Raw genomic sequence first — 57,671 nt, 5'->3', positions numbered from 1 at the left:
GAATAAATAGTATTTCCCGCGATATGATATTTCGTGGTCGCGGTGTTCTCATAACTATTAATTCCGTAAGAGAAGAAAGAAGTAACGTCTGAGCTATCAGAATATTGACGGTAGTTCATGGTGTTATTTAGAATAGCTATAACCGGGTCGTTGTAACTAGTAATGTTGACTGCAGCAGACGTTCCTGTCGAAAGATTCGTCTTATCTCCACTGATCCTATTTCGATATAAATAGGCATTGGCACTAAAAGTAACGACTCCATACGAACCGTCGACATTGTATCCACCTTTAATTACATTCGTATCTATCACATTCGTGGAATTGGATGAATTGAGATAGATTCCTCCTCGGACCCCTCCTGTAGCGGAATTACCCGATGTATTTCCCCCGGAAATGTAATTTCCAATAATATAAGAATAGCTGTCGGAATTTCCATTTACGATCCGAATTCCGAAGGCGAATTTTTTGGTAATATCGGCAACGATACTAAATCCCTGGACAACATGAGCCTTATTTGGATCATTCCCCATACCTGCAGCAGTGATCGTGATCGGAGCACATTCATCTGTTCCTAATCCTACAGATCCAGCGCAACTTCCTCCACCGGAATTAGGTCTTGCATCAACAATCGTACTTGGAGTAGCATCCAAACTTTGAGTGTTGAATGTGGAATCAAAACTTCCCAAAAGACGTATTCCACCTGAAGATGTCAAAGTAATAGGAGAAACACTAGATGTGATCTTATAGATTCCATCGCCGCTTAAGAATACGCCGCCTTCGACGAAAATATTACATATAAAGGAGGAGGAGCATTTATTTACCGCCGCTTGAATGGTCAAGCAGGCGTCGCTCGGATCTAAACAGGAATTGCTATCATCTCCAGCTGCATATCTTACAAAATAAACATCGCCTTCCATCATTTTAATGGTTACTGAAAGGGCAGCTCCGTTATTTGCAGAAGCCACGGCATCAGAGCATCCTGTCAGAGTAAAGTTAACTTGCTGTGGGAATGTAAGAGCTCCGAAAGACCAAGGCAAAGTGGTTGGTGCAATTCTTGCTCCATTTCCAATATAGGTAACTCCAGGACTTCCGTTGGCAGTACCTGCTGAATAAGGAGGACCACCGCCCGTCGAATCCAATATACATCCAGTCACAGGACCGGAGAATGTGAATGTCATTGCCTTGGTAGAAGGCATAAATCCGCCAGCCGCCACACTTGTTTTCATCAGACTCAAACAACTGATCTGTAGATTTACATCTGCCCCGCTAATAGTTCCATTTGCGGGAGAAGTAACTACCTGGCAGGTGTGGGTAGAAGGAACTGTAGGAACAGTTCCTATAGTAATATCGTAAGCCAAGCCGTCTCCCACATCGAAACTGACTGTTCCGTTGGAGGTCCTCGTTTTTAGGTCGGTACCATTATTATAAATTTGTAAATTAGTAGTGTTTGTGCTGTCAATTCCGGTGACACTGACGTTAGCCTTATACCAATTTTCTGCACAATTCACTACGAAAGTTTTATTATAAAAGTTCAGATTCAGGTTTGGATTACTTATGATGCAAGTTTGGGTCGGAGAAGTAGCAGGTTGCGAAAATATGTTTAGAGTATAGGTTTGATTATAGTCGTAAACTCCCGAAAAAGTGTCCGTCAATGTTCCTGCCCCGGCATTGAAAGTAATTTGTTCCCCGGTGCTAACTAACTCTACGATCAAGATGCCGGAGTTTGTTAGTCCATTTACTTGTACGTTGATCTCGGATGCAGTTCCTCCTAAGTAGGAAACGATATTAGAGATATTCATATAATCTAAAAGACCCGATTTTTTGGGACGGCTATAACAGCCCATCGTATTCAAAGCGAATACGATCAGTAAAAGGGAATATAATTTAGGAAGAAAATTCTTGAGAGTTACCATGCGAATTCCACTCCTAATTCCATTCTCTGTTGCAGAAGATACGAATTTCCGGAAGCATAAGTAGCGGCGGCTCTGTCAGACTCTCTTGCATTTCTGAGGATCGGAGAAACTGTTACAGGGGTATCTGTTCCTTCTACCTTTACTTGTTTAGGTCCCGGAAAAAATCCAGCGTCGATCACATTGATTAGATAAAAGAATCCTAATACTCCTAAGGCCACTCCTAATTGATTGTATTCTCCCACTGCATGAGAATATTTAGGAGATATCTGAGTATAATTATATAATGCTAAGTTAAATAGTGCAGGGTTCCCGGATTGTAAGAATGCAGAGTTGTACATAATATTACTCTGTCTCGCTGCATCCAATTCATGAGTTGCACTTAAATAGGAACTTCCTTTTGCGGCAGCGTAACCACCTGCGACAAAGATCAAACTAGGAAAGATTGCAGTTCTAAATGTGGACTTCTTTTGGTAGTATTGTCCCCAGCCAGGAAGTACGGCGGATCTTGCGGCAGCTCCAAAATCAAAGATAGAAGGTCCAGATGATCCGGAAGAAGAGGACTTGGATTCTAAAGCGGCTAATTCATCTTCTGTTTCGGCTACTAAGAAATAATTTTCCTTCTCTACGGACTTGTTGCGTGGATTTTCTAAGCGTAGGGAAACTGCGCCTTCCGGGGCCTTCTTCTTGTCTATGGTTACTACCAAAGTCTCCGGATTTTTAAGATCTATCGATTTAACAGGGATCTCGTTTCCTTTAGAATCTTTTAATATTACTTTTGTAGCTTCTGTGAAATGTTTGCCCTTGATCTCGAAACTTTCAGGCATGTCCTTGCTTAAGAACTTACTTTTTTCGGCAGCGATCACTTCCGGTTTTTGAGAAAGAATGACCTCGAATGGGATCCAAGCGGAGAAGACTGAAACTCTTCCGTATTTATTCAATACTCCGATCCTATGTTCGTAAGCTCCAGGAGGTAATTCGATTTGGATTTGAGTTGTGGATGTTTTTTCTTTTGTGATCTTTCCGCGAGAATCTTTGATCTCTACTTGGTAACCACCTGCGTCCGGAATGGGTCTCCATTCCAATTTTACACCTTCTTCCTTTGCAAAAATGGGATAAGAGAATAAAAGGAGTCCGACTAAAAGAGCGGCAATCGTATTAGATTTTTGGAATCTTTTATTCAACATAAAATTCCTTAGGAGTCAAAATCTCCGGTGCCTTGAAAGTAGCGGACATGATTACTTCGAAATCCCTGGTCAAAGGAAGGGTGGTGCGGACTTGCCCGGAGCTGTCCCTGTATTTTGCGCTCAGTCTCCACTGGTATTTTCCTTCTCTTAACCTATACAACTCTCGATAGTCGTAGGATTCTCCCTTAATTTCCTTTTTAAATACTGTTTTTAGGGTTTTTTGGTCCGCTTCTAAAAGCTCCAAAATGTACGCCTCAGATTTGCCTTCAATTTCCCAATAAAATGACAAACTTGCTTTCTCATCCAGGTCTATCTTATCTCTATCCCTTGGATATACAGGAGAGACAAATGGAGCGGAGTCCGAGGTCTTAAATCCTGAAGAAGGACTGGTGCTCAGAACCTCCCCATCCGGAGAAAGAAGACTAACTTTCCAATAATAGTCCCCAGGACCTGCAAGTGGGACAGAATTCTGTCCCGAACGAACAGAAGTTTCGAATATTTTAGAAGCAAAATTAGGATCTTTAGAAACTTCTAATTTATAAGTTCCGCTCGGGTCCGGTCTGTCCCATCTGAATTGTAATTTGCCGTCCACTGGATGACCTAACTCGGATCCATCTTTAGGGAAGGAAAGTCGGATAGAGCCCGGAGGTTTTAATATAAACTTACCAACCGCAGAGGAGATGACCTCTTCAGAGTTAGAACTTGCTTTAATTCTCCAAAAGTATGCGCCTTCTTTCCAATCTAAATCCGGTTTCATAAAATTGGAGTTAGTCGATTTGGAGAAAAGAATATTTTTGAAATCGGAATCAACAGCAATATCCAGGGAATAAGATTTGAATTCCTTGTTGGAACTCCAACTGAAGAAGGATCCTGCCTTAAAGATACGAATTCCGATCTCTTCTCCCTGCAAAGGTTTCAGAAGTTTAGGAGGTTCTGCCTGTTCCGACTTGCGTAAAACGAAAGAAATCGGATCCGAACTCAGTTCGTTAAATCCCTGTTTGTCGGAATTCATTTTGACACGAGCGAAAAATTGACCTTCCGCTTTAGGTTCCCATTTTAAGAAACCTGCGGAGGAATCCCCTGTATATGCGATTTGTTTAAAGTTTGCGTCTGAAGAAACTTCCAGTTTATACTTTGTTTGAGAATCGAATGTATTCCATTGGAAACGTACGGGCGGTGCAGTTTCAGTGTAAGAGAAGATTTCCTTATTGGTAGGGGAGACTAGTCTTGGTTTATTCCAAGAAAGGATTCTAAAGTTTTTAGAGGAACTGAATTCTTCTTTTCCGGACTGAGGATTTTTTCCCGCAAGTCTCCAATAGTAGGAACCATTAGGAAGAGCGATGGAAGTATTTGTTCCACCTGCATTCAATTTTTTTAAACCTGTTCTGAATCCAGAATCTTTGGCAACTTCCAATCTGAATGTTTTAACGCTTGGGGAATTTTTCCATTCGAATCTAACAGGAAGGGTTTCTCCTGCTAAAGGAAAATACGTTTTGTCTGGAGGAGAAACAGTTTCCAGATTTAATGTATGTACTTCTACTTTTCCGTCTTTTAGATCCGCAGATTGATTTTTACCTACAGTGTTCTCGCCGGAAGAAGAAACTACTTTAGCTTCTCCCTGTTTTACTTCCAGGTTTAGGCCTTTGTTCTCGTCTTTGGAAATTTTCAGATCTGAATTTCCGAGAGAGATCTTAGTGTCTCCCGAGCTGATCTGTAAATTGCCTGATCCTCCACCGGTTGCGGAAAGGGAACCTGACACGAAGCTGATCTTGTCCGTATCTTCCACGAGGATCATACTTCTCTCGTCCATTCTGATCTCTGCGGAATTTTCTCCATCAGTAAAAAGTAATACTGCTTCGGAACCTTCTTCCGTACGAATTGTATCCCTGTATCTGATGGGGTCAGACTCGTCCAACTCTTCCCAGATTACTTCTGAATCAAGTTTTCTTAATATTTTAAGTTGTTTTGTTTTAAGTTGGCCTACAACTTTATTAGTTCCTGTTTTAGGGCCTGCGTTGGCATATAAATATAAAAGCCCCGAAAAAAAGAACAGGAGTAGAACTAAAGCGGTGACGACTACACGGCCGTCATTCAAGTATTTCATACTTTAATTCCTCTTCCTCATCTCCTGTTTTTGCTTTTTTCTTGGATTCGTATTCTATTCCGAGTCTTCTTCTCAAATCGTTTAGGTCTCTCGGACGATCCATATCGTCTTTTCTTCCGAGAACCGCGTAAATGGTTTGGGGTTCTTCTTTTCCCTTCACCTTGATAGATTGCATTTTTTCGACCGCAAAAATATCTTTTACATGATTGAGTAGATCTTGTGTGATCAGAATATCCGTGCCGAAAGGTTTGTTCAACGCTTCCACTCGAGAGGCGAGGTTCACTGCGTCCCCGATCACTGTATATTCCAATCTTTCTTCGGAACCGATCTGACCTGCGATCACCGGTCCGAAATTCAGACCGCAACCGATACGGATAACCGGCTTTTTATCTCCGCCTCTTCCTTCGTTGAACTTAATTAAAGCGGCTCTCATTAAGAGTGCGCCGTTCACTGCGTTTTCCGCGTCTTGTTCCGAGGTGCGGACCGCTCCCCAAGTCGCCATGATCGCGTCTCCGATAAATTTATCCACGATACCATGAGTATCGTTCACGCAACGAACCATCTCCGTCATGTACTCGTTTAAGAATTCTACCACTTCTTCCGGTTGCAGTTTTTCTGATATAGCAGTGAAGGAGCGAATGTCTGAGAAGAAGATTGCGCACATCTTTCTTTCTCCGCCAAGAGTTAGCTCCTTGTTTAGCACCATTTCGGCAATCTCTTTGTTTACGAAACGGCCAAGTGCGTCTTTTACTTTCTCTCTTTCTTCTAAACCTTTACCCATACTCACGAAATAATCAGTCAAAACGCCGATCTCGTCCTTTGTAGTGGACTTGATCCCAATTCTGAAATTTCCTTTCGCGATCTCTACTGTTGCGGTCAGAAGTTTTAATACCGGAATGGTGATGGTTCTTGCTAAGAAGAATACGATGATAAGTGCGATACAAAGTGCGATCGCCATGATGAGAAGGTTTTTGGTCTGGATACGATACACCATCTCAAAAACTTTTTCTTCCGGAACTGCGACAATCACTCCGGATCCGCCAAAACCTAATTTTTGGTAAGAACCGTAATATCTGGTCTTAGTAGAATCTTCATACCTGGTTTGTTGGCTATCCTCTCTTACGGAAGAAAGCATCGTTTCAAAAATTGGTAGGTCCGCCCAATTCGTTTGGGATGCCAGAAGCTGAAGATCATGATGAGCGATCAGATCTCCATCTCCGTTGATCAAGAATGGAACGTTAATATCTTGTTTTTGGAATACGGATAGAAGTCTTTCTGCTCGGATAATATAAAGTAAAATAGATTTACTCTGAGAATCGTAAACGGAAATAGAAAAAGTAGGTTCTTTAAAATTAGGAGTGAGGTTGTCTATTCTTCCACCGGACTGAACCGTTTTGAGAAATGAAGTTTCTTTTTGAGAAACTGCTGCGTCCAATTCATCTCTATTGGAGGAAATTCCTTCCAAGTAAGAATCGTTGTAGAGGACAGTTCTTTTTTTGAGTTTATCTCCTTCTGCAGAGTAAATTCCTGCTAAAAGAAAATCAGGTTCATTCCTAAAGAATAGATCCGCGTAAGCACCTGGACCTTTCGGGTCCAAAAGTTTTTCCGTTAGAGTTTTACCTTTGTCACGAATGTCTTTTAGGTCCGATTTTACTTTAATCCCTAAAATATTCACCAAAGAGAAGTTAGTTTCTAATACTCTTACTTCGTAATTCTTTTTGAACTCGCTGGACGCGTATAAAATGACAGTGGAAACAGTAACGGTGAGCAGAAGAGAGATCACAGCCATCAGTTTTAATTGAAGAGGGAATTTTGCTGTGGTCGCTAAATCCCCAACATCAGCAGCAGGATTTGGAGTAGTTTCTTTTTTTGGAATATTCTTCTTTTCTGATGCTACTGGAGCTTTAGGTTCTTGTGCAATAGGTGCAGAAGTTTCGGATTCTTGTTTTTCTCCGGAGAAGACAGTGTCAAAAGAGATGACCGGTTTACTTTCCAAGGTGCGGAAACTCTCTGCCTCTTGGAATTGCGGGACCTTCTTCTTTCCGTTAGGATCTTTATGACCGTTTTTGAAAACTCCTAGTTCAATTCCGGAAACTGCCAAAGGAAGTTCCTTTAGAAAAAGTGAAAATTCCCCTCTCGTTGAATCTGGGATTTCTTTCGGAGCTTTTTTGCGAGAAGCGTATGTCTTAAATTCTCCTAAGAATTCAATCTCGGCTTGTCCTTGGAGGGAAGGGAACCAAGCACCTAACTCACCTGTGGCGATATGTGGGTAAGAAGAAATTACCATTTTGGAAAGTATTACTTCCCATCTTTCTTCCAATTCTTCCGGAATTAAAAATAGAATATTAGATTTTGCTGCTGCTGAAATTAATTTCCAAGCGGAGTAGAATACGGATTCGTTCGTCTCGGGTCCAGGAGGAATTTCTAATGCGAATAGTTTCCATTCTCCCGCATGTAAAACTTCTTCTAAGTCGGTTACTAAAGAAGAACCTTTTTCTGAGAATACGCAGACTACAGTTTTGATCCCTAGATCCGCCCAGGCCCTTAGCTCGTCCTGGTTTTGGACCTTATCCTTTGCGCGACTCCAGAAGGCGACTGCACCGTTTGGTCCGAAGGGAATATATTTTGTAGATGATGGCATTTTGTTCCTAAGGAAGTTCCGGAATAAAAATTCTCTTTTAGAAAGCTAAAAAATCGATCCGTCTAGCGGAAAGTAGATTCTGGAAATCCTCTGTTAAATTATCGGAACAACCGCATTCTATATTGAAAACAAGTAGAATGGGTTCTCTCCCACTAAGGATATACCTATTTAGTTGATTACACAGACACCGGTTAGAATCTGGTTTTGAGGATATTTATGGCGACTGCTAAGTTTACCACCAACCAAGGTACCTTCTCCGTTTTATTAGAAGATGAGAAGGCTCCGATCACTGCCGGGAATTTCATCCAACTGGCCCAAAAAGGCTTTTATAATGGCCTAATCTTTCACAGAATCATTGCAAATTTTATGATCCAAGGTGGTTGCCCACAAGGAACCGGGACTGGTGGACCAGGGTATAAGATCCAAGACGAATTTCATCCGGAACTTAAAAATAAGAAATTTACTATCTCTATGGCGAATGCCGGACCGAACACTGGTGGCTCTCAGTTTTTTATCAATGTTAGAGACAACCTGTATCTAGATAATCGTCATGCGGTTTTTGGACATGTAAGTGAGGGAGAAGATATCGTCCAAAATATCTCCGAAACTCCTACGGCTCCAGGGGATCGCCCTCTCCAGCCAGTGGTAATCGAGAAGATAGAAATTATTTAATGTGTCCCTTGTGGGATATTAATTCCACAAACTTCACAAAAATACGAAATATGCTTGAAAATATCTATATTTCGCCATAATTAGAGACCCCTGCCCGGAATTTCTATTCCGGGCGGATCTATTTATGGGTTCTCCTTCTCCTATTTTTTCAGATTCAAGCTCGGGAAATTCCGAATCCTTACTAAATTATATCCTCTCCAATTCTCCCATCGTACTATTTTCTGCCGACGAAACGGGGCTTATGAATTTTGCTTCGGGCAAAGCGTTAGACATGCTTGGCCTGGACTCAAGTGCATTCATAGGAACTAACTTTGTAGAACATCAATGGAACGCTGAACTTAGAGAAGAGGATGGAACCGTCCGTAGTCTGGAACAAACAGATGCATTAAAGCTTGTACTTTCAGGAAAAGAGATCAGTGCAGAAACGGTTTTTTTAGGAAGGCATTTTGCAATCAGGATCTCTCCTGCAATGGGAGAGGATGGAAAGATCGTAGGACTTGTAGGTGTTTCCTTAGACATAAGCGATCGTAAAGAATACGAGGATAGGATCCGTAAGAATGAGGAAAAGTATCGGAACTTATTCCGGAATAACCCTCAGATCATGTTCGTCTTTGAAAGATCTTCTCTTGCGATATCTGCTGTGAACCAAGCTGCGGTAGAAGCTTACGGATATTCCGAAAAGGAATTTATAGGGAAAAGCGCAGAAGAGCTCAGACTTCCTGAAGATAGAGAATTTATGAAGGAAAAGATCAAGGGCCTCAAGGTGGGGTCAAATTTTTTCCAAGAAATGAGACATTTGAAAAAGGACGGGAGTATCGTTTATTTGGATATAGTTTCTTCGCCCATTCAATTCCAAGACACGGAGTCCGTACTTGTTTCCGCAATGGACGTTTCCGAACGGGTAAAATTGAGTAGAGAAAATCGTTTTAATATGGAAGTCATTTCTCAGGTCAACGACGCGATAATCGCTTTGGACGGAGACATGAACATTACGTATTACAACGCCTCTGCAGCTAGAATGTACGAGGTGAATGAAGTAGAATGTTTAGGAAAACATTATACTTCTCTTTTCCAAGAGGATTGGATCTCAGATGAGAATTATAAGGAGGCTATGGAGGATTGGAATACTTTAGGCTCGTCCAAAAGGGAATTGATCCACACTTTAAAATCCGGCAAAAAGATCACAATCGAAAGTAATTTCAAAAAAATTAATGCAGAAGGTTATCTTGTACCAGGACTCATAATGGTCAATCGGGACATCTCCGAAAAAATAGAGGCAAGAAAATCCCTGGAAGAAGCTCTGCAAGGTTTAGCAAAAACGAATCGAGAATTGGAACAATTCGCCTATATCGCATCCCACGACCTACAAGAACCTCTTAGAACGATCGCAAGTTATCTGCAATTATTAGAGAGAAAATTTTCGGAAGAGATTAAACCCGAGATGAGGGAATTTATCCAAGTATCTGTGGAAGCGGCTAAAAGGCAGCAGGGACTGATCGAAAGCCTCTTAAGTTATTCCAGAGTGGGTTCCGATTTCGTTAAAAAGTCCAAAGGAGATTCGAACCAGATCCTGGCTGAAGTCAAAAAAGACCTTTCTTCCGTAATACAGGAAACCAAGGCGAATCTAGTTTTTGAAGGGCCTTTTCCGGAAGTGTATGTGGACGAGGATCAAATAAGACGTTTATTCAGTAATCTAATCTCAAACGGGATTAAATTTCGTTCTCCAAACAGAAGTCCGGAGATCCATATAAAAGTAAAACAAGTTCCTGGAGCGAATGTATTTTCAGTCTCCGATAACGGAATAGGAATGGATCCTAAATATTTTGATCGTATTTTTATAATATTCCAAAAATTGCATAATAGGACCGAATATCCCGGAACCGGGATAGGATTGTCTATCTGCAAAAAGATCGTGGAAAATCATGGGGGAAAAATTTGGGTCCAGTCTTTCGTTGGAAAAGGGTCCGAGTTCTTTTTCTCTTTGCCTGAGGTTTGATCATGGATGCTTCTTCTAAACAATATTTCGATATTCTTCTTGTGGAAGACAATCCTGCGGATGTTCGGCTCACTATAGAGGCATTGAATGATCTTAAATCCGACAAAAGACTTTTCGTGGCAAAAGACGGAGAAGAGGCGATGGACTTTGTAAAGGGAGAGGGTGAATTCATTGGAGCAAGGCGGCCTGATCTAATACTGTTAGACCTAAATCTTCCTAAAAAGAACGGATTAGAAGTTTTGGAAGAACTCAAATCGGATCCCGAATACAAACGGATCCCGGTTGTGGTATTGACTACTTCCGGATCTGAAAGGGATATTATAGCCACTTTCAATTTACACGCGAACTCATATATACAGAAGCCGGTGGAATACGAAAATTTTTTAGAAGCGATGGATACTTTACGTATCTATTGGTTCAAAACTTCAAGGTTGCCTCCAAGATGAATCCACGAGTAGTGTCCGTGCGAGTGAAACAAATTTTAGTAGTAGAGGACAACGAGGACGATTATCGTTTGTTCGAAATATTTTTGAAAGAGGCGGATCCTTCCGGGGTAAGTTTGAAACATTCTCCTACTGTGGCGGATGCTTTGGAAAAACTGAAAGATCAAGGAGGGGGGATAGATTGTATTCTTCTGGACTTAACACTGCCTGATAGTTTCGGTCTGGATGGATTCGAGATGATCAAGAAGGCATTTCCTAAAATACCGATCGTGATCTGTTCCGGGACTCAGGATGAGACTGTTGCAATGGAAGCATTACAATCAGGAGGTCAGGATTATCTAATCAAAGGTAAATTCGATTCGTATCTCCTTTTTAGATCTATTCTTTATGCGATTGAAAGACAAGACATGTTATCCAAGCTGGAAGAGCAGGCATTTCTTATCAAAGAGAACGAAAAAAGATATAGGCTTATCTTCGAGCATAATCCTCATCCGATCGTTTTATACAATTATGAATCTGAAAGTGTTTTGGATCTGAACCATGAAACGGAACGGATTTACGGTTACGATAGAGAAGAACTTCTTCGCATGAAATTTTCGGATCTGTTTATCGGTGTTTCTTCCGGAGAACGTAGACAATATATAGCTCTGCATACTGGTAAAAATATTCCGGAGACACATGTGCATAGATCCAAGGACGGAACTCCACTTCTAATGGAAATCACTTCTTATAGATTTCAACTGGAAGGAAAAGAAGTGGTTCTTGCGATCTTGGTGGATATGACTAAATGGAAATTGTCGGAAGATAATCTAATCCAATCATTAAGAGATAAGGAAGCGCTTCTGCAGGAGATTCATCATAGAGTAAAAAACAATCTGCAGATTATGGCGAGTCTCTTGAACCTGCAGGCCAATTATGCAAAAAACAAAGAAGTGACTCGAGAGTTAAGAGATACAGAGAGTAGGATCTACTCCATGTCCCTTGTGCATAACGAACTTTATAATTCCAAAAATCTGGCTGAGATCGGTTTAAATTCTTATGTGGATAAGTTATTAGATAATCTTTGGAACGTGTATGGGATAGGTGCAGAGATTGGAAGAGTGGTCGATGTAGGAAATCTAAGTTTGGCTGTGGAGAAGGCTCTCCCTATCGGGATGATGATCAATGAGATCGCCACAAACTCTATTAAGTATGCTTATTCGGAAAAGAAGAAGGGACAGTTCTATATAAAAGCAAAGTCCGGAGATGGGATATTCTTTTTGGAAGTCGGGGACGATGGAAAGGGGATCCCGGATTATCCTCAGATCGAAGCCAAAGAAACCTTAGGTTTACAACTGATCCGGATCTTATCCAAACAGTTAAAGGCAAAATTGGACATCAATACTTCAGCTCCAGGAACCCGATTCCAAATTGAGTTCGCGTATTAAGCAGCCAGTAATTTTTTGAATTCGGAAATGCAAGCTTTGCAAGCTTCGCCACATGACTTACATTCTTCGTGATGGTCCGCGTGTTTATCACATTGAGCGGCACATCTTTCGCAGGACTCTAAGCAGATAGAAGCTAATTTTTTGGTCGAAGCCGAACCCAAAGAAGACAATACAACGAATGCATCGCATAGCGCCACAGTCTCTTCGACAGATCTAAGGCAATCCGCCATTTCCTTATCACCTTCTGCTAGCATATTCACGCACATACTGATGCAGATTCTACCTTTTAAAATACAAGCAGAGGAGGCTTCGATCGCTGAGCCTGGCACGGAAATTTTATCTGACTTCTTCTTTTTGGAAGCCTTTTTATCCCCGTGATCATGTCCTAAAACGGAAGAACTTGCGAGTAGAGCCATGGTAGTCGCGCCTAGCCCTAGGATTTGTTTTCTAGATATTTTCTGTTCCAAAGGAACCTCCCTCGGTGCTCTAAGTTATTCCAGAATCCGGATTTCGTCGCCTAAAATAGGTTGAAAACCTTAAAAAAAACCGCTTTCTTTTCGAAACTTTTAGAATAGGTTTGGAAAATTCTTCCCACTAAGTAGCTCTAATTGAAAAGACTCGTCGGATGAATGAAACCGGTTAAAATGTTCGGACCCACGAAAGAAAAAAGCGAATCATCCGCGGCGATTGGCGAATCGGACAAAATCCTCATTCTGGACGATGCACCTGAAAACTGCCTGCTTGTAGAAAGGATCCTAAAAAAAGCAGGATATGGGGACGTTATTTCCACTCAATCCCCTGAGACAGCCTTGGAATGGTTAGGTCTCCAAGGAAACCCTGAAAACAAAAAAGATGTTTCACTTTTACTTTTAGACATTCTTCTTCCCGGAGGAATGAACGGTTTGGACATTCTTCGCACCTTAAGTTCTAAGGAAGAATTTTCCGACCTACCTGTCATTATCATCACTGCAATCCATGATACCCAAACTCTTGAATCGGCATTTGAATTGGGCGCGATCGATTACGTTACTAAACCGTTTGACGCTCACGAACTAAGAGCAAGAGTCCGATCTACTTTAAGACTTCGTCATGAGATGCTCCAAAGGAAACAAAGAGAAAGAGACCTCGAAGAGATCACAGACAAACTTTCGGAAGCGTATCAAACATTACTCAGAGTCTCTAGGACGGATGGTCTTTCCGGAATTTGGAACCGAAGGTTTTTTGACGAGATCTTGGAAGTAGAGTGGAAGAGAGCATGTCGTTCCGAAAAACCGATCTCACTACTTTTGTTGGATATAGATTTTTTCAAAAAGTACAATGATACGTACGGCCACCAAGCGGGAGACGAATGTATCCGCCAGGTCGCAGGAGTTCTGAAAAATACTGCAAGAAGAGCAGGAGACTTTCCTGCGCGTTACGGTGGAGAAGAGTTCGCAGTGATCCTTCCTGAAACAGATTCAGACAAGGCGACTCTCGTTGCTGAGAATATCAGGAACCGTGTCCAAGAACTAAAGATCCCTCATGAAGGTTCTCAAACTTCAGAATTTGTTTCCGTTAGTATAGGGATTAGCACTCGTATGTCCGGAAGAGACAAAGAGAGTAAAAAGTTTTTGGAAGAAGCGGACAAGGCTCTCTATAAATCCAAAGAAGCCGGAAGAAATAGAAGCACCGTATATAAAGATTAAACCCTTGGACTTAGGCCTAACCAGTCGTCTGACTAAGGTCTTTTTTCCCATATTGTAATGAATCTCCTTCATTTTTTTCCTAAAATTTGAAATTTGTTTGCATCGCACTAAGTCTTATAACTTAATAAACGATATATAGAGATAGAAATGGCCATATTGGATAAAATAGTACAGGAATTCAAAAATAGGTTTTTTGAGACCGTAAAGGTTCCAGTGCAGGTGCATTCCTCTTCCGGGGATTTCCAGGCAACTTGGGAGGGAATCGAAGGCACGGCGCTCAGCTTTACCTTGGATCGTTTTCATCCTGATCCGGATGGAAGCAATGCAGTTATAGAGATACGTGTTCCTTTTTGGAAAGAACCGTTATTATTTTCCGGAAAACTTTTAGATAAGAAAGTGGTGAAATCCAAATCTTCTGAAAGAATTACAGATACTGTTTTGGTATTCGAATCCGAACTTTCAGAATTTCTAAAGAAGAACCTTCCAAAGATAGATCTTACTCTTCCTAAAAAGTAATTTTACTTTTTGGGAAGATCGACTTCTAAGATCATCACTGCATGATCTGAAAGGATAGGATCTTTTTTGACTGTGAGTTTTTTGAGTTTGGATTTAAGCTCCGGGGTCACGAAAAAGTAATCGATCCTCCATCCTTTATTATTCCCTCTTGCTCCCGCCCTAAACGTCCACCAAGTATATTCTTGTTTGCTCGGGTACAATTCCCTGAAACTGTCTACCCAACCTGTGGATAGAAATTTAGTCACCCAGGCTCTTTCTTCCGGAAGGAAACCGCTATTCTTCGCATTTCCTTTCGGATCGTGTATATCTATTTCTGTATGGGCAATATTTACATCACCGCATAAGATTAGATTGGAATGTTTCTTTTTTAACTTCGCGGAAATTTTTAGGAATTCTTCCAGGAATCTCATTTTGGCTGCTTGTCTCACATCACCTGTGGTTCCGGAAGGAAAGTAAACCGTCCAGATGGCGTATGAATCGAATTCAGCAAGTACACTTCTACCTTCTTTATCGAATTCATCCAGACCCAATCCATAGGTTACTTTTTTAGGTTCCTGCTTGGTCCAAAGAGAAACTCCTGAGTATCCTTTTTTTTCCGCAGAATGGAAGAATGCTTTGTATCCCAGTTTTTCCCAAATTTCCGAACTGAGTTGCTCCGGTTGTGCTTTGGTTTCTTGGAAACATACAAAATCGGGTTTTTCGGAAGAGATGACGTCGCCTAGACCCTTACCCCAGGCGGATCGGATTCCATTGCAGTTCAGACAGAAAACTTTCATAGGTGTTAAAGAGTTCCCAGGATTTTCGGGATGCTAAGTCCGGGCAAAGAAAAAAAATGTCCGTATGAGCATTCGTATCAGGGAAGTAGGGTTGGATTTTTCCTTTGAACCCATTCTCCAGAGAGCAAAGCAGGATCTAAATGACACTTTGGCCTTGGTACGTCCCATTTTGGATCAGGTAAGAGAAGGCGGGGACAAAGCTGTTTATGAGCTTACCCAAAAATTTGACGGACTTAAACCTGAAAAATTGGTTTATCCAGTCTCAGAATGGAAAGGAAAAGCGGACTCCGAACTCGTTGCGGCATTGGAAAAGGCTAAGGAGAATATTGAAACATTCCACAAAGCACAGATGCCGACCAACCTGGATGTGAATGTTTCCGGAAATACATTAGGAATTCGTTATACTCCAATAGAATCAGTAACTGTATATGCTCCCGGCGGAAAGGCATTATATCCTTCAACCATTCTGATGGGAGTGATCCCTGCAAAGATCGCAGGTGTAAAACATATTCAGATCGTTACTCCTCCTCAAAAAGATGGTATCCCCGACGGATTGTATGCTGCAGCTAAAATTGCGGGCGCAGATTCGATCGTAACAGTTGGCGGAGCCCAAGGAATTGCGGCCGCATCTTACGGAACTGAAACAATTTCTCGTTCCGAATTTGTGATCGGACCAGGGAACAAATTTGTGACCGCAGCAAAAGTCCTATTAAGCGGACAGGGCGTGATCGGGATCGATAGCCCTGCAGGTCCGAGTGAAGTACTTGTGATCGCGGACGATTCAGCAAATCCAAACTGGGTAGCAGCAGACATGCTTTCCCAAGCAGAACATGGAGAAGATTCGGCGGCGATACTCTGCACCGATTCATTAGAATTTGCCAAAAAGGTTTCGGCAGAAATAGACAAGGCTTTAAAAGAAAGACCTAAAAGAGAGACCATCAAAAGGGCTTCGATCGAAAATGAAAGTTGGATATTAGTTTTTCTTAATTTAGAAGAATGTGTAAATTTTTCTAATCTATATGCTCCGGAGCACTTAGAGATCCAGACTCGAAATTATCAGGAATTATTTAAGAAAATCAGACATGCAGGTTCCGTATTTTTAGGACCTTATTCTCCTGTTGCAATGGGGGATTATATCAGCGGGACAAATCATATTCTTCCTACAGCTGGTGGAAGTAGGATCTTCTCTTCCTTAGGAGTTCTAACATTCTTAAAAAGAGTGACCTATCAGGAAGTAACCAGGGACTCTTTAGAAAAATTATATCCTTATGTAAAAGTTCTCTCCGAATTCGAAGGTTTGGATGAGGAACATGGAAATTCAGTAAAAGTACGTCTTTCTCAAAACGGCAAGCCATGATCGTATCCAAGGACCCAAACGAAGTCAGAAACCAAATACTCTCCTGGAAGTCCGAAAAACTTTCCGTAGGTTTTGCTCCTACTATGGGTTTTTTGCATGAAGGACATTCGAATCTATTCGTTCGTTCCGCGGCCGAAAATTCCAAAACTGTAGTTTCTATTTTTGTGAACCCTGCTCAGTTCAACGATCCGGAAGATTATGCAAAATATCCGATCAACACCGAAGGCGATTTAGAGATTTGTAAATCATCCAAGGTGGATCTGGTATTTTTACCGGACAAAGACACGATGTATCCAGGAGGAATTCCAGAGGTAGAATTGCGTATCCCTCATTTGATGAAAAATTTGGATGCAACGACCAGACCCGGACATTTTGAAGGTGTTCTTCTTGTTCTTTCCCGTTTGTTCCATACAATTCCGGCGGATCGTTCTTATTTCGGTAAGAAGGATTACCAACAATATCTGGTCGTAAAAGATTTCACTCGAGCTCTCGGTTTTCCTATGGAGATCATTGGAGTAGATACGGTTCGCTCCGCAGAAGGTTTGGCATTAAGTTCTAGAAACGCTCGTTTGGTAGGACCGGAAAAAGAAGAAGCTTTGTTACTTATTAGGGCCTTACGTTTGGGGGAGAGTTTAATTCGACAAGGAGAAAAAGATCCTGGGGAAGTTCTGACTGTAATGAGAGATGTTCTGGATTCTTCTTCCAAAATACAGACGGACTATTTGGAAATTTTGGACGCAAACACATTAGAAGAACTTCATATTCTAAAAGGGGAAGTCCTACTCGCTGTTGCTGCCTTTTTAGGGCAGGTAAGATTGATCGATAATTTAACCGTAAAGGTGTCTTGATTTAATATGGCTAAGTCTGTTTCCACTCAATCCGATTGGAAAAAATCTCTGGAAGATCTTTTTTCTTCTGCAAAAGAGAATTCTAAAATTTCTTCCGTTCCGAATTCAGTTCATTCACTTCTATCTTCCGTTATCTTTCAGGCCCAGAAAAATTCTAAAATTGTAATCTCTTCTACGAATACCGAATCGGAATTTTTGTATAGAGAATCCTTAAGTTATTTAGAGCCTGATCTGGTTTGTTATCTTCCTGGCCAGGAAGTTTTGCCTTACGAATACATGCGTTATCCTCAGGAAATGAAAAGAGAGAGGATCCAAGCTCTTGCACGTATCCTATCGGGAGAAAAAGTTTTAGTATTCACTTCCGTTTCAGGTTTCTTGAAAACACTTCCGGAAGCTTCCGCTTTGAAAGAAAGATCTTTGTCCGTAAAATTAGGACAAGAGATACAACCTGAAAATCTAATGAGAGAACTGGTTCGACTCGGCTATCACAGAGTGGACATGTGCCAAGCATTCGGTGAGTTCAGTTTGAAGGGTGGGATCTTAGATGTATTTTCTTCTTTCTCTTCCGATCCGATCCGTATTGATTTTTTTGGGGATGAAGTGGAATCCATTCGAACATTCGATCCGGAAACCCAAAGATCTTTGGAGAATTTGGAAGAGGCGTTCTTGCTTCCTGCAGACGAGTTCATTCTGACAGATTCTCAGAAAGAAGCTTATCGGAATCTGATCGCAAACGCGGATAAATCACTTCATTTACCTGAGATCCCGGACGATGCAGGCGGGACTTATTACGAAGAATTGATCCCGATGGTCCGTGAAAATAAAGGAATATTATCTTTTTTTAAAGCAAAGCCGGGGCTGATTTTTCCGGATCCGAATGGAGCAAAAGAAAGATATTCTCACCTTTTAAGGGAATATGACGCTCTTTACGAAAAAAGAAGTAAAGAGATCCTCTGCGCTCCTCCTCCTTCTTTACTTTTAAGAGATAAAGAAGAATCTGAAATTTTAGAAAACCTAAGCGGTATTAAATTTACCCAACTTCCTCCAAGTAAGCCCGAAGATCTGGTCTGCCCTTTGCATCAGGCTCCGTCTTTCAAGGGAAAGATCAGAGAAGTTCGAGAAAAACTGGGAGAATTAAAAACGGAAGGTGGATGGAAGATCATTCTCACTTCTTCTTTCGAGGCCCAGACCCAAAGGCTTTTGGGACTTTTTGGATCGGAAGGAATTCGTTTATTAAATTCTGAGGCTTCTGAGCCTGAGCCGATCGTTCTTCCCGGCAAATCGAAAGAAGAAGTGTATTTAGCAGTTTCCGAAATACGGAACGGTTTTTTATGGGAAGAAGAGAAACTTTTGTTTTTATCAGAGAACGACGTATTCGGAAGAGAATATAAACGTAAGACTAGATTCAAAAAACAAAGTAGCAAGGCTATTCAAAGCTTCTTGGATCTGAAAGAAGGGGACTTCGTGGTCCATGTAAATCATGGAGTAGGAAAATTCCTTAAAATAGAAAGAGTAAATGCGGGGGGAAAAGAAAGAGACTTTCTAAAATTAGAATATTATGGCGGAGACACGTTATTCGTTCCTCTGGACCAAATTTCTCTAGTCCAAAGATTTGTTGGCGGAACTGAAAGACCAAGATTAGACAGCCTCGGAAAAAGTACCTGGAAAAAAACAAAGGACAGAGTCCAGAAAGCAGTCGAAGGTCTTGCGGAAGATCTGGTCCATATGTATTCCAATAGGATCAAATTACAGGGTTATGCTTTCCCACCTGACACGATTTATCAGGAAGAGTTTGAAGCAGAATTCGAATATGAGGAAACTCCAGATCAAATTGAAGCAATAGAAGCTGTTAAGAAAGATCTAGAATCCATAAAGCCTATGGATCGCCTTATCTGCGGAGACGTTGGTTACGGAAAAACAGAAGTTGCCATTCGAGCAGCTTTCAAAGTGGCAATGGCAGGTAAGCAGATCCTAATGCTTGCTCCAACCACAATCCTCGCCTTACAACATTATAATAATATGAAAAAGAGATTCGAGAATTATCCGATCACTGTGGAACTCGTTTCTCGTCTTAGAACTGCAGCGGAGACTCGCGATGTTCTGAAACGTTTTGCTTCCGGAAAAGTGGATATGCTCATCGGAACTCATGCGGTTTTAGCAAATTCTGTCCAGCCCAAAAATCTGGGACTACTCATCATAGATGAAGAGCAAAGATTCGGAGTGAACCATAAGGAATCCATTAAGAAGATCAAAAATCTTGTGGATGTCCTAACTCTGACCGCGACCCCGATTCCTAGAACTCTTCATATGGCATTGACCGGGATAAGAGAACTTTCTATTATTGCTACTCCTCCTAAGAATAGACAGAGTGTGGAAACTTATGTGATCGAAGAGGACGAAGAGGTCCTAAGAGACGCGATCCGCACCGAACTTGCGAGAGAGGGACAAGTATTCTATCTTTATAATAGAGTAGAATCGATTGAACAAGAGACTAAAAGATTGAACGAGATCGTTCCTGAGGCGTCCATCGGAGTTCTTCATGGACAGATGACGGAAGATGAGATCGAAGAAACTTTAGTAGATTTTTATGCGCGTAAATTTGATATTCTTGTTACGACTACAATCATCGAATCCGGGATAGATATTCCAAATGTAAACACTCTGATCGTAAAAAGAGCGGATCTATTTGGGCTTTCTCAGTTGTATCAGATCCGAGGTAGAGTAGGAAGAAGTGACCGAAAAGCATTTGCATACCTTCTTCTTCCTAAAGATAGAGTGGTGACCGAAGATGCGGAAAAACGCCTGAATACTATCTATGAATACCAAGAACTCGGTTCCGGATTCAAAGTTGCAATGAGAGACTTAGAAATCAGAGGAGCCGGAAATCTTTTAGGGAAAGAGCAATCCGGAGATATCATGGAAGTTGGCTTCGATCTGTATGTGCAGATGTTAGAAGAGGCAATTGCCAGGATCAAAGGTGAAGAAGTAAAAATTGAAGTAAGAACTGCTATCAATTTGGATTCTAACTTCTTCATTCCTGAATCTTATATACCGGACACAAGACAGAAGATAGAATTTTATAAACGATTCGAAGGTGCAAGAGACCTGGACGAAATAGAAGAAGTTACGCAAGAAATGACAGATCGTTTCGGTGAACCTCCGGAAGAGGCAAAAACTTTCCTAATGTTGGAAAAGATCAGGACCTTAGCTTCTGTCTTGGGCTTTGAATCTGTGTCCGAGCTCGGGGAAGAAATTCGCCTAAAATTAGGAGCACATTTCTTAGGCAGTTATGACAAAATAGTAAACTTGATCTCCGCTCGGATGGGTCTTACCATGAATCCTAGAGAACCGAATGTACTTTTATACGTTCCGGGGAAAGCCAACCAAAAAGACAAACTCGTGAAACTTGTGTACTTCTTAACGGAAATGTTACCCGACAAAAAGTAATGGACGCCAGGCCCGGTTCTCCTATTTTTTGCGTAGGAATTCCAACACAGATGAAACGGCTATATTTTTCTCTCACTTTACTCATATCTTTTTTCTCTTTCGCATATTGCGGAGACGGGACTCCGGTTATCGAGTCCATCGACGGTAATAAGCTGACTACTGCAAGTTTTGAAAGCGCTTTTGATACCGCTTTGGATACTTTAAGCCGCACTCAAAACATAGAAAAAAAGAACGTTATTAAATTTTTAACCGAAGAAGAAAGTAAAGTTCCTCAAAGTTTCCTGCAACTCAGAAACGAATTCAGAAAAAGAAAGTTTTTTGATCGTTATCATGAGATGATGGTTGTCAAAGCTGCCGCAGATAAGAGTGGTTTCAGCAAAAGATCCGATATTAAAGAAATCTTAAAGTTCCAAGAAATGCAGTTGATTTACGGAATGTATATCGCTGAGCAGATCGAATCCAGAATTAAGATCACTGAGCAAGAATTAAACCAAGGTTGTCAAGAACTCCGTACTAAATACAAACAAGCTGAGTCCTTAACTTTGGAACAATGTTATGACGCTGCAAGAGCTCAGATCAAGGGAAGAAAATCGGAAGAAGTTTATAAATCAGTTCTAGATAGAATTAAAGAAACTGTCGCTATCAAACATAACGATAAGTTTGATCTTGAAAAATATCTAGATAAAGAGTTCAGCTTCCCTGAATTGAGCAAAGAAGAGGCTCCTAAGGTCGAGGAGACCAAAGCACCGGAAGCTTCTACTCCTGCACCGGCGCCCGAAGCCACTAAGTAAAAAAAAAGAATTTTTTCAACGATTTGAATTCATATCTAAACGCAATCTTCCGTAGCGTAATTGAAGCGATTACGGAATTCTTACCGGTGTCCTCCACAGGACACCTTTTCTTATTCTCCTCCTTTTATCCATTTTCGGAGGGAGCGGACTTCGACGACTTATTCGATATATTCATCCAAAGTGGTGCGATCCTATCTGTAGTTGTTTTATATCGGGAGAAGTTCTTAGAGCAGGGAAGATCTGCAGTACGTTACCTTCTCCGCAAAGAAGAAAACAGGGAAGGATTCCTTTTTCTAACCAGAGTTACGATCGGATTTTTGCCTATTATGGCTGCTGGATTTTTGTTTAGAGGATTTTTAGATACGATCAAGTCCAGAGGGGACATTTTGGCGATCCTAGGATGGGCTTGGTTTGTGGGAGGGCTCTTGATCTTACTCTCCGAGTTCTGGTTCCAAAAAAGAGAGAAGATAAAAACAAGCGAACCTATCGATACAAAGGATGCCATCATTATCGGAATCTTCCAATGTTTGGCTTTGGTCCCTGGGGTTTCCAGATCGGGAGCGACTATCGTGACCGCAAGATTTTTAGGAAAAGATACCAAAAGTTCTGCGGAGTTTTCCTTCTTCGTTGCTGTTCCTGTTCTATTCTTAGCCGGAGGTTATAAATTATTCAAACATAGGGCGGTGTTAAATTTGGAGAATTTACCGATCTTAAGTTTGGGTTTTGTTCTTTCTTTCTTACTTTGCTTTTTCGTGATCAAATGGTTTCTGAGATATTTACGGACCCATTCCTTTACTGGGTTCGGCTGGTATCGGATACTTCTTGGGGTCTCTGTGTTGCTCTTCTACAAATTAGTGATGCAAGGCTGACCTGACACAATAGTGTGGCTTAGATCGGAATGCGCCCCTGGATCCGAAATTGTCTATTTTTGCTTTTTTTGCCTACCTTGCTTTGGGGGCAACCGGTCGACCTAGGCCCTAGGGGTTCTGCGGGTGATGCGAACTCCGAAGACGATACCCAAAGATCGGTTGTTAAGACCAGAAACCGCCTTTTAAACAAATCCATCGAAGTCCTAAGCGAAAGAGAAGTGGATGAACAGTTAGAGAACCTCGGGCTTTCCAGAGAAGGTTCTATCTATACCAGACGTAAAAGATTAAAAGCTGCTTTAGGGGAGAAGGAAGACAATAAGGCTGACTTCGCCGCGTTAGCCGGAACAACTAAAAAAGACTTACCAATGGTAATCGAGAACGCCGCAGAAGGTGAACTCATGAGAGTGGACCAAACCAAGGGTGGGGTTTTGATCTTGAGAGGTAGAGTTCGTATCAAACTCAGATCAGGTAGTCTGGAAGCGGAAACTATCTCCGTGGATTCCGATCGCGGAGAAGTGTATGCGGAAGGTGGGATCAAATTCGAAGACGGCCGAGCCAAGATCACCGGCGATAAATTTATCTACGACTATAAATTGGATAAGGGTGTGGTCTATAATACAAAGGGCACAGTCGCTCCCGCTTATTTCTTCGGGGAGAAGGTCAAAAAATTAGATGATAAACGTTACATGTTGGAGATGGGATACTTCACGTCATGTAACGCAGAGAAACCTCATTATTCTTTCAAAGTAGATAAGGTTGTTCTCTATCAGGATAGAACCGTTGTAGGCACTAACGTTCGATTCCAGGTAGGAGGTACAACAGTATTCTGGCTTCCATTCTTCTATAATAATAATTTAGGGAATGGTTGGACTACCCAAGCCGGTAAGAACAATACACAAGGTCTATTTATCCAAAACTCATTACAATGGTCTACAATTCCTACTTGGTCTTGGACTCCAATGGGTTATAAGGCTCGCGCCGATTTCTACGAAAAAACAGGACAGGCCTTCCAACTGGAAATGTGGAGGCAAAGTGCTAATCTAAACTATTTGATAGATTTAGGTTTTGCAAATCATAAGGCTTATCAGATCACTTCCGGTTTTGAGGATCGATTTGCAAATTATGGTTTGGGAACAAGTGCGGTCACGAACCAAGTGGATAAGGGGAATTATTGGGGGACCAATATCCCGAATATCGGAGAAGATAGAGATCCTTGGTGGAAGGGTCGAATATTCTTAAATTCTAAAATGAATAATACGGAGAAGGACGTTACTCGAAACCTTTCCGTTCAATATGAGAATTTTACAAACCGTTTATTCGAATATGAATACGGAAATAGATACCAACCTAGCAATAGCTTACAGTCATTATATACATTCAGGGACGTTCGTTACGGTTATGTTCGTAATAACTTAGAATGGAAATTGGATTATACTGAAAATAGAGGAGATCTTTCGGTTAATATCAACATGAAGAGAAATATGCTCTTCTATAACCTTTCTCCTCTCACCAAGTCCGGTTATTTTCCTACAGTCGATGTTCTTCCTTCCGTTACGATCAAGAATAGTTCGGAAATTACTAGGCTTCCTTATTTCGAGACCCCAGTGTATTGGGATGTGTATTTAACGAATACATTGATGAGATTCTACGGAGTTCCTACTCAGGAAAAATTGAAAATTCCTACCTCGGATGGAAGTTATGATAATCCGAACGGGGATTATAAGGAAAATCTGCTCAGAACCCAAAACTTCTTACAGGGTGAGACCGGATTTAGGACTTCTATGAATTTTGGAAGTTATGTGTCCTTGGCTCCGAGTGTTTATTACGGTGCTAAAAAACAATCCGCTCAGTTGCCTGCAGGAAATTCGGATACTGTTAATACTAACTTTACGTCTTTGGAAAGAAGTTTAGCCAGGGACAGTTATCAATATTTCAGAACAAATACCAATTTGAGGATTGGTGCCCCGATCCTATTCTTTAATACTACTTATCGTAAGTTAGAAGCGGAGAAGCCTGACTTACAAGATCCAATCCTCATGAAAAACCGACAGCATGAGTTGGAACTTTCCTTGGAAAGTTATGCTTTGGAGAATTTTGAAATTTCTCTTAAGACTATCCGAGATCTTAGGAACTTTTCGGACGAATACCAGCCTCAACCTACAAGCCAGGAAAGATGGTATTATACGGTATTTCGTTTTGCGGGTTATATAGATTTCTTGGAAGGATTTAGTAAAAGAAAAAGAACACTTCTGGAAAGAAAAAGAAGTTTTTATACAGGAATATTCTTTAATAACGACTTTGTATATCATACTCCTCTGCATCGTCCTTTGTCCAATAACTTCACCCTTTCTTATAAGATGGGGGGATTTAGACTTCCTTTCTTAAGATATATACGTGAGTTGGAAGTAGGTGGGACATGGTATCATATCTATTATGCTTCTATGATGGACAATTATAGGATCTACGCTAAGGCAAGTATCGATATCACTAGAGAATTCGGGATTGAGGCGGAGATAGACTCCAGGGTGACCGAACCTTGGAGATATACGAACCAAACGGACAATTATTATTATCAAAGATATATTTTGAATACGGATCCTACTTCTCCATTCACTTCTATGAATATGAATCCTACAAATTTAGGTCAGGATATTATCAATGGTTCTGGGATCAACGGGACCCAAGCAAGACAAACCACTGCTCTGAATGTTAACCGAGCAATGATGGTCTTAAAATATAATCTGCACACTATGAATTTCAGATTAGGTCTAAGTAGTGATCTTAGATCCGTACCTGGGGGAACGACTGGGGCGAGTCAGGTAACCTTTTACGACCAGTCAATATTCTTCTCCATATCTTTAACGGATTTCAGTTTAGGTCAGGAAGATTCTTCCCAACTTTCCAGGATCCGTCTGTTCAGGTTTAGAAAACGTCCTCTTAGGACGGGTTATACGGAAGGAGTCGAATCGCAATAATATGCTGAAAGAAAGAAGCCAAACTTTTAAATTATTATTCGTCTTCTTGGACCTGATCTTCTCTTTGGGAAGTTGTGTTTTTGCATTCCTTCTTCGTTTTTATGTAGGAGATCCGACTGGAATAGATAGATCTTATATAGATCTGGAAAGTTATTTTATATTAGGTTCCGTTCTTTCCATTTCTCAAGTAATCGTTTTCTTATTTATAGATCTATACCATCCCAGAAGAGGATTGTCCTTTTTAGATGAGTTCCTTGCGATCTTTGGCGGAGTGTTCTTAAATCTACTATTCGTATTATCCATGTTATTCTTCTTCCGAGGTGATTTCGGAAGTGAAAGATTTTCTCGTTCTTTCATTTTAGTTTTTGCAGGGACAAATATTTTTTCAATAGGGCTTCTTCATCTCCTCGCCCGCCAGTTCTTAAGATATCTCAGAAGCAAAGGATATAATCTACGTAGGGTACTTGTGATCGGAACAAGAGAAACCGCTGCTCGTTTTGCAGACTCAGTTCAAAGACATCAGATCTACGGATATGAGATCATTGGTTATGTAAGCTCGGGAAATTCAAAAGCAATCCGTAAGGAAATGAAATTGGTCGGAAAGACAGACAAGATAGAGAAGGTTTTGTCCGAGATCAAACCTGATCTTGTAGTTTATGCTTTGAATAATGCTGAAGGGGATTGTTTGGAGACGGTTTTGGATGCATGTGATACGGAAGGTATCGACTTAAAAGTAATTCCTGGTTTTCAAGAGTTCATCAAGGCGAAAGGAAGAGTAGACGAGATGGATGGTCTTCCGGTTATTTCTATCCGAAACATTCCTGTGCGTCTTGGCTATAACCGAGTGATCAAAAGAAGTTTTGATATCTTATTTTCTCTTTTCTTCATTACACTTTTTTCACCCGTATTTTTGATTATCGCACTTCTGATCAAATTAACTTCCAGAGGGCCTGTGTTCTATCATCAGGAAAGAGTGGGGCTGGACAATAAAAGTTTCAAGATGCTCAAGTTTAGAAGTATGGTTGTTCAAACTAAGTCCCAGTCTGAGACGACTTGGACGGTCCAAAACGATCCAAGGGTTACCGGGATCGGTAAGATCTTGCGTAAGACCTCCCTTGACGAAATACCTCAGTTTTTTAATGTGCTTTTAGGAGATATGTCCGTAGTGGGTCCGAGACCCGAAAGACCTCATTTTGTCGAAAAATTCAAAACGGATCATAGACATTATATGAGAAGACATGCAGTCAAGGCAGGGATTACCGGTCTTGCTCAAGTCAAGGGTCTTAGAGGAGACACTTCTATCGATGATAGAATTGATGCGGATATCTACTATATAGAAAACTGGTCTCTTTGGTTGGATATTAAAATCATCCTACTTACACCTTTAAAAGGTGTGATGGATAAGAACGCATATTAAGGGAAAAAGGAGAACGAAGGCCGTGAACCTAAACGAAGAATCCCTTCAAAAAATCGCAGAGTTATCTAGGCTCAAAATAGATCCTAAGGATATCCAAAACTTCCTTACGGATTTCAATAAGGTCCTGAATTATGTGGATACGATCACTGAATTAAATGTGAGTTCCGTTTCCGACGAGGATTTATATCCGAACGAAGGAAATTCAGTTCGTCCGGATAAGGCAAAAGAAGGTTTAAGCCGTTCTCAGATAGAATCCTTCGCACCTAGTTTCCAAAATGGATACTTCGTAGTTCCAAAGGTGATCGAAACATGAAAGAACTTTGGAAATTAAAATATTCTGATATTAAAAAAGGCTTAAATTCAGGGGAGTTTACTCCTACCGATCTGGCCCAATCTTTGATCTCTCGTATAGAAGCGGAAGATTCTAAAATTAAGGCATTCCTTTCTTGGGAAAAAGAAAGTATCTTGAAGGCAGCCGCAGAAAGTACCGAAAGAAGAAAATCAGGAAAACCTCTTTCAGAGTTCGACGGTATTCCGATCGGAGTGAAAGATAATATCTGTATAGAAAACACGATCACTTCTTGTGCTTCTAAAATTTTGGAAAACTATCGCTCTCCATTTCATGCGACTGCTATCGAAAAACTTTTAGCAAAAGGTTTTGTTCTTATTCCAAGAGCGAATATGGACGAGTTCGCGATGGGCTCTTCTACAGAGAACTCCGCTTACCAGGTTACTAAAAATCCATTCGATACTGCAAGGATCCCAGGTGGATCTTCCGGTGGATCCGCTGCTGCGGTCGCCGCTTCTTTTGTGCCTGTTGCATTGGGTTCAGATACGGGGGGCTCCGTTAGACAGCCTGCGTCTCTTTGCGGGATCTATGGTTTAAAACCTACTTACGGAACTGTTTCCAGATATGGACTCGTGGCTTATGCTTCAAGCCTAGATCAGATCGGTCCTTTGTCTAAGGACATTGACGGTATCATAGATGTGTATTCAGTGATTTCCGGAAAGGACCAGAGAGATGCTACTTCTAAAAATATTCCTGCATTCGATCCTTCTAAAGTAAAAGAACTTCCTTGGAAAGGACTGAAGATCGGTAAGATGAAGATTACTTCCGAGATTGAGCCGGATGTTGCAAAGGCATATGAATCTCTTTTGGCGGAGTTGGAATCGAAAGGCGCTCAACTGATAGACTTGGATTTTTCTCTTCTTTCTAATTCTATTCCGATCTATTACATTATCGCTACTGCAGAATGTTCTTCCAATCTTTCCAGATTTGATGGGATACGTTTTGGACAAAGAAAAGATCCAAGTGGCAAACTGGATGATCTATATGTAACGAGTAGAAGTGAAGGTTTCGGCAAAGAAGTCCAAAGAAGGATCCTACTCGGAACATTCTCTTTATCCGCCGGATATTACGACGCATATTATGGAAGAGCTCAAAAGGCACGAGTTCTGATCAAAAAAGAATATGAAGGTTATTTTTCTAAAGTCGATTTGATATTGCAGCCAACTTCTCCTACGACTGCATTCAAAGTTGGAGAAAAAACTTCCGATCCGATCCAAATGTATAAAGCGGATATTCTTACTACTTCCGTAAATTTAGCCGGCGTTCCTGCGATGTCTGTTCCGATCGGAACAGACTCCAAAGGACTTCCGATCGGTTTGCAGATTACTGCTCCTGCTTTACACGAAGATAAAATATTCGGTTTTGCTAAAATGATCTCTGACTGGGCTTCTAAGGTAGAATTGCCCGAAACGATCAAATGAGTGAGCTCACCGCGAGAATTATTCCCTGCCTGGATATCAAAGATGGCAGGGTAGTCAAAGGAGTGAATTTCGTAAATCTTGTGGACGCCGGTGATCCCGTTGAGTCTGCAGTTGTTTATGAAAAAAATCTCGCGGACGAGTTATGCTTCTTGGATATCACTGCATCCAGCGATAAAAGAGATATTCTAATCCATTTAGTAGAAGCAGTTGCGGAAAGGATATTTATCCCTTTCACTGTGGGTGGAGGAATTCGAACCTTAGATGATGTAAAAGCAGTTTTGGAGAAGGGAGCAGATAAGGTCTCTATCAATACTGCTGCTTTTCAAAATCCCGATCTTCTTCGTGCAGCCGCAGAAATTTACGGCTCACAATGTATTGTGTGCGCAGTGGACGTAAAATTTCATCCTGATAGACAAAGATTTGAAGTGTTCCTTCACGGTGGAAGAACAGAAACAGGAAGAGACGCATTGGATTGGGGAAAGGAAGCGCAGGAAAGAGGCGCCGGAGAAATTTTACTCACCTCTATGGATCGTGACGGGACCAAAAAAGGATTCGATATCCAGCTTTTAAAATTATTTTCTTCTAATTTAGAAAGTCCTATTATTGCGAGTGGTGGCGCCGGAAATCCGGAACATATGGTAGAAGCAATTTTGAGAGGAAAAGCCGACGCAGTTCTTGCGGCTTCCATTTTTCATTTTGGTGAATTTACGATTCGAGAAACCAAAGAAAATATGCGCGAAATGGGGATCAAAGTAAGGCTTTGAGGGCCGGAATTTGGAATCCACATTCCTTTTCGCGGACCCTCAGATTGAACTTGCCAATTTGAAAATTTTCTGATATAGAGTCGTGGAAGCAAATCTCCCACGGGCCACTCCCCACCACCCAAGATTAGGGCGGGGGCCGTCGTAATCTTGGGACGTGTTGGAATTCCAACAACACTCTTTCGGCTGTTTCCTTATAGCCCGCCCACAATCGTAAAAACTTCGGCGAATACATTATTAAAATGTGTTTTTACTTTTGTGAGTCCAGCGCCTGTTCCACCCTCATTTCTAAATGACATTTGAGAATGGTCCATAGCAGAGACAGAATATGCATTTGTGATTAGCGGTCTGTTATTCAGTCGTGCAGAAAGCAAAGGTACAATTCCATCAGAATTGCCAAACGGCGGGGTCCCACTCGTAATCACTGTGCATGCAGCCTGATAGGTGGCAGCATGATCGGCTCCACTGCAATCTCCAGAACCCATGTCTCCACCATAAACTGTAGTCATTGAATCATAGGTAGTATTTGCGATCATACTTTCTAAGAAAAAGTTAAATGCTTGGTCGGTTCCGTCTGTGATAGGAGGAGCAATTGCAGTTACACCTGAACTAAGTCCGTTCGTATAAGCAAGACCTTGTCCACCAGGAGTGTCCGTCATAAACTTGATAATAGTTCCGATAGAGCTTAAGTTCCCGGTGTACTGCGGAGAAGAGTAGGGAGATCCATAATAAGGAGTTCCTAAACTTACAATATGATCTATTACATTTTCAGTATTATTTGCATGCTGGATTGCTGCTCTGGAAACAAGTCCTCCCATAGAGTGAGCCACAACGACAACGTTGTCGGAGGAGTTGAATGCTGCATTTAAAGAATCGATGAATCTTCTTCCATTTACTTCAATATAGTCGGAGGTTCTATATGTAAAAACATAGATCTCGAAAGTATTATATACGCTCGCACTATAACCGCTTGGAAGGTCGGATGTTTGCGTAATAAATGCGAGGCCCTGGTTCCAGGTCCCGAGTAGATTTGCCACTTTCTTGTTAAAATCTGTAGGTGGGTCTGTTTGTCTTTCCGCAAAATCCCAACCGTGAATAAGCACGATTTTCGCTTTGGAATTATCTCTCTGAAAATACGGATCTTGGAAATATAAAGGAGAAAGGCTGCCTACCGCCATATCAGGAAATACTGTGGAAAATTTATATAAAGCATGATTCTGCTCTGCAAAATACGCGGAGATGATATAATCTTTGATTTGTTCCCCTAATGATTTGCTGTCAGGAGGAGTGAGTCTGTCCTGGAGATACTCGCAGTTCCCGAAAGATAGAATTGTGAAAAATAAAAACAGAGTTCGGAAAGATAAAAATCTTTTCATATTAAAAGTTTGGGACCGATCGTAAAAAACCGCAAGCTAGAATTTGATGGGGGATTTCCTTTCTATCGTAACAGAATGGAAATAAATGTTTGAATAAGATTTACTTCGGTCGGTTTTTTAAGCGATCCAGTACAATCCCTGTGGCGACTGTCACATTTAAAGAGGATATATGACCATGAAGAGGGATGCGAACTGTAAAATCGGATTTTTCCATTAAGATCCTTTTTAGACCTTCTCCTTCATTTCCCATTAGGATCACGAGTTCTTCCCAGGCAGGAATTTTGGACCAATCTTCTGTTCCTTTATCGGAAGTGGAAACCACCCAGAAATTTCGTTTTTGCAATTTTTCTAATATTTGCGCGAGGTTCCCGACTTTATAAACGTTTAGATAGGCGAGTGCACCCGAGGCCACTTTTTCCACAGTGGGTGTGATACCGGAGGAATCTCTATCTGGAATGAGGACAGTTTCTACTCCGAAACATTCGGCAGTTCTTAAAATATTTCCTAAATTACCTGGATCTTGGATACGATCCAAAACTAGAATGGGACCTTTGCAATTTTCCAGATGGGAATCAAACGATTTTTTATCTCCTGAATGGAGTTGTATTCTAAGCGCAAGCACACCCTGGTGATTTACACCAGGAGCCATTTTGTCTAACTTGCTCGGAGAAGCTTCTTTGATTAGAAGTTTGTCTTCTAATTGGGAGAGAATTTCTTGTAACTCTTTTTTGGCTCCGGAAGTCAGCCAAATTTCTTGGAAGGAAAGTTCTGAACCTTTTTCGAGATGTCGTTCTAGGATTTCTCGAATATTCCTTCTTCCGTAGATATAATCCTGACGGCTCATTTTCTCTTCCAGCGAAGACCTTCTTTTGTGTCCTCGAGTATGATCCCTATCTCGTTCAATTTATCTCTTAGCCTGTCTGCTTCCGCAAAATTTTTGTTTTTGCGTGCTTCTTGTCTTTGTCTCACGAGTTCGTCTATCTCAGAGTCTAAAACTTCTACCTTTCTTTCGAAACTCAAAACTCCTAAGATGGAATCTATTTTATAAAATAATTCCAGTCTTTTGACGATTTCATCTTCGTTCGGAGAATTTTGATCCAGGTATTGGTTAGAATCTTTTACTAATTCAAAAACGGACGCTAAAAATTTGGAAATATTCAGATCGTCTGCGAGACTTTCTAAAAATTCATCCCATGCTGTAAGTTCTACGTTTGTTTTAGATTGGAATGTTTTTCCTGATTTTGATAATTCTTCTAATAATCGATTGATACAATTCTGGATCTTGGAAACGGACCCGGCTGCTTCTTCTAATCTTTCTTTTGTGAAGTTTAATTTGCTTCTATAATGTGCTGAAAGTAGAAGGAACCGAATATTTCTTGGTTCTATACCGTCTTTTACCAAATCTCTGAGGGTGAAAAAGTTTCCCTTTGACTTGGCCATCTTCTCTCCATTTACGAGTAGATGTTCTGAATGGAGCCAATATTTTACGAAGGATTCTTCCGGAAAAGCTCCTTCGCTCTGTGCGATCTCATTTTCATGGTGAGGGAAGGTAAGGTCCACTCCTCCTGTATGAATATCCACTCCGGAGCCATACACGTCACGCACCATTGCTGAACATTCTAAATGCCAACCAGGTCTTCCGGGACCAATCTCGGTATCCCAAGAAGGTTCCCCTTCTTGTTTCGGGAATTTCCAAAGTACGAAGTCTCTTACATCATCTTTATCATATTCGTCGGTGTCGTAACGGGTTCCGGTTTTCATACCGCTTACGTCTATTCCGGAAAGTTTCCCGTAATTTTTGAATTTGGAAATTGAATAATACAAACTACCGTCTTTTTCGTACACGAGACCATGACTTTGCAAATGTTTTATGATCTCTATCATGGAGGGAATAGAATCGGTCGCTCTAGGGTAATGTTCTAATTTTTGAATATTCAGAGATTCTAAATCTTCTTGGAAAGCTTTCACCCAGGGTTCTGTAAATTCCCTAATATTCTTACCTTGTGCCATCGATTCACGAATGATCTTATCGTCGATATCGGTGATATTCATCGTCATATCCGGTTTATATCCGAATGCTACGAGAACTCGCCTCAGTAAATCCACGAATAAAAATGCGCGTAAATTCCCTAAATGTGCAAAATTATAAACTGTAGGTCCGCAGGAATATACCCTAACTCTGTCAGGAAATTCGGGGCGGAATACTTCTTTGTTTCCGCTCAGAGAATTATGAAAACGGATTTCTTTCATTCAGGGAACAGGATCTCTTTCACGAATTCGAGATTGGCCAAATTCTGTTTGTCCCCCGCGATTCCTGCTTCGTTCCCTTCCGTAGGATATACCTGCATTCTTTTATCGCAGACTAAATGATTGAATAATGCAAATACAGACTTAGGATGGGAAACCTTATCTTCCATTCCGACAGAAACCAGAGTAGGGATCTTGATCTTTTTGGAAAAATTCAAACTATCAAAATAAGAAAGATTCTTTTTTACTTGGGCCTTCTTGGATTTTGCGTTAGAGATCTGTTCTGCAATTTCCTTGGACCAACTTGTTCCCAACTTCAGTTGGGTATCGTCCACATGGCAAAAATTAGGAGTTTCTAATATAAGAGCTTTGACTCTCGGAGAATTCGCGGCACCGAATAAAGCCATGGAAGCGCCAATCCCTTTTCCTGCTAGAATGATCTTGTCTCCGTCGATCCCGTCAGTGAGTCTTAAAAATTCAATCGTACGGATTACATCTAAGTAGTTTGCTTTTAAGAAAAAGGATTCTTTAGCTTCCAATCCTTTTCTGTAATATCCTGGAGTCCAATCCGGGTCTGGAATTTCTCCTTCTTTCAAAACCGGGCGGATAAGCTGAGTACCATGACCTCTTAGGTCCAGAATAAGTTGTGCAACTCCAGCTTCCGTTAAACCTTTAATGATTTGAGGTCTATCTTTTGCATAATCGTGGAAATATACGAGGACAGGAAGATCTCCTCTTTTTCTTGGGATTACCAAACTACCTGTAAGCGTAGCGTTCCCATAAGATTGGAAGGAAATATCGTAAATGGTTTCTTTTAGAATGGTCCCTTTGAGTAGGGCCTTGGTTTGGTTTTTAACCGGAAAACCTTTGAGTTCTCGGATCGACTCCGCCCAAAAATCGTCCAAATCCGCGGGAGGTGAGAAGGGAGGATAAGTCTGGAAGCACTCGTCGAAACTGATAGCCATCAGAGATACATCGTTTTCATTTCAACGGGGGTGTAAAGTGATCTTTTGCGGAATACAATGTCTGCAGAAGAAGGACAGAAATTGTCATAGGTCCTACACCTCCAGGAACCGGAGTATAATGGGAGGATTTTTCCCATGCCTTGGAAATTTCAATATCTCCTAGGTTTCCAGCGTTATAACCTGCATCCAATAATACCGCACCCGGTTTGATCCAATCCGCTTTGATAAATTCAGGTTTTCCTACTGCGCCCACGACGATATCAGCTTGTGAGACGATTTCAGGCAGGTTTTGGGTTCTGGAATGACAGAGTGTAACTGTGGCATTCATTTCCGTAAGAAGCATCGCCATTGGTTTTCCCAAAATAGGAGAACGTCCTACAACCACGGCTCTTTTTCCCGCAGGATCAATCCCGTATTCTTTTAGAAGAAGGACCATACCAAATGGAGTACAAGGAAGATAAGTTTCCACTCCCATGGACAATTTTCCGAAGGACAATGTAGTAACTCCGTCCACATCCTTCTTCAAATCGATCCGATCGAATGCAGCTCGTTCGTCTATCTGAGGAGGCGTCGGATGTTGGAGAAGAATTCCGTGAGTCTCAGGATCCGCGTTCAACTTATCAATGACCGCGAGTAATTCCTGGGTGGTTGTGGTTTCAGGAAGTTCGATTTTTTCGGAGATCATTCCTACCGCGTGGCAGGACTTCACTTTCATATTTACGTAAGTGGCAGAAGCAGGATCGCTGCCGACCAGGATAGTCGCAAGTTTCGGGGGCTTTTTTCCGGAAGCCGTAAGAGCCTTGATCTCTTCGGCGATAGAATCTTTTATCTTTTGGGAAAGTTTTTTGCCATCCAGTAAAATTGCAGTCATGGGTTCAGGATTTAGCTTCCGGTCCCGATGTCATTCGAAAATAATCCTTTTCAGTCGGGTAGAATGCTTAAAATAGGATCATGTCCGAAGTTTCTACCATTGATCTAAATCGTTTGCCGGAACATGTAAACCAAACCGTACGTATGCAAGGTTGGGTCCACGGGTTGAGAGGGTCTAACGCCAGACAATTTTTAAGTCTGAGAAATTCCGGAAAAATCCTGCAGGTACTCGCAGAAAAAGAAATTTTGGGAGAGGATCTTTTCTCGGAGATCAAACATCTAAAACAGGAAACTTCAGTCGAAGTAATCGGAAAATTAGTGGAGAACGAAAAGTCTCCCATCGGATTCGAACTGGTACTTTCTTCTTTTAAGAAAGTAGGAGAATCTGACAATTATCCGATCACACCCAAAGAGCATGGGATAGACTTCTTACTTTCCCAAAGACATCTTTGGTTGAGATCAAGTAAACAGCTTGCGATCATAAAAGTAAGAAGTGAACTTTCTTACCAAATCCGAAAATATTTCCACAGCAACCAATTCACTTTGATCGATACACCTATCTTAACGGGTTCTATTGGAGAATCTGCAGGAACATTATTCTCTACAGAATATTTCGATCTTGGAAATGCTTATCTTGCTCAAACAGGACAATTGTATTTGGAAACTGCGATATTCGCTCATAATAAAGTATATTGTTACGGTCCGACTTTCAGGGCGGAGAAAAGTAAAACCAGAAGACATTTAACAGAATTCTGGATGGTCGAAGCAGAAACCGCATTTTTAACACATGCAGAAAATCTAAAATTGCAGGAAGATTTCGTAAAAACGGTCATCAAAGAAACTGTTTCTTCCTGTTTGCCTGAACTAAAAGTTTTGGAAAGAGATCCGGCGCCGTTGTTGGATTATATCTCTAAACCGTTCGCTCTCATAGATTACAAAGAAGCATTGGAATACCTTCAATCCCAGAAAGAAGATATAGTCTGGGGAGACGATATCAATTCGGAAAGAGAGCAGATGCTTTGCCAAAAATTCGGCGGTCCCGTTTTTATCCAAAAATATCCGAGAGAAGCAAAAGCGTTCTATATGAAGGTCAATCCTGAAGACCCAAGAACGGTGCTTAACGCCGATTTGATCGCACCAGACGGAGTAGGGGAGATTATAGGCGGTTCCGAAAGGGAAGAAAGTTACGAAACTATAACTAAAAGACTCCAGGAAGAAAACCTGCCTGTGGAATCCTACGAATGGTACTTGGAACTTAGAAAGTACGGTTCAGTTCCTCATTCAGGTTTCGGCCTCGGAACAGAAAGACTCATCGCCTGGATTTGCGGGCTTCAACATGTTCGGGAATGTATTCCTTTCCCACGAATGATGGAACGATTGTACCCTTAAGGACCAATTTCGCACAGAGTTCACAAAGAACATAGAGGGTTGGTTATTCGTAGTTTTTAAGCTCTGTGAACTCCGTGGTCTCTGTGCGAAAAAAATACTAGAAAAAAAGTGCGGTTAGCCGATACCAGAAATAGAGGTATCGTATGGCTAAAAGTTCCGCCCTTTCCACACAGCTTTCCTTAGAAGAGTCCGCTTGGGAACTCTTTGAAACGGGAGCGTACGAGGAAGTATCCAAACTAGCGGAGAAGAATCCGAAAAGCGTGTTCTTAAATCATTTAAGAGCTGTTTGCGAATTCGAAACGGAAACGAATACTGCCAATAATTTTCCTTTAGAAGGAAAAACGGTCCTGACACCTCTGCTCGGTGCGTATCTGCATAGAGCCAAAGGAAATTCAAAAGAGGCCGCAGTATTATTTCACGAATACTTCAAGGCATCTTCCAGTCTGGTATCTTATTCTATTTTAACCACAGGGATCAAAGCATGTGAAGAAGTGGGGGCCCACAAAGCATGTGCGGATCTGATCCAAAGATATAAAGCGCTTTGGTCTGACGGATATTTTTCCAAACTAGAGTTCTTCTCCCTATATCACCTGAGAAAATTCGAGGAAGCCCTTAAAATATTCAAAGAAAATTCTGAAAGTCTAAAGGAAGACAGAGACGTTCTTGCCGCTTTAGGATTATGTTTTGTTCATATCGGAAGATTTGAAGATGCTTGTAATATATTGGAGAAACTTCCCGGTGCAGGAGAGATCCCATCTTACGAAGATAAGGTGACCGAGTATTCTGATAGGATTAAAAATATTCCTAAATTCGAAGCTAGGAAAAAAGAACTTTCTAGAACGGAACTTTTGGATCTGGGATATGCATATCTATTCTCAGAATCTTACAAAAAGGCGGAAGAAGTATTCACTTCTCTCGTTTCCCTAGGATCACGATAACCTTTCCTTTCAAAAGAGCCTCCCTGGATTTAGGGGAGGCCAATACCTTCTCCGCATCTTCGTTGGAGATCACAAGATCCGCACCCAATTTTCCGGAAACACCTAACGCAGTAGTAAGCAACGGTTTATAACCTGCGACTTCTTCCTTCATTGCGTCTTGCACTCTTGAAAAATAACGTATATATCCGTAATTCACGATGGAACTTTTTTTAACGAATAGCGGAGAATAGATCCCGATCCCATCTTCGTCCCTGATCTCAGAAAATAGAGCGGGCACTACTTCTAAATGCCTTGCATCCACAATAAGTCCAGTATAAGAATCTGCTGGGTTATGGACCGGATGGGCTTCCGGAAAACTTTCGGAAGAATAGGGCAGAGTAATATGGGAAAGAATTCCCTTCTTACCTTTTAACGAAAGAATTCCAGTAGCAATTAGATGATTTCCTTTGAATTGATTGTGGATCTCGATCGGTTCCTTCTCATAGATCTCTTGGAAAATTTCCCGAAAGGATTCGTCTTGTGCTATTTTTTCGCGAAGAAGAAGATTGGAATCCAACTTTAGATTCTCCATACTTCTATATAAATATTTCTTAATCTCTTCTTTAGCCGTTTCTTTTGCTATGTTTCTGGCTTCGGTAATGTTTTTTGCAGTTCCGATCTTATTATAATCCGGATCATCGGGATGAAATGTGATTTTAGGAAGTTTTACTTCTACGGTTTTACTAATTTCCCCAGTTCTCCAATTTACGATCGTTTCTGTTTTATCCTTGGATTCCCAAGCAAAAAGAGAAAGTCCAGAGATCAGAAAGAACACTAAAGCTTTACGTTTCATACAGCTTCTCCGGAAGAATAATTGGGAAGTTTAGAATATTCTAATTTTAATTGGTTCCATTCAGTGACTCTCTTTGCAGGAGGAAGGGAATTGATCAGATCCGTACCATAGGACTTGGTCCATATACGAGAATCCAATAAACTTACAATTCCTGTATCTTTCTCCGAACGGATCAATCTTCCAAAACCTTGTTTTAGAACTGTCGTAGCGTAAGGAAGTTGCAGATCCTTAAAAGGGTTTCCGCCTTTTTCTTTCAACTTCTCACTTCTCGCTTCCAAGACTGGATCGTTTGGCGGTTGGAACGGAAGTTTAGTTAGGATCACGGATCTGAGTTTATCTCCTCGGATATCGACTCCCTGCCAGAAGGAAGATACTCCAAAAAGGACCGCATCCTGGGTTGCTAAGAATTTATTCTTAGCGGCTTCCGGTCCCATTTCCAATTGAGAGATGATAGGCAGATCTGTTAGAGGCCGGATCGTTTCTATAATTTCATTCAAAGATTTATTAGAAGTAAATAGAACGAACACTCCACCCTTGGTTAGCTCGATCAGTTTTAAGATATAACGAGAAAGATCTGCTGCATTTCTTTCCGCAGATTCGGTTGCGTCCTTGATATCTTTTGGCAAAAAGAGTAATGCATTCTTCTCATAAGGAAAAGGAGACGCCACAAGTTTGGTACGAGAAGGTAATCTTCCGATCCGGTCCGCAAAGTAACTTAGATCGCCCTTATTGGTAGAAAGTGTAGCAGAGGTGAAAACAATACTTTCAGTTCTAGGTTCTAAAACTTCTCGGACGATTGTTTCGGACTTTAATGGTTGGGTCAGAAGTTTAGGGAACATCTCCTTTGTTTTGGTATTTGGAGGATCCGCCCAATATACTCTTTCTCCCTCATCCATCGTTCTGAAAAGATGTAAACCTTCAGCGATCTGACCGATACGTCCCGAAGACATTTCGATTTCCATCGCGATCTCTTTTTCTTCCAGCTCATCACTATCTTTAGAATATTTTTTTAATTCTATAAGTAGAGCCTCTTGCAGAGAATCTAATGCTGCTTCTAATTCTCCTCCGTCCATTTTCAATGGTCTACGAATTCTTTGCGAACCGTAGAAGTTGAGCGGAAGTTCTCCCACCACCTTATTGAAACAAAGGAAAAGTTTTTCTCCTGCAAGATTTGCAAGATCGTTGATCTTAGGGGAATTAAGCCTTGCTCCCAAGCCTGATTTTTTCTGAGAATTCCAAACACCTTGTAAAAGTTTTTGGATCTCTAAAGAAGATAATTCTATTCTGAATGCGTTTCCTAAAACTTCCGGAAAGTTATGAGCCTCATCCACTACGATCTTTTTGAAGTCGGGAAGAATATTAAAATCCGACGCTATATGAGCCGCGAGTAAAGAATGGTTTACGATCAGAAGATTTGACTTCTGCCATTTAGCTCTTTCTAAAAAATAAAAAGAATGGGAGAAGTTCGGGCAACTTCTTCCTAAACATGAATCCGCTTCTCTTGTCACCTTGGACCAAAAATCAGGGGATGCGTATCCATCGTATTCTTGCCTTCTTCCTGACTCGGAATTAGAGACCCAATCCTTAAAAGAATTTAGATGTTCCATCATCTCCGGACCGAAGGTTCCTTGTGTAAGAACATTTCCTAATTTTCTTTTGCAAACGTAGTTGGAGGCACCCATTGCGATCTCAGCTCTTACTTCTTGTCCCAAAATTTGAGAAACAAGAGGGATATCTTTTCGGATGAGCTGGTCTTGCAGAGCTTTTGTTTCCGTGGAGATGACTACGATCTCTTCTCCTTCTAATGCGCTGATAGCAGCAGGGATTAAATAGGCCAATGATTTACCGACGCCTGTTCCTGCTTCCACGATTAAATGTTCCGAGCTAGCAAACGCTTGTTCTACACTGTTTGCCATTTGGATCTGACCTGATCTGGATTCGAAATCAGGCCAAAGTTTGGAAAGCTTTTTGAATTGTTCTTCTACTCTACTCAAAATAAATCACGCTTCCCTGGTTCGGAAAAGTTTGATCACACAATATAAGGATAGAAGGGTTACTAAACCTAGAGAAACCCACATGATCAATGCTCCGTCCAAAGTTAATTCTTGCGAAACTGAAGTGAATGTTGCCTTGATCGAAGAAGTTTCTTTGTAAGGGAAGAAGTTCATAAAGAATGCCAGGATCAGTATAAAACTTCCCAAAAAGATTGGTAGCACTTTGTTTGTGGATTTGTTCCTGGACTCTTCCTTACCTTTTAAACTGAGATGTACCAGTAGATACACCAATGCGAATACTGCGATGATTGCCAGAAATACGTAACGGGAAATTAATGCCTGGAATTTAGCTTCTTCCGCACTCGTTCCTACGGAAGCGTTTGCGATCATCCAATCCACGTCCATTTTATTGATATACGATCCCAAGTTTTGGTAGAGGAACATTCCGAATACGATCAGCAAAAACGCAGGTGTGATGTATTGGATCACCCACCAGAAAAACTTTGGAAGGTGGGCGTGTGCACCTTTATGACCTTCTTCCAAACCTTTTTTCGCTCCGATCACCCAGCCGAAAATTACGATCTGTAAGGTAGCCAAAATATAGATAAGAACTGTTCCGACCCAGAAATCCGCTTGGTCCAGCGCGTTAAAGTTTTTGTTAAAATACAAGATCGGAAAAGAAAGTCCGAATGTGAAAAGAAAAAGTATAAAACTGGATGTACTCCTTCTAACATGAAACGCTTCTTCCAAAAATACGATCACAGGTTGTAGCATAGTTACGGAAGAGGTGAGTGCTGCTAAGAATAATACAAAATACCAGATGGCCCCAAAAAATGATCCCCCAGGCATTAGTGCAAACACGGAAGGAAGTGCGATAAATCCCATCCCGAATGTTCCAAAAGAAGTTGCGGAAACTCCTAAGAACAAAAATGCAACAGGAATAGTGATCATTCCGCCGAATGCTACTTCAACAAACTCGTTTAAAGAAGCAGCGGAAACGGAAGATAAGATCACATCGTTTTCTTTTTTGAGATAACTAGAGAATACTAAAGCGATCCCGAAGCCGGCGGATAAAGTGAAAAATATCTGACCTGCGGCCGAGATCCAAACTTTAGCTTCTCCCAAAGCGGACCAATTCGGGTTCCACATTTTTGCAAGTCCGAGTTCTATATTATCTAAAGTTAATACTCGAACAAGAACGATCACGGAACAGATCAGCATGGAAGGAACCGCGATCTTAGCGAATATTTCTATTCCTTTGGCGATCCCTCTATACACTAAGATAAAGTTCATTAGAAAACAGGCTAGGGTAGCGTAAAAAATTTTACCTTCGACTGCGCTTCCTGTTTCCTTCGCGCCCACTAAAGTATGAAAATGATCGGAAGAATTTTGGATGAGAGAATTCAACTCTCCGTTTGCCGGTTTTAGACTAATACTGCCCGTAATAAAATCGAAAGCGTAGGCTAAGCACCATGCTTCCACAAAAACATAATATACATAGATCAATAGAGGGATCGTAACTCCGATCGTTCCGAGCAGTCTAAGAGGAATGCCGGAGAGATAGGCACGGAACAGATTCGGAAAACTATGGCCATGTTCTCCGCCCATTCTTCCCATCACCCATTCTGTGATACAAACCGGGATACCGACCAGGATAAAGCTGATGATATAGGGAAGAAGGAATGCTCCTCCTCCGTTTTGCACTGCCTGTCCAGGAAATCGGAGGAAGTTTCCTAGTCCGATCGCGCCTGAGGCAACGGTTAATATGAGTCCAGTACGGGATTTCCAACTTTCCTTGGGCGGTTCTTTTGTCATGGGATGCACTATAATCCCAGTAAAACAGTCCCTCTTGTCAAAACGAATTCGGATTTAGAATCGGAAAAAAAAGAGACATAACCGGTTGAGAAATGTCTATGACTTTCTGGCAGAAAATAGAGAAAAAATGCTTTCAGCCAAGTCTAAGGTATAAGTCGAATCCATAATAGATCCGGTAGAAAAATGAAACTAGATAAGATCACATTAAAATTGAACGAGGCACTTTCGGGCGCCCAGAGCTCTTATGATAAGAACCCTGAGATACAAGAGGAACATATCATCGCTCAGATCCTAAACCAAGGAGATGGGTTTGCGCCTCCTCTGTTTTCCAAGCTTGGTTTAAATTTGCCTGCGTTCCTACGTAAAACGGAAGAATCGATCACAAGACTTCCCAGGGTAGAAGGTCATTCCGAAAAGGGATTCTCTAGGGCAGCAATCTCACTTCTACAATCTTCCGACAAGATACGGGCAGAATTGAAGGATGAATATCTTTCTACGGACCATGTTCTCTTGGCATTTTTGAAGAATGGTATATCTTCACTTCGCCAAGAATTCATTCAGTTAGGACTAGATTATTCTAAATTATTAAAAGCAGTATTAGAACTCAGAAAAGGACAACCGATCATGGATGATACTCCGGAAAACAAGGCAGACGCTTTAAAAAAATATGCAAAAAATCTAAATGAGCTGGCAAAGCTTGGTAAGCTGGACCCGGTCATTGGAAGGGATGAGGAGATCAGAAGGACCATCCAAGTACTTTCCCGCAGGACCAAAAATAATCCAGTCCTTATCGGTGAACCAGGTGTGGGTAAAACGGCAATTGTAGAAGGACTCGCAGGTAAGATCATACAAGGAGAAGTTCCGGAAGGAATTAAATCCAAGACGATCTATGCTTTGGATCTGGGAGCAATGATTGCAGGTGCAAAATACAGAGGAGAATTCGAAGAAAGACTGAAGGCCACCCTGGATGAAGTAAAACATAGCGATGGAAATATCATACTATTCATAGATGAGATCCATACTCTCGTGGGTGCTGGTGCGCAAGAAGGAGCAATGGACGCTTCTAATATGCTGAAACCGATGCTTGCAAGAGGGGAACTTCGTTGTATTGGTGCTACGACCTTAAAGGAATACCAAAAGTATATCGAAAAGGATGCTGCATTAGAAAGAAGATTCCAACCTGTTTATGTAAAAGAACCGAGCGTGGAAGAAACTGTAACCATTCTCCGCGGTTTAAAAGACAGATACGAACTACATCATGGAATTAAGATATTGGATTCCGCAATCGTAGCTGCAGCTAGTTTATCAAATCGTTATATAGCGGATCGTTTTCTGCCGGACAAGGCGGTGGATCTAATAGACGAGGCAAGTTCCAAAATGAGGATAGAAATGGATTCTATGCCGGAAGAATTGGACAAGCTAAGTAAAAAGATCCAATCCTTGAAGATCGAAAAAGAGGCATTAAAAAGAGAAACAGACCCTGCTTCCAAACAAAGAGTGGAGAATATTGCAAAAGAGCTTTCCGAACAGGAAGAACTCTTCCGAAATTTAAAAGCTCGCTGGGATCTCGAAAAATCCAAAATTTCCAAAATTAAGGAAATCAAGGAAGAAACCGACAAATACAAAGTTCTCGAAGCGGAAGCGGAAAGAAGAGGGGAGATCAATAGAGTAGCGGAAATACGTTATGGAAAACTAATAGAACTTTCCAAAGAAATGGAAAAGGCAAACGCGGAACTTAAAAAAATCTCAGGCTCAGGAAGACTTCTAAAAGAAGAAGTGGATGAGGAAGATATTGCAAACATAGTATCTCGTTGGACCGGAATTCCAGTATCTAAAATGCTCCAAGGAGAGAAGGCAAAACTTCTCAAAATGGAAGATTCTTTGAAGATTAAGGTGATTGGGCAGGACCATGCGTTGGAATTATTGTCCGAAGCGATCCGTAGATCCAGAGCAGGAATTGCAGATCCGCACCGTCCTATCGGTACATTCTTATTCTTGGGACCTACAGGAGTGGGTAAAACAGAAACTGCAAAAGCATTGTCCGAGTTCTTATTCGATGATGTGAACGCAATGCTTCGTATCGATATGAGCGAATATATGGAAGCACATTCCGTATCCAGATTGATCGGAGCTCCTCCAGGTTATATCGGACATGATGAGGGCGGTCAGTTGACCGAAGCAGTAAGACGTAGACCTTACTCTGTGCTCTTATTCGACGAGGTAGAGAAGGCACATCCAGAAGTGTTCAACATCTTCCTACAGATCCTGGACGAGGGTAGGTTGACCGATTCCAAGGGAAGGAATGTGGACTTTAAGAATACGGTCATCATTCTTACTTCCAATCTAGGCTCGGATGTTTTAGGTTCTAGCGAGTATTCGGAAGAGGAAAAGGAAAGAATGGTGGAGCAAAGGTTGAAAAAACATTTCAAACCTGAGTTCTTAAATCGTTTGGATGAAGTTATCCTGTTCAAGTCTGTGGACGAAGCGATGATCGCTAAGATCGCGGAACTTCAATTACAGATCATGGCGAAGAAGGCTGCCGAAAACGGATTAACGGTTAGCTTTACTCCTGCATTGAAAAAACATATAGTTCAGGCAGGTTTCGATCCTGAATATGGAGCAAGACCTTTGAAGAGACTGGTTCAGAGAGAAATAGGGAACGCTCTCAGTAACTTCATACTGAAGGGTGAATTCAAAGAAGGGCAGAGTATCGTCTTGGATTATACCGGCGGAACTGTGTCTGTGAAGTAGCATCCAAATAAAAAACCCCGGGTGGGAACACCTGGGGTTTCACTAAGCACAGCACATAGTAAGGGAAAAGAATGTGCAGTATTGCTTACGGGAGTTTGACCTCCCGTGTTCGATTTAGAATTCTACTTTATGTAGAAATAATTCCTCTTTTTTCATTTTTAAAACTTTAGAGGCCATGCTCTTGAAATCTTCAGGCGGCTCTAATAGTCCTAACTCTACTTTGGAAAGGAAAGGAGTTGAGACCTTTAATTTTTTAGCCATATCATATTGTTTGATCCCCAATTCTCTGCGTTTTGCCCAGAGTTTATTGGTAAGTCCTTGGCTGAATTCAGGGTAAACCTCTTCTACCGGACTTTCGTTGAACAGTTTATCTAATGTCGTTTTCAAATATTTAGCGCAAGCTAGTCTGAATTTTTCAGTAGGAGCTTGGCTTCCGGTTTCAATTTTGGAAAGGTAGCTAGGGGATACACCCAGAGCCCTTGCCATATCATATTGCTTGATTCCCCGTTTTTTGCGGAGCATATAGATGTGGTTGTTCATTCTTTTCCCCTTTTTAACCGTTTTAAAACGACCTTGCTTTGCCTCAAGAATAAATTTCCATCATGCTCAACAGGCACTTAAGTATAGAAATTTTTTCCAAAGTGGGCTAATACTAAGAGAGATAAGAATAAGAATCAAGCATTTGAAATCTTAATCTATAAAAAAAAGGGCGTTAGACTTCTAGTGGTTTGTAGAACACGGTCAGTAGTCCGAAGTATAAAGGCCTATAACCTTTTCGGACTACTGATATAAGGTATATCTAAGTCTATCTATAACTTAGAGTATGCGATCAGATCTTACCTTCTTTCAATCTACTGGAATCCAAAATGAATTGGTAATCCGTTTTAAGCTTTTGGGTAAGCTCTCTAACGAAGTTTTGCTTTTTAGCACGGATCAAATCTTCTTTGATTTTCTCTCTAACTTCTCCATAAGGCATAGGGATCCTATCTTGAGGATTGTTAGGATTTGATTTAGAATAAGAGAACATTTTGGCAGCTTCATACTGCTCTCTCATTTCCGCTTCTGAAACAGTTACATCGTTCGGAAGTTCTCTTTTGAATACCAAAGGTTGCACAATGTATAATTTCATTACATTGAACATATCTTGGAAATCTTTGGATTCTAAAGCGTCTTTTAATTCAGTAGAATGTTCCGATATCTTATACCAAATATATTGTTGTCTGAAAAATTGAAGCACATTCGCCTTATCATCTAATTTAGAAGAATCTAGGCCGCTTTGTTTTGCCAATTGCTCCAGTTCGTTCAGAACATCTTTGAACTTAACAGTTTCACCCGTTTTAGTATTTGTTAATAGAACGGAGTCATGGTTGAAAGTATTCAGATTATCTTGAGTGATATTCGCTTTTTCAAAACCGGCATTCTTGATTAATTGTTCTTCTTGTTCGCTAACTGCGCTGAACAAGAATCTTTTTTTCATAAAGTCTTCGTAACGAGGAGCGATATCGTCTACTTTCAGATCAAGATAATTACGTTTTACTTCTGCTTTGATCTGGTCGGGAATTCCCGGTGTTTCAGTATATTTTTTTGCGAGAACTTTCAGCTTTCCGAATTCTTTTGAGAAAAATTTTCCAACTCTGGAAGCGTAGATTGTTTCTACTCTTTCAACTCTTAAGATCAGGAATTTTTTCTTTCTAGGAGCTTTTGGATCTGCACCTGGAGGAAGTTGGTCATCGATCTCTTTTAAGATCCATTTTCCTTCATTCTCAGCTGCTTCTTTATAATAAGCTAAGTTAGGATCATTTCCACAATTCAAACATTGCGGCTCTAATAATCCGCCTACTGCTTTGTAAGCAGGTTGATCTGTATGATCTACAACGTATTGGATGATTTCTTTTTTAGACGAAAGTTTCTGAATTCCTTCGAAAATACTTTGTGCTCTCTGTCTGGTCACTTCTTCGTCTTTAGGATCGAAAGAGAAAACTGCGATCACTCGAACGAAAGCGAATTTTAATTTACCAACTTGCTCCAACTTCTCCGCTAAATTCCTTTGTAAGAAAGAAGCCGCCATTTGCGGTTTGGAGTATTTTAGAAAAACTGCTAATTCATCTTCGGATACAAGTTTCTTTTCCGTATTGTACAATGAGATCAATTTGAAAAGACCTAAGGTTTCCAGAAGTTGAGTTTGTTCTTCTTTAGTTGGATGATTCGGCTCCGGTTTGCGTCCGCCTGTATTTAGTTGGTAGAAGTTTCTGAGTTCTTTTCTGGTAACTGTGCCACCTTTGAAAGAGGCTAATACATCTGAGTCCGAATTACACTGAAAGAGCAATGCCGCCAGGAAGGAGAGTACGATTATTTTTTTGTTCATGTTGTTTTATATAACCTGTTCTTTTCGGATTTCGAAAAGACTAGTATTTATGGATGGTCTTTCGGGCAGGTTGCTGCTTCTTACCTTGGATTTCAACGGATATTTCGCGAGTTAGGCGTTTTTCGTTGTCTTGGTAAAGTCCTTCGGCTGCCCGAGCGCCTGAAGGTGGGCCGGAAGAATTCCAATCGGAAGGAGTTTCTTTTGTCTTCATAGAAAGCATCTCTTGTTTTTGAGAAGAGAGTTTATCCATCTCCGCTCCAATCGATACTTTTAGAGATTCCGAATAATCTCGATCCGCTGCAATTCTGTCCTTGATTTTGCCTAGTTCAGTTAGGTCCCTATCTATTTCTTCCGTTTTACGTAAAAGATGAGCCACTTTAATTTTCATGGAATAAGACCTGGAACTTTAAACTTCAGTTCCTGAGTCTAGGCCCCAGGCTGCTTCTTGCAAGTAGGAAAAAAAGAGTCCGCAGGTGAGGATCATCAACTCTTCTCCCGGTTTGGATAGGCATATAAGAAGGAAGAAGGTGGAAAATAAGATACCACTAAGTAGATCCTTGTTTCCTTTCCAGATCACCCAAAACATTCCTAAAAATAACAATGCTGATTTGAATAAGGAAGGTTCTAAACCGGGATGAGCCGGCTCATATAACAACCAAACTCCTGAAAGCAAAACACAAAGTGCTAAAATAATAATACGAATCTGTTTCGGAATGGATAAAATTAGAAATAAGGAAAGTGCGGGAATTAAAAAAGGGGAAAGCTCTCTTCTAGAAAAGGAAAGGATACAGGAACCGGCCAATATCAAAACGCCTAAAGTTTCTCTAAACGCAGGAGAACGACTTCCTAAAAAAGAAAAACCCCCGGAAGATATCATTCCTGCAAGGCTTAAAGATACCAGATCCAAAATGAATTCGGCAGATGTGCCATCCCAAAAGGAAAGCGCGCATACTGAAGCGGGAAAAAGTAAAAAACTGAGATTCGGTCTAAGCGTTTTAGAAGAATGGAATTGGGAAAATGCGATCGTAAGACAAAGCACCAAGGAGCCCGAGAATGGAAATCCATAGGTTTTGAAAAACAGATAAGCCGAGGTGAAGAATAGAAAAACCATTTGTATCTATTATGAAATTCCGGTATCTTGACGAATCGAACCGTTATGATCCTGAACGAGATTATCATCTCAACGGAAAAGATAGACAGCGTTCAAGTTCTGAAATTGCAGGGTTCTATCAACTCCTTTACGGAGAAAAAATTTAAGGATGTGCTGTCCTTGGCAGTTCGCCAAGGACCGGTCATCATGGATATGGAAGACGTACATTTGGTATCCTCCACTGGGGTCCAGGCCTTAAAGGAAGTAAGCCAATCCAGTTTTTCAAGTAAGAATAAACTCGTCCTTGTAAATATCTCCAAAGCGGTGATCAATGTTTTTAAAATGGCGGGTTTGAGCGGGTTTTTCCTAATCGCAAACGACGAAGAGGCCGCTTTAAAGATGGCTTCCAAACGTTGATATTCTCGGATCTAAGATGGACAATCTCGGAAATAGAAAATGAAATCTGAAAAAACTTCCTCCTTCAATTATTTTAGAAAGGCCTGGCATTTACTCGGGCTGATCATTCCTGCCTTCTATTACTTCGATGTATTCCACGGGCAATTTTCTCTCCTGTATGCAACTCGTGCTATTCTTACTATCTTACTTGTTCTATGCCTCGGGCTTTTGGTCTTGTTAGAATGGGCCAGATTCCATATTCCGGTTGTCCAATCAATATTTGTAAAGTTAGCCGGTCCTTTATTGAAGGAAGAAGAGAAGTCCAGGATCAATGGAACATTCCCTTATTTTCTTTCTATTACTCTTGTTGTCTTTTTTTTCCCTCCTGATATCGCGATCCTTTCTCTATTATTCTTAGTGATTGGAGATCCAATGGCTGCTTGGGTGGGAACTCATTTCGGAAAGAATAGATTTTCAAACGGTAAATCCAAGGAAGGGATCATTGCATTCATTCTATCTTCTACAATCGTAGGGCTCTGGTTTATCTATGTGGTTCAGTCGGGCTCTAGAGAATTCGGGATCTATCAATTTTCTTCCGGAGAATTTTGGCAGAATGTAATTTTAGTTTTGCCTGCGGTGATCGCGGCAGCGGTAACTGAATTATACAGTGGAACTTATTGGAACGGGATTGTGGATGATAATCTTTTGATTCCGGTTGTGTCTGCGGTTGTATTGGGATTCTTTGCTTATTTTACTTTGGACTTAAGCATAGGCCAGATCTTCTTGAATCCGGCCCAGATTTTCGAAACATATTAAGAAAATCAAATTTTCTTTTTTCGGAGATAACTTTAAGGAGTTTTTTCCGGAGGAAGGACATGATATACAAAATCAATTCTTGTCTTTGTGCTTCCTTTGATCCCTTTTGCGGACCATGTAAATTCTAAATCCGTAGGAAAAATAGAAGTCTCGTAAGGATATTGACCTAAACGATTTTCCTTTTTCTGTTTTTCTTTTACCATAGCGCCCAAGTAATTAAAAGAGCCGATCCAATCTTCTCCAATTTCAAAACCTTCCATCTTACCTTTAACGCCAGAAAATTCGTACATTGCAAAATAGGTTTCCTGGATCTGTTTTCTTTCTTCAGGACTCATTCTACGATTCATTCTGAGTACAAAACCTGGAGTTTCACGAGCATGGAAATAAAGATAATTACCTAATTCTTCCCAAGTGTTCGGCTTTTTGGCATTTGGAATATCCACTGAATATTTTTTATTCAAAGGAGAAGGTTCTCTGCACACTCCATCTCTCGTGAAATAGTCGCAGAGTTCCACATTGCTTACGGAAAGAGCAGAAGGTTCACATGCCGCAAATAATAGTAGAGAAGAAAAGATTAGTTTAACGTTTTTCCAAAGAGGTAACATAAGATTCTCGTAAATTAGTAAAAAAGTATAGAACTTCAGGATGTTTAAAAAATTCCCAAGCTGACTGTTGAGGGATCCATTTTTGTCCTTGGTAGGTATAGATGATCTCCGCGAATACTCCGTGGAACATATAGATCCTATGTAGATCTTCTTCCAAGGAAGCTAAAACCAAATTATAAGGAGTAAGATAACCGGGTAGTATTCTAATCGATTCATCAGATTTGCGTAAAGAGGTTTGGAATTTAGTACATTCTTTTTGGAGACTAGGAAGTTCTTCTCTGGATATTCTACGCTTTAAGGAAAGAATACGAGTGAATCTTCCGATTGGAGAATCTAGAAAATTCTCAAATTGGTGGGTCCATTTAGGAAGGGGTTTGGATTCGTATAGGGCTTGAGAGAATGTATCCTCTGCTTTTTCTTTCAAACGATAGTAAGCCTCTTCATTTTCATAGGAAACCACTAGGAAGAAAGTAGCCGGGAGAGGTTTTTTGGGTTTGGAAGAAGTCTGTTTGGAATTCACTTGTTTAAAGCTTCGTTTCAGGCAGCAGATTATAATTTGGAATCGAAATAATCCAGCAGAATTTTAGTAAGCCAGCGACCGTCCGGAAGGTCAGGATTGGAATCAGTTACGAATCCAACATGTCCACCTTGTTTAGTAAGAATGGTCTTTAGGTTTGGAAGTTTAGCCCAATCGATAGAATTCCACTCGAATAGCGGAACAACAGGATCATCCTCCGCATGAATGAGTATCCCAGGACGAGTGATGGATTGGATATAATTGATACATGAATTCTTTTTATAATATTCCATTGCACTTGGATATCCGAAAGAAGGAGCGGTGATCATATCATCAAAGTCGAAAAATGTTTTTACCTTCTTGGAATTTTCCAACTGCAAAGGAGTTAGATCCAAGATACCTTCTTTGATCTTCTTCTTAAAACTGCTTATAAAATGATTTCTATAAAATCTTCCGGAAAGTGAATCTATAAAGTCACAGTTCTTTGCAAGATCCAGAGGAGGGGAGACCGCGGAGAATGCAATAGACTTATGATTTCTGGATTCTCCGAAAAATTTCAGGACCAAATTTGCAGAAAGTGAAAATCCAGATACAAAGATCTTCTTACTCAGATACTCATACATATAATCCAAGACATCTTGGACATCCTCCGACTGACCTGCGTAATACGATTTCCTAGCGAATCCTCTTCCTCTACCGCAATTTCGCAGATTCATGCGAATGATACCGTATCCTCTCTCCAGAGCGGAAGTTGCAAGAGAAACTAAATAAGAACTTTCCGAATCACCTTCCATTCCATGGATCATGAGTATATACGTTCCGTTGGAAGGAATGGCGCTCTTACGATAGGAAGAAACGGGAGGGTTATGTTCTAACCAGAGTTTGTCTCCGGATTCACCACTTACAGTGAGAAGAATGTCTTCGCAGTAATAAGAAGTCCGAAGAGGGTTTTCCGGGGGAAATAATGTGCTATAAATTGTTTGAGCATGTTTGCCCGATACGAATCTTTTAGGTCGAAAATGAGAGGCTTCCATAGATTCAACGGATCTCGTTTTCTTTAAAAAACTCTTTCCACTCTTCTTCTTGTTCTTTTTTTAAAAGTGCTTTTTTATCTAAAAACTTTCTGAATTTTTTTAAGAAAACTTTTCCTTTTTCCCTGATCTTTGCATCGTCGGGAAACATATCTTCTAGATAAAAATTCAAGAACTCATCTAACTCAAAACCGCCCAAGTCGGAGATTAAAATTTTTTCCGAATTATGTTCAGGATTATCAAATAGTAACTGAGAGAATTCCAGAAATAGGGAAGGCATTTCTTTTTCGGAAGAAGAAGCTCCTTCCGGAATCGTTTCCAGAAAGGAGCTAACGGTTTCTTCTAAGGAAGAGGGACCAGACAAGTTATAAAACCTTAATTTTGTTTTGGGAATTCGATTTTGGTTGCGAGAGAGTCAACGATACCGTATTTGATCGCTTCTTCTGCGTCCATATAATAGTCTCTGTCCGTATCTTCTTCCAATTTCTCGACAGGATGACCGCAAGCGTCTGCAAGAATTTGGTTCAATCTTGCTCTTGTTTTTAGGATCTCTTCTGCTTGGATCTTAAGATCAGTTGCAGGAGCTACGATCTGTCCACCGATACTCGGTTGGTGGATCATCACTTTACCGTTAGGCCAAATGGTTCTTTTTCCTTTTACACCTGCAGCTAAAAGAACGGATCCCATTGAAGCAGCAAGTCCCATACATACAGTATGAACGGGAGAAGAGATCATCTTCATTGTGTCGTAAATAGTAAGTCCGGAAGTAACAACTCCTCCGGGGCTATTGATATAGAATGTAATTTCTTTTCCTGGATCCGCCATTTCCAAATAGAGTAGTTTGCCTACGATGTCTTTTGCGGATTCATCGGTAACCGCTCCCCATAAGAAAATTTTTCTATGGTCGATGAACTTTTTGGAAATTTTGCTACCGGTTAATTCTTCGATTACTTCGGTGATTTTTTCTGTCTCGGACATTCTGGCTCCCTTAAGCAGCGGTTCGTTCTTCCAGTTTCTTCCTCCGTAATTTCCTGAAAACTCCAATAAATACGAAAGCTACAAAGGAAACGTAAAAAAAGCGAAGCAACTGGATCGGAGGGACCGGCATATCCCGGTCCGCTCTTAAAGCAATTAGACGGGAGGCGAGGACCGGACGATTCTCCGCTTTTGGTTCTGGCTCCCTAAATTTGATAATTTGTGCGTTTTCGGAGAGAAGATAATACTTTCTGGCTTCTTTCTCCAAGGCTAACCTATCATCACGTAGGAGTTTTTGCCTTTCTTCTAATTGTCTATTCTCATACTCCAGTCTTTCCACATCCAAACGAAGGCTGGAAAGACTGGTTTCTAGGGTAGACCGTACGACCAAACCTGACTCTCCTAGTACCGTGAAGTAAAACATTCCGGAAAGGAAGAGCAGAAGTAAAAACAGTTTGTTCGCCAGATTCATACCCATAGAAGTTCAGAGATTATAGAATGTATTTCTCCCTTTGTAAACCGCAGAAGAACCTAATTCTTCTTCGATCCTCAAAAGTTCGTTATATTTAGCGATCCTATCGGTCCTGGAAAGAGAACCAGTTTTGATCTGGCCCGCGTTCGTACCTACTGCGATATGCGAAATAGTTACGTCCTCAGTTTCTCCGGATCTATGGCTGATCACATTCGTATATTTGGCTTTTTTAGCCATATCGATGGACGCCAATGTTTCGGATAAACTTCCGATTTGGTTCACTTTGATCAGGATGGAATTGCCCACTTTTTGGGAAATTCCCTGAGATAGTTTTTCTATATTGGTAACGAATAAATCATCACCAACGAGTTGGATCTTCTTACCCAATTTCTCGCTTAGAAGTTTCCAACCTTCCCAGTCGTTCTCATCCAGACCGTCTTCAATAGTAATGATCGGATACTTTGAGACTAGATTTGAATAGTATTCTACCAATTCTGCGCTAGAGAACTCTTTATTTCCTTCTCCACCCAGAACGTACTTTTTCTTGGATTTATCGAAAAACTCGGAAGAAGCAGCATCTAGACCCAATAATACGTCTTTTTCCGGCTTATAACCCGCTTTTTCGATGGCTTGAAGAATAACTTCTAATCCTTCCAGGTTGCTTGCCAGGTCAGGTGCAAATCCACCCTCGTCTCCTACTGCAGTATTCAGTTTTTTGGATTTGAGAACCGACTTAAGGCTATGGAAAACTTCTGCCCCAACTCTTAATGCCTCGCGGAAGCTGTTTACTCCCACAGGTAGGATCATAAACTCTTGGAAGTCTACGTTATTGTCTGCGTGAGCACCACCGTTGATGATGTTCATCATTGGAACAGGAAGTTCCTTTGCGAAGTTTCCGCCTATGTATCTGTAAAGTGGAAGTCTTGTATGAGAAGCTGCTGCCTTTGCTACCGCAAGAGAAGTTCCGAGTATCGCATTTGCGCCTAATTTGGATTTGTTTTTGGTTCCGTCCTTATCCAGCATCAGGAAATCGATTCTATTCTGGTCTAAAGCATCTTCACCGATCAGTATATCTTTGATCTTGACGTTCACATGATCAACAGCTTTTAGGACACCTTTGCCTAGATAACGGGACTTATCTCCGTCTCGCAATTCTACTGCTTCGTATTCTCCCGTGGAGGCTCCCGAAGGGACTGCGGCTCTACCGAAAGAGCCGTCTTCCAGTTTAACATCTACTTCTACCGTAGGATTTCCTCTGGAATCCATGATTTCGCGGGCGCGGATCGCCGAAATTTTGGAAGATTGGGACATGTGATTCTTATAATACCTATCTCTTATAGATTTTTCCTGAAATCCTTTTGTTACGGGGAAATAAATCAAGCGGGAAAAGGAGGAAAAAAGATTGCCTCGGCGGGGGATAAAGATAGAAATCCATCGATGAAAACGACAGAAAAGCATTCTATATTCTTTCATATCTCCTTCACAATACTATGTATCATTGTTTTATTACTTCCGATCCCGGCTACGAGCGGATGGAGAATGTTTTTTCTGGTCTTAGTCTATAATGTTTCTCTGCCGATCGTTGCCCAGGTTTGGGAACATGATCGCTGGATGGATATTTTCCTTTTCGTTTTGCCAGTAAGTATTCTACAAGTGGTTCCTGATTGGTTCTTATCCAAGGTGCTCGGGGTATTGGTATTTCCTCCCGACGGATTTTATAAGATCGGAACAGTATCCGCATACATGGCAGGACTTTGGACCATACCGTTATTTATCATTGTCTATGTTTCCACTCGATTCGAGAAACGATATCCGGAAGCAAATCCGATCAGCAAATATCTGTTAGCCGGAGGAAGCGCATTTTTGATCTTCTTCTTATCCGAAGAATTTATGAGACTCATCCCGGTTTGGTATTCTCAAAATGTTTCTACGATCGGACATACTGCGATCTATGTTCTATTTCCAGAATTTGTTTTAGGTATATTTACTACATTCGCATATTTTCATACGGAGCATAAACCTTTTAGAACAAAATTACTTTGGGCAATACCGACGATGTTCGTATATTTGGGAGCGCTCTCTTTTAGTTATTTATTTGTAGAAGGTGTCTGGAAAGTCTAAGAAAGAATGAAAGTCCTAACTCGAATTTCAGAAATTAAGGACTTACTCTCGGATCGAAATCCGGATATTTTTAGTCTACCACCCGAGTTTTCGATCGAGGTAGATATAGATCCGGACTATTCTTATACGATCCAAAATGAATTTACCGTAGAAGGGAAGGCTACCTTCGAGAATAAGGATGCGGTCGTTAAAGTCAGTCCTGCTCAGAACGGAAGGTCCGGATTTAGCTGGAATGGAATTCGATACGATCTAGACAGCCAAAAATGTATTAAAGGAAATCATAATATACAACTGGGAGAAGTGAAAGTGATAGAACATCCTCTTGCTTGGATGTTAGCTTTCGGAGTGTATGCCGATTTTACCTTGAGTGAATCCAGTTTTCCTACATTCGATTTTTGTGACCGAGTCTATATGGACCAAGCCAAAGGAAATTGGAGAAGGTTAGAAAGAAGAAAAAAAATCACTGTATCTTCACCATTTGCTCTAGTTTGGGACAAAGGTTACTGTGTTTTGGAGCCGGCAGCCCAGGAGTCAAAAGGTCTTTTAATAGACCACCAAGTGGAATATCCAGGAAACACAGTCGGAAGATCCAGGATTGTTGCCGAGCTAACTCCTGAAAAATTTTCTTATTTTGGGGATGCAAGGACCACTGCATTCCGTAACAAAAAAGACGCAGAAAGTTTTTATCAAATTGGACTTTCTGGAGGATTGAAAGATTATCCATTCACTTTGGAAAATGTATTACTTTTAGATGAAGATAAAATTTATAATATTAGGGAAAAATTTAAGGATCCGAGATCAAATTATAATTACGAATTCATCTGTCACGAATTGATAGATATCATCTCTTGGTTACGTTTTGTAGAAGAAAAATACGAAGGGAAATTTTTCGGAAAAATGACAACCTTTCTTTTTGATCATCACAAACAGATAGATATCGCCCAATTTTCCTGCGATCCGGAAGAATTGGAAAAATACGGGATCCGGATCGGAAATTAATTTCAGGCAAATGATTTCCAAAAGCCTAAAACTACTTGTAATAGGAACGATTTCGTTTTAAAAAAACAAAACGAAGTCCAAATTTTCTCAAAAGAGGTTTTCAATGAGGATCGGAATATTACCGCTCTTATTTATCTTAGTGATCGCAGCAAACTGCGTAGCGTTGAACACTACCGGATTAACGAATCGTTATAAAGGAAGTGAGGCAAAGGATAAAATAGAAGAGGCGGCGACTGTCGCGGCTCAATTATACGCGATCGGAACAGGAGACTTTTCAGGCTCGACTTATTTGAATAATATCTATCTTCCACCGATTTTGGCAGGAATTAAACCTGGCGAATATTATGCCAAAGAAGACGTGAATGCCTGTGTGGACGAGATCAAATTGTTCGGAGCCTTGAAACTTCAGCCTTCTATCGCGGTTCTGTTTGGCCAATGTTCAAACCTGCAGCCAGACAATAATGTGTATGGAAATGTAAACTAAACTTCCTTTTCAACTCAATCTTCTCGGCCCTCTAACGGGGCCGAGGACAAATTTCCCCCAGTAAAAGGCTTTTCAGGGGGTCCGTCTCGCTGGACTTTGTTTTTAACAATGTCCGATCGCCAACAATTCATCCGCAATTTCTCGATTATCGCCCATATTGACCATGGTAAGTCCACTTTAGCAGATAGACTCTTGGAAATAGGCCGGATCACTGATGATCGGACAAAAAAAGACCAGATCCTGGACTCCATGGATATTGAAAGGGAGAGAGGGATCACGATTAAGGCGAACAACGCCACTTTCAATTATACCGCGGCAGACGGTAATACTTATACGATGAACCTGATCGATACTCCTGGCCACGTAGATTTTACCTACGAGGTATCCAGATCCTTAAAAGCCTGCGAAGGTGTGCTTCTTATAGTAGATGCTAGCCAAGGAGTAGAAGCCCAAACTCTTGCGAACCTATATCTTGCTATGGAGCAAGATCTCGCAATCATTCCAGTTATGAATAAAGTGGATCTTCCCGCAGCTGATGTGGAGAAGACCAAACTACAGATCGAGGACAGTTTAGGTTTAGATGCCGAGAAAGCTGTTGCGATTTCCGCAAAAACAGGACTGAACGTCCAAGCGGTTTTAGAAGAAATCACAAAACAAATTCCTCCACCTAAAGGAAATCCTAAAGGACCTCTTAAAGCGCTTATATACGATTCTTATTTCGATCCTTATATGGGTGTTGTGATCAAGATCAGGGTATTCGACGGAAGCGTAAAAAAAGGGGACCGTATCCTTTTGATGAGTAGCCAAAAGGATTTTACTGTGAATGAGGTCGGTATCAAAGGGATTGGTTTAACGCCTACAGATTCTCTTACCGCCGGAGAAGTAGGATATATCATCGCAGGTATTAAAAAAGTTTCAGATGCAAGAACTGGAGATACGGTTACCTTATTCTCCAATCCAAGTGCCGAAGCAGTCCCAGGTTATAAAGATGCAAAACCTATGGTGTTTGCCGGATTATTTCCTATTATGGG

General features: G+C 41.0%; 51 protein-coding genes (2 of these 51 only partly in view). 26 read left to right on the top strand and 25 right to left on the bottom strand.

Going from position 1 to position 57,671, the window contains the following annotated elements; all coding sequences use genetic code 11:
* The 4 genes in view from CH352_RS07050 to CH352_RS07035 are tightly spaced (each overlapping or abutting the next) and all read right to left on the bottom strand, a layout consistent with a single transcriptional unit that may run on beyond the window.
* Positions 1 to 1,913, bottom strand: the 5' portion of a protein-coding gene (locus CH352_RS07050) for a hypothetical protein (protein ID WP_100706110.1). The gene continues 583 nt to the left of window position 1, outside the view; 1,913 of the gene's 2,496 nt are visible here — the first part of the coding sequence; it begins with the start codon at positions 1,911 to 1,913; the stop codon falls past the left edge of the window.
* A complete protein-coding gene (locus CH352_RS07045; RefSeq protein ID WP_100706109.1) occupies positions 1,907 to 3,097 on the bottom strand; it encodes an LIC11435 family protein in 1,191 nt (396 codons plus the stop codon). The genes CH352_RS07050 and CH352_RS07045 overlap by 7 nt, the downstream gene beginning before the upstream one ends.
* Positions 3,087 to 5,201 (bottom strand): FecR family protein, encoded by a 2,115-nt coding sequence (locus tag CH352_RS07040; RefSeq protein WP_100706108.1) that lies wholly within the window; start codon positions 5,199 to 5,201, stop codon positions 3,087 to 3,089. The genes CH352_RS07045 and CH352_RS07040 overlap by 11 nt, the downstream gene beginning before the upstream one ends.
* Positions 5,185 to 7,842: an adenylate/guanylate cyclase domain-containing protein gene (locus CH352_RS07035; RefSeq protein ID WP_100706107.1), complete on the bottom strand. Its 2,658-nt coding sequence runs from the start codon at positions 7,840 to 7,842 to the stop codon at positions 5,185 to 5,187. Before CH352_RS07035 ends, CH352_RS07040 begins: the two co-directional genes overlap by 17 nt.
* Positions 7,843 to 8,058: 216 nt before the next feature.
* On the opposite strand from CH352_RS07035, the gene CH352_RS07030 reads away from it, so the two are divergent.
* From CH352_RS07030 to CH352_RS07015, 4 genes are all read left to right on the top strand, one after another.
* Positions 8,059 to 8,514, top strand: coding sequence for a peptidylprolyl isomerase (locus CH352_RS07030; protein ID WP_100706106.1), 456 nt, complete (start codon positions 8,059 to 8,061; stop codon positions 8,512 to 8,514).
* Between the two features lie 124 nt (positions 8,515 to 8,638).
* Complete coding sequence (locus CH352_RS07025; RefSeq protein ID WP_100706105.1) at positions 8,639 to 10,510, top strand: PAS domain S-box protein; 1,872 nt, start codon at positions 8,639 to 8,641, stop codon at positions 10,508 to 10,510.
* Positions 10,511 to 10,512: 2 nt separating this feature from the next.
* Positions 10,513 to 10,956: a response regulator gene (locus tag CH352_RS07020; protein WP_100706104.1), complete on the top strand. Its 444-nt coding sequence runs from the start codon at positions 10,513 to 10,515 to the stop codon at positions 10,954 to 10,956.
* On the top strand, positions 10,953 to 12,380 hold the full coding sequence (locus CH352_RS07015; protein WP_100706103.1) for a histidine kinase dimerization/phosphoacceptor domain -containing protein: 1,428 nt from the start codon (positions 10,953 to 10,955) through the stop codon (positions 12,378 to 12,380). The genes CH352_RS07020 and CH352_RS07015 overlap by 4 nt, the downstream gene beginning before the upstream one ends.
* Here CH352_RS07015 and CH352_RS07010 read toward each other — a convergent pair.
* Entirely contained in the window at positions 12,377 to 12,847 is a 471-nt protein-coding gene (locus CH352_RS07010) for a four-helix bundle copper-binding protein (RefSeq protein WP_100706102.1), read from the bottom strand. The two genes, CH352_RS07015 and CH352_RS07010, sit on opposite strands and share 4 nt — an antisense overlap.
* A 177-nt stretch (positions 12,848 to 13,024) precedes the next feature.
* On the opposite strand from CH352_RS07010, the gene CH352_RS07005 reads away from it, so the two are divergent.
* The gene (locus CH352_RS07005) at positions 13,025 to 14,065 is read left to right on the top strand and encodes a GGDEF domain-containing response regulator (protein WP_100706255.1); all 1,041 of its coding nucleotides are present in this window, start codon (positions 13,025 to 13,027) and stop codon (positions 14,063 to 14,065) included.
* Positions 14,066 to 14,212: 147 nt separating this feature from the next.
* Complete coding sequence (locus CH352_RS07000; RefSeq protein ID WP_207766654.1) at positions 14,213 to 14,581, top strand: hypothetical protein; 369 nt, start codon at positions 14,213 to 14,215, stop codon at positions 14,579 to 14,581.
* 2 nt (positions 14,582 to 14,583) lie between these two features.
* Here the strand turns inward: CH352_RS07000 and CH352_RS06995 are convergent, their stop codons facing one another.
* Positions 14,584 to 15,357, bottom strand: coding sequence for an exodeoxyribonuclease III (locus CH352_RS06995; protein ID WP_100706100.1), 774 nt, complete (start codon positions 15,355 to 15,357; stop codon positions 14,584 to 14,586).
* 64 nt (positions 15,358 to 15,421) lie between these two features.
* Between CH352_RS06995 and hisD the strand changes: the two genes are divergently transcribed.
* Genes hisD through hisF form a run of 10 tightly spaced genes read left to right on the top strand, consistent with a single transcriptional unit; the run spans position 15,422 to position 29,595 of the window.
* A complete protein-coding gene (gene hisD / locus CH352_RS06990) occupies positions 15,422 to 16,714 on the top strand; it encodes a histidinol dehydrogenase (protein ID WP_100706099.1) in 1,293 nt (430 codons plus the stop codon).
* Complete coding sequence (gene panC, locus CH352_RS06985; protein WP_100706098.1) at positions 16,711 to 17,562, top strand: pantoate--beta-alanine ligase; 852 nt, start codon at positions 16,711 to 16,713, stop codon at positions 17,560 to 17,562. Before hisD ends, panC begins: the two co-directional genes overlap by 4 nt.
* A gap of 6 nt (positions 17,563 to 17,568) precedes the next feature.
* Complete coding sequence (gene mfd, locus CH352_RS06980; protein ID WP_100706097.1) at positions 17,569 to 21,009, top strand: transcription-repair coupling factor; 3,441 nt, start codon at positions 17,569 to 17,571, stop codon at positions 21,007 to 21,009.
* A 50-nt stretch (positions 21,010 to 21,059) separates the two neighbouring features.
* On the top strand, positions 21,060 to 21,800 hold the full coding sequence (locus tag CH352_RS06975; protein ID WP_100706254.1) for a lipoprotein LipL31: 741 nt from the start codon (positions 21,060 to 21,062) through the stop codon (positions 21,798 to 21,800).
* Positions 21,801 to 21,823: 23 nt separating this feature from the next.
* On the top strand, positions 21,824 to 22,669 hold the full coding sequence (locus CH352_RS06970; protein WP_100706096.1) for an undecaprenyl-diphosphate phosphatase: 846 nt from the start codon (positions 21,824 to 21,826) through the stop codon (positions 22,667 to 22,669).
* Between the two features lie 29 nt (positions 22,670 to 22,698).
* Positions 22,699 to 25,644, top strand: a complete 2,946-nt coding sequence (locus CH352_RS06965; protein ID WP_100706095.1) for an LPS-assembly protein LptD — start codon at positions 22,699 to 22,701, stop codon at positions 25,642 to 25,644.
* A gap of 1 nt (position 25,645) precedes the next feature.
* Complete coding sequence (locus CH352_RS06960) at positions 25,646 to 27,061, top strand: undecaprenyl-phosphate glucose phosphotransferase (RefSeq protein WP_100706094.1); 1,416 nt, start codon at positions 25,646 to 25,648, stop codon at positions 27,059 to 27,061.
* Positions 27,062 to 27,083: 22 nt separating this feature from the next.
* Positions 27,084 to 27,374 carry an Asp-tRNA(Asn)/Glu-tRNA(Gln) amidotransferase subunit GatC gene (gene gatC / locus CH352_RS06955; protein WP_100706093.1) on the top strand — a complete coding sequence of 97 codons (291 nt, stop codon included), beginning with the start codon at positions 27,084 to 27,086 and terminating at the stop codon, positions 27,372 to 27,374.
* The gene (gatA, locus tag CH352_RS06950) at positions 27,371 to 28,831 is read left to right on the top strand and encodes an Asp-tRNA(Asn)/Glu-tRNA(Gln) amidotransferase subunit GatA (RefSeq protein WP_100706092.1); all 1,461 of its coding nucleotides are present in this window, start codon (positions 27,371 to 27,373) and stop codon (positions 28,829 to 28,831) included. The genes gatC and gatA overlap by 4 nt, the downstream gene beginning before the upstream one ends.
* The gene (gene hisF / locus CH352_RS06945; RefSeq protein WP_100733508.1) at positions 28,828 to 29,595 is read left to right on the top strand and encodes an imidazole glycerol phosphate synthase subunit HisF; all 768 of its coding nucleotides are present in this window, start codon (positions 28,828 to 28,830) and stop codon (positions 29,593 to 29,595) included. Before gatA ends, hisF begins: the two co-directional genes overlap by 4 nt.
* Positions 29,596 to 29,786: 191 nt before the next feature.
* On the opposite strand, the gene CH352_RS06940 is transcribed toward hisF, so the two are convergent.
* From CH352_RS06940 to folD, 5 genes are all read right to left on the bottom strand, one after another.
* Complete coding sequence (locus CH352_RS06940) at positions 29,787 to 30,968, bottom strand: alpha/beta hydrolase (protein ID WP_100706090.1); 1,182 nt, start codon at positions 30,966 to 30,968, stop codon at positions 29,787 to 29,789.
* Between the two features lie 100 nt (positions 30,969 to 31,068).
* Positions 31,069 to 31,812 carry a 23S rRNA (guanosine(2251)-2'-O)-methyltransferase RlmB gene (gene rlmB / locus CH352_RS06935; protein WP_100706089.1) on the bottom strand — a complete coding sequence of 248 codons (744 nt, stop codon included), beginning with the start codon at positions 31,810 to 31,812 and terminating at the stop codon, positions 31,069 to 31,071.
* On the bottom strand, positions 31,809 to 33,218 hold the full coding sequence (gene cysS, locus CH352_RS06930; RefSeq protein ID WP_100706088.1) for a cysteine--tRNA ligase: 1,410 nt from the start codon (positions 33,216 to 33,218) through the stop codon (positions 31,809 to 31,811). Before cysS ends, rlmB begins: the two co-directional genes overlap by 4 nt.
* Positions 33,215 to 34,180, bottom strand: coding sequence for an acetylxylan esterase (locus tag CH352_RS06925; RefSeq protein WP_100706087.1), 966 nt, complete (start codon positions 34,178 to 34,180; stop codon positions 33,215 to 33,217). The genes cysS and CH352_RS06925 overlap by 4 nt, the downstream gene beginning before the upstream one ends.
* 16 nt (positions 34,181 to 34,196) lie before the next feature.
* The gene (folD, locus tag CH352_RS06920) at positions 34,197 to 35,051 is read right to left on the bottom strand and encodes a bifunctional methylenetetrahydrofolate dehydrogenase/methenyltetrahydrofolate cyclohydrolase FolD (RefSeq protein WP_100706086.1); all 855 of its coding nucleotides are present in this window, start codon (positions 35,049 to 35,051) and stop codon (positions 34,197 to 34,199) included.
* Positions 35,052 to 35,131: 80 nt separating this feature from the next.
* On the opposite strand from folD, the gene asnS reads away from it, so the two are divergent.
* Positions 35,132 to 36,439 carry an asparagine--tRNA ligase gene (gene asnS, locus CH352_RS06915; RefSeq protein WP_100706085.1) on the top strand — a complete coding sequence of 436 codons (1,308 nt, stop codon included), beginning with the start codon at positions 35,132 to 35,134 and terminating at the stop codon, positions 36,437 to 36,439.
* Between the two features lie 143 nt (positions 36,440 to 36,582).
* The gene (locus tag CH352_RS06910) at positions 36,583 to 37,377 is read left to right on the top strand and encodes a hypothetical protein (protein ID WP_100706084.1); all 795 of its coding nucleotides are present in this window, start codon (positions 36,583 to 36,585) and stop codon (positions 37,375 to 37,377) included.
* Here the strand turns inward: CH352_RS06910 and CH352_RS06905 are convergent.
* The 3 genes from CH352_RS06905 to CH352_RS06895 are packed head-to-tail and all read right to left on the bottom strand — an operon-like array spanning position 37,346 to position 42,018.
* Positions 37,346 to 38,209, bottom strand: a complete 864-nt coding sequence (locus CH352_RS06905) for a hypothetical protein (RefSeq protein ID WP_100706083.1) — start codon at positions 38,207 to 38,209, stop codon at positions 37,346 to 37,348. The genes CH352_RS06910 and CH352_RS06905 overlap by 32 nt on opposite strands.
* Positions 38,206 to 40,203, bottom strand: coding sequence for an ATP-dependent DNA helicase (locus CH352_RS06900; protein ID WP_100706082.1), 1,998 nt, complete (start codon positions 40,201 to 40,203; stop codon positions 38,206 to 38,208). Before CH352_RS06900 ends, CH352_RS06905 begins: the two co-directional genes overlap by 4 nt.
* Positions 40,204 to 40,209: 6 nt before the next feature.
* Positions 40,210 to 42,018, bottom strand: a complete 1,809-nt coding sequence (locus CH352_RS06895) for a sodium-dependent transporter (protein ID WP_100706081.1) — start codon at positions 42,016 to 42,018, stop codon at positions 40,210 to 40,212.
* A 183-nt stretch (positions 42,019 to 42,201) separates the two neighbouring features.
* Here CH352_RS06895 and clpB point away from each other — a divergent pair, with 183 nt between their 5' ends.
* Positions 42,202 to 44,769: an ATP-dependent chaperone ClpB gene (clpB, locus tag CH352_RS06890; protein ID WP_100706080.1), complete on the top strand. Its 2,568-nt coding sequence runs from the start codon at positions 42,202 to 42,204 to the stop codon at positions 44,767 to 44,769.
* Positions 44,770 to 44,883: 114 nt separating this feature from the next.
* Here clpB and CH352_RS06885 read toward each other — a convergent pair whose 3' ends face one another.
* The 4 genes from CH352_RS06885 to CH352_RS19135 form a co-directional block, all read right to left on the bottom strand.
* Positions 44,884 to 45,291 (bottom strand): helix-turn-helix domain-containing protein, encoded by a 408-nt coding sequence (locus CH352_RS06885; RefSeq protein WP_100706079.1) that lies wholly within the window; start codon positions 45,289 to 45,291, stop codon positions 44,884 to 44,886.
* A gap of 307 nt (positions 45,292 to 45,598) precedes the next feature.
* A complete protein-coding gene (locus CH352_RS06880) occupies positions 45,599 to 47,134 on the bottom strand; it encodes an LIC12015 family putative lipoprotein (RefSeq protein WP_100706078.1) in 1,536 nt (511 codons plus the stop codon).
* A gap of 40 nt (positions 47,135 to 47,174) precedes the next feature.
* Positions 47,175 to 47,522 (bottom strand): hypothetical protein, encoded by a 348-nt coding sequence (locus CH352_RS06875; RefSeq protein WP_100706077.1) that lies wholly within the window; start codon positions 47,520 to 47,522, stop codon positions 47,175 to 47,177.
* Between the two features lie 18 nt (positions 47,523 to 47,540).
* Positions 47,541 to 47,789, bottom strand: a complete 249-nt coding sequence (locus CH352_RS19135) for a hypothetical protein (protein WP_243396250.1) — start codon at positions 47,787 to 47,789, stop codon at positions 47,541 to 47,543.
* 58 nt (positions 47,790 to 47,847) lie between these two features.
* Here CH352_RS19135 and CH352_RS19130 point away from each other — a divergent pair, with 58 nt between their 5' ends.
* The 3 genes from CH352_RS19130 to CH352_RS06860 all read left to right on the top strand — a co-directional run bounded on the left by CH352_RS19130 (position 47,848) and on the right by CH352_RS06860 (position 49,436).
* Positions 47,848 to 48,201: a hypothetical protein gene (locus CH352_RS19130; protein ID WP_243396248.1), complete on the top strand. Its 354-nt coding sequence runs from the start codon at positions 47,848 to 47,850 to the stop codon at positions 48,199 to 48,201.
* Positions 48,202 to 48,290: 89 nt separating this feature from the next.
* Positions 48,291 to 48,641 carry an STAS domain-containing protein gene (locus tag CH352_RS06865; protein WP_008590048.1) on the top strand — a complete coding sequence of 117 codons (351 nt, stop codon included), beginning with the start codon at positions 48,291 to 48,293 and terminating at the stop codon, positions 48,639 to 48,641.
* Between the two features lie 39 nt (positions 48,642 to 48,680).
* Positions 48,681 to 49,436 (top strand): diacylglycerol/polyprenol kinase family protein, encoded by a 756-nt coding sequence (locus CH352_RS06860; RefSeq protein WP_100706075.1) that lies wholly within the window; start codon positions 48,681 to 48,683, stop codon positions 49,434 to 49,436.
* A gap of 32 nt (positions 49,437 to 49,468) precedes the next feature.
* Here the strand turns inward: CH352_RS06860 and lcpA are convergent, their stop codons facing one another.
* From lcpA to eno, 7 genes are read right to left on the bottom strand one after another with little or no spacing between them, the layout of a single operon-like run.
* Positions 49,469 to 50,041 carry a complement regulator-acquiring protein LcpA gene (gene lcpA, locus CH352_RS06855; RefSeq protein ID WP_100706074.1) on the bottom strand — a complete coding sequence of 191 codons (573 nt, stop codon included), beginning with the start codon at positions 50,039 to 50,041 and terminating at the stop codon, positions 49,469 to 49,471.
* Positions 50,016 to 50,561, bottom strand: coding sequence for a DUF4416 family protein (locus CH352_RS06850; protein ID WP_100706073.1), 546 nt, complete (start codon positions 50,559 to 50,561; stop codon positions 50,016 to 50,018). The genes lcpA and CH352_RS06850 overlap by 26 nt, the downstream gene beginning before the upstream one ends.
* A gap of 29 nt (positions 50,562 to 50,590) precedes the next feature.
* Complete coding sequence (locus CH352_RS06845) at positions 50,591 to 51,592, bottom strand: YheT family hydrolase (protein WP_100706072.1); 1,002 nt, start codon at positions 51,590 to 51,592, stop codon at positions 50,591 to 50,593.
* Positions 51,593 to 51,596: 4 nt separating this feature from the next.
* On the bottom strand, positions 51,597 to 51,953 hold the full coding sequence (locus CH352_RS06840) for a hypothetical protein (protein WP_100706071.1): 357 nt from the start codon (positions 51,951 to 51,953) through the stop codon (positions 51,597 to 51,599).
* 11 nt (positions 51,954 to 51,964) lie between these two features.
* Complete coding sequence (locus CH352_RS06835) at positions 51,965 to 52,567, bottom strand: ClpP family protease (protein ID WP_100706070.1); 603 nt, start codon at positions 52,565 to 52,567, stop codon at positions 51,965 to 51,967.
* 10 nt (positions 52,568 to 52,577) lie between these two features.
* Entirely contained in the window at positions 52,578 to 53,042 is a 465-nt protein-coding gene (locus CH352_RS06830; RefSeq protein ID WP_207766653.1) for an FtsB family cell division protein, read from the bottom strand.
* 6 nt (positions 53,043 to 53,048) lie between these two features.
* Complete coding sequence (eno, locus tag CH352_RS06825; RefSeq protein ID WP_100706069.1) at positions 53,049 to 54,347, bottom strand: phosphopyruvate hydratase; 1,299 nt, start codon at positions 54,345 to 54,347, stop codon at positions 53,049 to 53,051.
* 126 nt (positions 54,348 to 54,473) lie between these two features.
* Here eno and CH352_RS06820 point away from each other — a divergent pair, with 126 nt between their 5' ends.
* The 4 genes from CH352_RS06820 to lepA form a co-directional block, all read left to right on the top strand.
* A complete protein-coding gene (locus CH352_RS06820) occupies positions 54,474 to 55,157 on the top strand; it encodes a DUF6989 domain-containing protein (RefSeq protein WP_100706253.1) in 684 nt (227 codons plus the stop codon).
* Between the two features lie 6 nt (positions 55,158 to 55,163).
* Positions 55,164 to 56,156, top strand: coding sequence for a UDP-3-O-acyl-N-acetylglucosamine deacetylase (locus tag CH352_RS06815; RefSeq protein ID WP_100706068.1), 993 nt, complete (start codon positions 55,164 to 55,166; stop codon positions 56,154 to 56,156).
* 103 nt (positions 56,157 to 56,259) lie between these two features.
* Positions 56,260 to 56,640 carry a TIGR04452 family lipoprotein gene (locus CH352_RS06810; RefSeq protein ID WP_100706067.1) on the top strand — a complete coding sequence of 127 codons (381 nt, stop codon included), beginning with the start codon at positions 56,260 to 56,262 and terminating at the stop codon, positions 56,638 to 56,640.
* Between the two features lie 108 nt (positions 56,641 to 56,748).
* Positions 56,749 to 57,671: the 5' portion of a translation elongation factor 4 gene (lepA, locus tag CH352_RS06805; protein ID WP_100706066.1), read on the top strand. Its footprint extends 883 nt past the window's final position; the window shows 923 of its 1,806 coding nt (coding positions 1-923); the start codon lies at positions 56,749 to 56,751; the stop codon falls past the right edge of the window.

The sequence above is a fragment of the Leptospira hartskeerlii genome (assembly GCF_002811475.1).
GTDB lineage: Bacteria > Spirochaetota > Leptospiria > Leptospirales > Leptospiraceae > Leptospira_B > Leptospira_B hartskeerlii.
The sequence above is the reverse complement of the archived record's forward strand: the minus strand, read 5'-3'. Positions and strand labels throughout refer to the sequence as shown.

Bases quoted from the DNA above. Each gene is read 5' to 3' on its own strand.
- CH352_RS06905 (WP_100706083.1), bottom strand. From the start codon at position 38,209: ATGAAACGTAAAGCTTTAGTGTTCTTTCTGATCTCTGGACTTTCTCTT.
- rlmB (WP_100706089.1), bottom strand. From the start codon at position 31,812: ATGAGCCGTCAGGATTATATCTACGGAAGAAGGAATATTCGAGAAATC.
- cysS (WP_100706088.1), bottom strand. From the start codon at position 33,218: ATGAAAGAAATCCGTTTTCATAATTCTCTGAGCGGAAACAAAGAAGTA.
- CH352_RS06865 (WP_008590048.1), top strand. From the start codon at position 48,291: ATGATCCTGAACGAGATTATCATCTCAACGGAAAAGATAGACAGCGTT.
- CH352_RS06845 (WP_100706072.1), bottom strand. From the start codon at position 51,592: ATGGAAGCCTCTCATTTTCGACCTAAAAGATTCGTATCGGGCAAACAT.
- folD (WP_100706086.1), bottom strand. From the start codon at position 35,051: ATGACTGCAATTTTACTGGATGGCAAAAAACTTTCCCAAAAGATAAAA.
- gatA (WP_100706092.1), top strand. From the start codon at position 27,371: ATGAAAGAACTTTGGAAATTAAAATATTCTGATATTAAAAAAGGCTTA.
- CH352_RS06995 (WP_100706100.1), bottom strand. From the start codon at position 15,357: ATGAAAGTTTTCTGTCTGAACTGCAATGGAATCCGATCCGCCTGGGGT.
- CH352_RS06925 (WP_100706087.1), bottom strand. From the start codon at position 34,180: ATGGCTATCAGTTTCGACGAGTGCTTCCAGACTTATCCTCCCTTCTCA.
- hisD (WP_100706099.1), top strand. From the start codon at position 15,422: ATGAGCATTCGTATCAGGGAAGTAGGGTTGGATTTTTCCTTTGAACCC.
- CH352_RS07000 (WP_207766654.1), top strand. From the start codon at position 14,213: ATGGCCATATTGGATAAAATAGTACAGGAATTCAAAAATAGGTTTTTT.
- CH352_RS07020 (WP_100706104.1), top strand. From the start codon at position 10,513: ATGGATGCTTCTTCTAAACAATATTTCGATATTCTTCTTGTGGAAGAC.
- hisF (WP_100733508.1), top strand. From the start codon at position 28,828: ATGAGTGAGCTCACCGCGAGAATTATTCCCTGCCTGGATATCAAAGAT.
- CH352_RS06960 (WP_100706094.1), top strand. From the start codon at position 25,646: ATGCTGAAAGAAAGAAGCCAAACTTTTAAATTATTATTCGTCTTCTTG.
- CH352_RS06885 (WP_100706079.1), bottom strand. From the start codon at position 45,291: ATGCTCCGCAAAAAACGGGGAATCAAGCAATATGATATGGCAAGGGCT.
- CH352_RS07040 (WP_100706108.1), bottom strand. From the start codon at position 5,201: ATGAAATACTTGAATGACGGCCGTGTAGTCGTCACCGCTTTAGTTCTA.
- CH352_RS06810 (WP_100706067.1), top strand. From the start codon at position 56,260: ATGAGGATCGGAATATTACCGCTCTTATTTATCTTAGTGATCGCAGCA.
- CH352_RS06835 (WP_100706070.1), bottom strand. From the start codon at position 52,567: ATGTCCGAGACAGAAAAAATCACCGAAGTAATCGAAGAATTAACCGGT.
- CH352_RS06880 (WP_100706078.1), bottom strand. From the start codon at position 47,134: ATGAACAAAAAAATAATCGTACTCTCCTTCCTGGCGGCATTGCTCTTT.
- CH352_RS06830 (WP_207766653.1), bottom strand. From the start codon at position 53,042: ATGGGTATGAATCTGGCGAACAAACTGTTTTTACTTCTGCTCTTCCTT.
- CH352_RS06895 (WP_100706081.1), bottom strand. From the start codon at position 42,018: ATGACAAAAGAACCGCCCAAGGAAAGTTGGAAATCCCGTACTGGACTC.
- CH352_RS06965 (WP_100706095.1), top strand. From the start codon at position 22,699: ATGCGCCCCTGGATCCGAAATTGTCTATTTTTGCTTTTTTTGCCTACC.
- mfd (WP_100706097.1), top strand. From the start codon at position 17,569: ATGGCTAAGTCTGTTTCCACTCAATCCGATTGGAAAAAATCTCTGGAA.
- eno (WP_100706069.1), bottom strand. From the start codon at position 54,347: ATGTCCCAATCTTCCAAAATTTCGGCGATCCGCGCCCGCGAAATCATG.
- CH352_RS07030 (WP_100706106.1), top strand. From the start codon at position 8,059: ATGGCGACTGCTAAGTTTACCACCAACCAAGGTACCTTCTCCGTTTTA.
- CH352_RS06815 (WP_100706068.1), top strand. From the start codon at position 55,164: ATGAAAGTCCTAACTCGAATTTCAGAAATTAAGGACTTACTCTCGGAT.
- CH352_RS06910 (WP_100706084.1), top strand. From the start codon at position 36,583: ATGGCTAAAAGTTCCGCCCTTTCCACACAGCTTTCCTTAGAAGAGTCC.
- asnS (WP_100706085.1), top strand. From the start codon at position 35,132: ATGTCCGAAGTTTCTACCATTGATCTAAATCGTTTGCCGGAACATGTA.
- CH352_RS07025 (WP_100706105.1), top strand. From the start codon at position 8,639: ATGGGTTCTCCTTCTCCTATTTTTTCAGATTCAAGCTCGGGAAATTCC.
- CH352_RS06940 (WP_100706090.1), bottom strand. From the start codon at position 30,968: ATGAAAAGATTTTTATCTTTCCGAACTCTGTTTTTATTTTTCACAATT.
- CH352_RS07005 (WP_100706255.1), top strand. From the start codon at position 13,025: ATGTTCGGACCCACGAAAGAAAAAAGCGAATCATCCGCGGCGATTGGC.
- CH352_RS07045 (WP_100706109.1), bottom strand. From the start codon at position 3,097: ATGTTGAATAAAAGATTCCAAAAATCTAATACGATTGCCGCTCTTTTA.
- lcpA (WP_100706074.1), bottom strand. From the start codon at position 50,041: ATGTTACCTCTTTGGAAAAACGTTAAACTAATCTTTTCTTCTCTACTA.
- CH352_RS06875 (WP_100706077.1), bottom strand. From the start codon at position 47,522: ATGAAAATTAAAGTGGCTCATCTTTTACGTAAAACGGAAGAAATAGAT.
- CH352_RS19130 (WP_243396248.1), top strand. From the start codon at position 47,848: ATGGATAAAATTAGAAATAAGGAAAGTGCGGGAATTAAAAAAGGGGAA.
- clpB (WP_100706080.1), top strand. From the start codon at position 42,202: ATGAAACTAGATAAGATCACATTAAAATTGAACGAGGCACTTTCGGGC.
- CH352_RS06975 (WP_100706254.1), top strand. From the start codon at position 21,060: ATGAAACGGCTATATTTTTCTCTCACTTTACTCATATCTTTTTTCTCT.
- panC (WP_100706098.1), top strand. From the start codon at position 16,711: ATGATCGTATCCAAGGACCCAAACGAAGTCAGAAACCAAATACTCTCC.
- CH352_RS07015 (WP_100706103.1), top strand. From the start codon at position 10,953: ATGAATCCACGAGTAGTGTCCGTGCGAGTGAAACAAATTTTAGTAGTA.
- CH352_RS06860 (WP_100706075.1), top strand. From the start codon at position 48,681: ATGAAATCTGAAAAAACTTCCTCCTTCAATTATTTTAGAAAGGCCTGG.
- CH352_RS07035 (WP_100706107.1), bottom strand. From the start codon at position 7,842: ATGCCATCATCTACAAAATATATTCCCTTCGGACCAAACGGTGCAGTC.
- CH352_RS06820 (WP_100706253.1), top strand. From the start codon at position 54,474: ATGAAAACGACAGAAAAGCATTCTATATTCTTTCATATCTCCTTCACA.